Raw genomic sequence first — 55,603 nt, 5'->3', positions numbered from 1 at the left:
TTCCGGCAGTTCGCGCACGAAGGCCAGGGCTGCTTCGGCGTCGGTCGGCACGTTGCGGTAGGAACCCAGTCCGAAGGCCGGGTGGGCGCGGCGGACCATGATCATCTGCCGGATCCAGTGAAGCAGCGAACTCGAGCTGGCCAGCTGCGCTTCCACGTTCACGTGGTTGTAGTGGTAAACCAGCGACTGCACCACCGGCAGGTACAGCTTGCCGGGATCGGCGGTGGAGAATCCGGCGTTGCGGTCCGGGTTCCACTGCATGGGCGTGCGGGAGGAATCGCGGTCTTCCAGCCAGATGTTGTCCCCCATGCCCAGCTCGTCGCCGTAGTACAGGAACGGGCTGCCCGGCAGGGCCAGCAGCATCGCATGGATCAGCTCGATCTCCGAGCGGGAATTGTCCAACAGCGGAGCCAGCCGGCGTCGGATGCCGATGTTGGCCCGCATGCGGGAATCCGGGGCATACCAGCCGAGCATCGCCTGGCGCTCTTCGTTGGTAACCATTTCCAGCGTCAGCTCGTCATGGTTGCGCAGGAAGGTTCCCCACTGGGCACCGGCCGGAATCTCCGGAGTCTCTTCCATGGTCTGGATGATCGGTGCGGCCTTCTGGTCCCGCAGCGCGTAGAACAGGCGCGGCATGATCGGGAAGTGGAAGCACATGTGGCATTCGTCGCCGGTTTCGTCACCGAAGTACTCCACCACTTCGTGCGGCATCTGGTTTGCCTCGGCGATGATTACGCGGCCCGGGTAGTTCTCGTCGACCATGGTGCGCAGGTCCTTGAGGAACCGGTGCGTGGCCGGGAGGTTTTCGCAGTTGGTGCCGTCCTCTTCGAAGAGGTAAGGGATGGCGTCGGCCCGGAATCCGTCGATGCCCTGGTCAAGCCAGAAGCGGACGACGTCGAAAATCGCCTCGATGACCTTGGGGTTCTCGAAGTTCAGGTCGGGCTGGTGGCTGAAGAACCGGTGCCAGAAGAACTGGCGGCGGACCGGGTCGAAGGTCCAGTTCGATTCCTCGGTGTCCACGAAGATGATCCGGGCGTCTTCGTACTTCTGGTCGGTGTCGGACCAGACGTAGAAGTCCCCGTACGGGCCGTCCGGATCGCTGCGGGACTCCTCGAACCACGGGTGCTTGTCCGAGGTGTGGTTCAGCGGAAGGTCGATGATGACGCGCAGGCCGCGGGCGTGTGCTTCTGCAACCAGGCGCTTGAAGTCGCTGATGGTGCCGAATTCGTCCAGGACATCGTAGTAGTCGGAGATGTCATAGCCGCCGTCGCGCAGCGGCGACTTGAAGAACGGCGGCAGCCACAGGCAATCAATGCCCAGCCACTGCAGATAGTCCAGCTTTTCGATCAGGCCGCTGAAGTCACCTGATCCGTCCCCGTTGGCGTCCGCGAAGCCGCGGACGAGTACCTCATAGAAAACGGCCTTGCGGTACCAATGAGGATCATTGGTCAAGCCGGGTGCGTGCAGTTGAAACGGGTTGGGCACTAGGAGTTCCTCCGAACTGACAGGATGTGCGCGGGTTCAAAGTGGGCGTCCAGGCGGACGTAGTTGTGGGCTCCCCAGCGCCAGCTCTGGCCGCTGATCAGGTCATCCACCCAGAAGGTGCCGTCTTCGTTCAGATCCTGCGGGGCGAGGTGAAGCGCATCGAGGTCGAGCGTGACGGTGGATTCGCGGGCACTGTGGGGGTCCACGTTAACCACAATAATGAGTGTGTCCCGGCTGGACGGATCGCCGGGAAGGGTCTCTTTGTGCTTGGAGTAGACCACTGTGCACTCGTCGGTGCTGGAGTGCACAGTGAGGTTCTCGAGGTCCCCCAAAGCGGGATGGGTACGGCGGATTTCGTTCAGCCGGGTGATGTACGGGGCGAGGCTGCGGCCTTCAGCTTCCGCTGCGGCGAAGTCACGCTGCTTGTACTCGAACTTTTCGTTGTCGATGTACTCCTCGGCCCCGGGCCGGGCGACGTGCTCGAACAGCTCGTAGCCGGCGTAGACGCCCCACAGCGGGCTGCCGGTGGCAGCCAGTACGGCGCGGATCTTGAAGGCTCCCGGTCCGCCGAACTGCAGGAATTCGGTGAGGATGTCCGGGGTGTTCACGAAGAAGTTGGGCCGGAAGAAGGCCGAAGACTCCTGCGACACCTCGGTGAAGTACTCCTCGATCTCCTCGCGGGTGTTCCGCCAGGTGAAGTAGCTGTAGGACTGCTGGAACCCGGCCTTGGCCAGTGCATGCATCATGGGCGGGCGGGTGAATGCCTCGGCCAGGAAGATCACGCCCGGGTACTCTGCGTTCACGGTGCCGATCAGCCATTCCCAGAACCGCAGCGGCTTGGTGTGAGGGTTGTCCACCCGGAAGATCTGCACGCCGTGGCTGATCCACAGCCGCACGATGCGCAGGATCTCCTGCGAGAGGCCCTCGTAGTCATTGTCGAAGTTCAGGGGGTAGATGTCCTGGTACTTCTTCGGAGGGTTCTCGGCGTAGGCAATCGAACCGTCCACGCGGGTGGTGAACCATTCCGGGTGGCTGGTCACCCAGGGGTGGTCCGGGGAGGCCTGCAGTGCGAGGTCGATGGCTACCTCGAGTCCCAGTTCCCGGGCGCTGCCCACGAACGCGTCGAAATCCTCGAACGTCCCCAGATCGGGGTGGATGGCATCGTGGCCGCCCTCGGGGGCACCGATGGCCCAGGGCGAGCCGGGATCCTGCGGGCCGGCGACCAGGGTGTTATTCGGCCCCTTGCGGTGCGTGGTGCCGATGGGATGGATGGGAGGAAGGTAAATAACGTCGAACTGCATGTCCGCCACGCGCTGCAGGCTGCGTGCCGCGGTGCGGAACGTCCCCGAGGTCCACTCGCGGGTGGCCGGATCCCACTGGGCGCCTTCCGAGCGGGGGAAGAATTCGTACCAGGCGCCGCGGCCGGCGAGCTCCCGCTCCACCAGAAGGGGGAAGCGGTCCGAGCTGGTGACCAGGTCGCGGATCGGATCGCGGTCGAGAATAGCGGTGACGGCTTCGGTTCCGGCGGCGGCAAGGCGTTCCTCGACCGGCAGCCCGGTATCTGCGAGCGCTGCCGCGGCAGCGCGGAAGACGTCGGCGTCGGCGCCGCTGCGCTCGGCGGCAGCGGAGGCGAACAGTTGGTGGCCTTCGGTGAGCATCAGTTCGACGTCGACGCCGGCGGCGATTTTCACCTCGGCGTTGTGGTGCCAGGTGGCGTAGACGTCCGCCCAACCCTCCACGGCGAAGCTCCAGTGGCCCGTGCCGGCCGGGCGCAGCATGCCCTCCCAGCGGTCAAGGCCCAGACCCACCGGATGCATCCGGCTGCGGGTTACGACGGTGCCCTCGGGGTCATAAAGAACGGCACTGGCGCCTACCAGGTCATGTCCCTCGCGGAACACGGTGGCCCCGATGACGAGGTCCTCTCCTGGCACGGCTTTGGCGGGGAATCTCCCGTACTCCACTACGGGGGTCACATTGGTGATTGGAATCCGGCCAAACCGGAGATCCTTCGAGGGCAGGTCTTCTGGTGTCAACGCGCTGGATGTGCTCACAGACTAGACGTTATCGAGAATTTGGGCAGAATGCTAAGGCAACGTACTTTTACGGATTCACGGCAGGTCGGCCACGGTTTGGCTGCGTTTTCAAGCCGCCGTGTATTTACCTGAACATTTGTTCGTCATTTCCGGTTACCCGCCGCGTTAGTGCGCTAGCGTGACCGGGGTGAAGGCAATACGCAGATTTACCGTCCGAACCGTCCTGCCGTCCAGCATCGCCCCCTTGGGCCGGCTGGCCTCGAACCTTCGGTGGTCCTGGCACCAGCCGACTCTCAAGTTGTTTGAAAGCATCGACCCCGCCGCCTGGCGCTCGAGCGGCGAAGACCCCGTGAAGCTGCTCGGGACCGTGAGCCGGGACAAGCTCGAGCGCATCGCGCAGGATGAGCATCTGGTCTCTGTAATCGCGGACCTCGGCGCTGACCTGGACAGGTACCTCAATGAACCCCGCTGGTACCAGGGCCTGGGCGACGACGCCCCGGCGTCGATTGCGTACTTCTCCCCCGAGTACGGCATCAGCGCCGTACTACCCCAGTACTCCGGCGGCCTGGGAATCCTGGCCGGCGACCATTTGAAGGCCGCCTCCGATCTCGGAGTGCCCCTGGTTGCGGTGGGGCTGCTCTACAAGGCCGGGTATTTCAAGCAGGCCCTTTCCCGGGACGGCTGGCAGCTGGAGACCTATCCCGTGCTGGACCCCAACGCCCTGCCGTTGACCCTGCTGCGCGAGGAAGACGGCACCCCGGCGAAAATCACCCTGCCGTTGCCGGACAACCGCCAGCTTTCGGCACATATCTGGCGCGCCGACGTCGGGCGCGTACCCCTGCTGCTGCTGGACTCGGACGTCATCGGGAACGACGACGCCGCCCGCGGCATCACGGACCGCCTGTACGGCGGAGGCGGAGACCACCGGCTGCAGCAGGAACTGCTGCTGGGCATGGGCGGCGTGAAGGCCCTGCGGGTACACCAGCGGCTTACCGGCGCCCCTCCCGCAGAGGTCTTCCACAGCAACGAAGGCCATGCCGGCTTCCTGGGCATAGAGCGCATCCGTGAACTGATGGACCAGGGCATGACCTGGGAGGAAGCGCTGACCGTTTCCCGCGCATCCACGGTGTTCACCACTCACACCCCGGTCCCGGCCGGCATCGACCGGTTCGAGCAAACCCAGATCCGCCACTTCTTCACCGCGGGCCTGGCGCAGTCGGTCCCTACCGACAAGATCCTGGCCCTGGGAGCGGAAAACTACGAGGGCGGAGACCCCGCCAAATTCAACATGGCAGTCATGGGCCTGCGGCTGGCCCAGCGGGCCAACGGCGTGGCCAAGCTGCACGGCGAAGTTTCCCGGGAAATGTTCTCCGGCCTGTGGCCGGGCTTTGATGTATCCGAAGTGCCCATCACTTCGGTGACCAACGGCGTGCACGTCCCCACCTGGATCGACCCGGAGGTTACGGCGCTCGCCAGCGAGAAGTTCGGCGTCGCCACCGTGCATGACCGCGACTGGGGCAGGGCCTATGAGCTTGATGACAAAGACCTGTGGGACCTGCGGCGGAAGCTGCGCAGCAACCTGGTCCACGATGTCCGGCGCCGCGTTAAACGTGCCTGGCGCCGGCGCGGTGCCTCTGACGCGGAACTGGCCTGGACGCAGAACGTGCTGGACCCGGACGTGCTGACCATTGGCTTTGCCCGCCGGGTGCCCACCTATAAGCGTCTGACCCTGATGCTGCGGGACCCGGACCGGCTCAGGGCACTGCTGCTGCATCCCACCCACCCCATCCAGGTAGTGGTGGCCGGCAAGTCCCACCCTGCCGACGAACAGGGCAAGAAAATGATCCAGGACCTGGTGCGGTTCACCGACGACCCTGAAGTCCGGCACCGGATTGTTTTCCTGCCCAACTACGACATTGCGATGGCCCAGACCCTGTTCCCCGGGTGCGACGTGTGGCTGAACAATCCGCTGCGCCCGCTGGAAGCCTCCGGCACCTCCGGCATGAAGTCCGCCATCAACGGCGGCCTGAACCTCTCCATCCTCGACGGCTGGTGGGACGAGATGTTCGACGGCAACAACGGTTGGGCCATCCCCTCCGCCAATCCCAGCAAAGGAACGCGGACCCGCGAGGTCTACACCGCCGACCAGCGGGACGACATTGAAGCAGCCGCGCTTTATGACCTGCTCGAGAACTCAGTGGGACCCATGTTCTACGGAACGGAGCCGCCGGCCGCTGCCGGGGCGGCCGGACCCTCGGATCCGCCTACGGGCTCGCTGCCGCACGAGTGGCTGGAAATGGTCAAGCACACCCTCGCGGACCTGGGGCCGAATGTTTCCGCCTCAAGGATGCTCAAGGACTACGTCAACCGGCTGTACCGGCCCGCCAGTTCTTCCGGACGGTTCATGGCGGCGGACGGGTATACCGCTGCGAAGGAACTCGCCCTGTGGATCACACGGGTACGTGACGGGTGGTCCACTGTGCAGGTGGAGAACGTGGATTCCGTAGGCGTCAGCGAAAACCCGCAGATCGGCGACACCCTGACGGTACAGGCCTATGTTTCCCTCGGCTCCCTTCGGCCGGAGGACGTCAGCGTGGAAGCTGCGTACGGCATGGTGACCGAGAACGACCGGATCAGCGAGCACCGCATCCAGGAGCTTGCGCCGACGGAAGACCTCGGGTCGGGCCGCCATCTGTTCACGGGCACCATCCGCATCGAGCAGGCCGGACCGTTCGGCTACACCGTCCGGGTGCTGCCGACGCATTCCGGGCTGGCGTCGAAGGCTGAGTTGGGGTTGGTCGTTAACGCCTGAGCTCACCCGGTGTCCCGGTGGCTGCGTTTTGGTGCCGCCGTTCCGGGGCCGCGCCGGGCGTTCCGGAACGGCGGCAACGAAAATCCCCGCTCGCAGAGCTCGCGGGAATTATTAAAGCCGCCTAACCCGGAACGTCCGGAGCGTTCGGCGACGATCGCACCTGACGTGGACGCCCGGACGGTTCAAGTGCCCGCGTCACCGACGCGAGGGTCGTCCGGCCCGGGCTCGGAGCTGGTGTTCCCTATGCGCGGTAGAGGCTGATTGAGTTGGCAGGAACGAGATCGGTGGTGCCCGCCGGACGGACTTGATCCCTGTGCTCCCCCGGATCCGAAGCGGTGGAGAAGACGAGTTCATACCCGGAGGATTCACCAGGGACAGAAATGTCCTCGAAACCGTTGTCCGTTTCGGAGGCGGCACTGCGGACGGTCGGCGCGTCCGGAAGGCGGACATCGACGTCGGACAGTGTGCCGTTCAGGACCATCAGCCCGTTCAAGGAACCGTCTCCGGAGCCGATCAGGACCTGCACCACCCGGGTGGCGGGATCGCCCCACTGTTCCGGTGTCATGGGCTTGCCCTCCGAATCGAACCAGAGCAGGAAGGACTGCCGCCGGTCGGCCGGGAAGCGGTAGGGCTGGCTGGCAAGATATTCGCGGCGCAGGCGCAGCAGCTCACGCGTGGTCGAGAGCATCCGGCGGGCGGCGTCGTCGAGGTCCCAGTTCAGCCAGGAGAGTTCGTTGTCCTGGCAGTACGCATTGTTGTTTCCGCGTTGGCTCCGGCCGATCTCGTCTCCGGCCGTGAGCATGGGCACACCCAGGGACATGGTGAGCGTGGCCATCAGGTTCCGGGCAGTCAGGCTCCGGGCAGCGTTGATCCGCTCATCGCCCGTGGGCCCCTCGATGCCGTGGTTGTAGCTGCGGTTTTCTCCCGTGCCGTCCCGGTTTCCTTCGCCATTGGCTTCGTTGTGCTTACGCTCGAACATGGTCAGGTCGGAGAGCGTGAACCCGTCATGGGCCGTGATGAAGTTGATCGAGGCCAGCGGTGTCCGGCCGGACTCAACGAACAGTTCGGCGGAACCGGCCAATGCCCCCGCCAGCCGAGCCAGGGAGCCTCCTTCCCGCCCCGCGGCAACGTCCGCCTGGCCACGAAGCCAAAAGTCCCGGACAATGTCGCGGAAGTGGTCGTTCCAATCGGCCCAGCCCTGCGGGAACCGGCCGGTCTGCCAGCCGCCCGGGCCCACGTCCCACGGCTCGGAGATCAGTTTTACGTCTTGGAGGACCGAGTCGGCAGCTACTGCTACGAGGAACGGGTGCCTCGGGTCAAACCGGCCGTCCGCGTCACGGCAGAGCGTGGGTGCCAGGTCGAAGCGGAAACCGTCCACGTGGTACTCCTGCACCCAATAGCGCAGCGAGTCCAGTGCCATCTGGATAATCCGGGGTTCGCTGAAGTCCAGCGTGTTCCCGCAGCCGGTGGTGTCCACGTATGTGCCGTCCGGACCGTGCCGGTAATACGTTTCATCTCCCAGTCCGCGCCAGCTCAGCGCGGGGTGGTCGGCCTTGCCCTCGGCCGTGTGGTTGTACACCACGTCCAGCAGGACTTCGATGCCGGCCTCGTGAAGGGACTTCACCATGCCCTTGAGTTCATCCTGCACTGCCTGGGCGCCGGCCTCGCGGGCAGCACGGGTGGCGTAGGCGTCATGCGGGGCGAAGAACCCGAGGGTGTTGTAACCCCAGTAATTTGCCAGCCCCAGTTCCTGCAGGTGCAGCTCATCGGCATGGAAATGCACCGGCAGCAGTTCCACCGCAGTGATGCCAAGGTCCTGAAGGTACTGGACCATCACCGGATGCCCCATGCCGGCGTAGGTTCCCCGGAGCTCTTCGGGAATCCCGGGATGCAGCATGGTCTGGCCCCGCACATGGGCTTCATAAATGACGGTGTCCCGCCAAGGGGTATGAGGACGGCGGACGTTGCCCCAGTCAAAGCCCCCGGCCGTGTACACCGAATAATAGATCTGGCTCCCCTGCGCCGGTTCCGCCTCGATGCCGCGCCCGTAGGGGTCCAGCAACAGCTGGAAGCTGCCCGGCTCCGCTGGAAGGGGCCGGCTCCGCGGCCAGAAGCCGTAGCGGTTCCCGGGCTGCAGGCCGAACACCCGGCAGTGGTGGATCCCGAGGACAGTGTCCGTCAGCGGAGCCATCGACCAGTGACCGGGAGCCGTCTCGTAGTACACGTCGACGGCGGGCAGGCCCGGGGCGTAAACGGACACGTTGACGGCACCAGGGACGTCAGGCACACCTGAAACGGTGTGCCTGACGCCTAGCGGCAAGGGCCGCGAGTCCCGCTTCGAGACGCTGCCAGCGGCGGTTCCAATCACGTGTGCCATGTACGCCCTTTGCTGCCGGTGGCCCCGGCCCGGATTAGGAGGAGCGCTGCCGGGAGATTTCGTACAGGGTGATGCCGACGGCCATGGAAGCGTTGAGTGACTCCATGGCGGAGTCGATGGGGATGGAGACAATCTGGTCGCAGTTCTCCCGGACCAGGCGGGACAGGCCCTTGCCCTCGGAGCCCACCACGATGCAGATCGGTTCCTTGGCCAGCACTATGGAGGGAAGCGATACATCGCCGTCGCCGTCCAGGCCCAGGACGAAAATGCCCATCTTCTTGAACGTCTTGAGGGTGTTGTTCAGGTTGCCGGCCCGTGCCACGGGGACGCGGACGGCAGCGCCGGCGCTGGTCTTCCATGCCGAGGCAGTGACGCCCACGGCCCGGCGTTCCGGAACGACGACGCCGTGTGCGCTGAAGGCCGAGGCAGACCGGATGATCGCGCCCAGGTTACGCGGATCGGTGATGCCGTCGAGGGCGACGAAGAGCGGCGCGTTGCGGATGTGGCCCTTCTTCCAGGCCTCAAGGGTCTCGGAGGCAAGGTCGGTGGGGTCCGCGTACTCATACGGCGGGATCTGCAGGACGAGGCCCTGGTGCACAGCCTCGTTGGTCATGCGGTCCAGCTCGGGCTTGTGCGTTTCCATCACCGGCAGGCCGCGCTCGGCCGCCATCTTCAGGGATTCCCGGACCCGGTCATCCATGTCGATACGGACGGCAACGTGCAGGGCCTTGGCCGGAATGCCGGCGCGCAGCGCTTCCACTACGGAGTTGCGGCCGGTGACAACTTCCTCAGCCACCTTGCCGCGGACGTTGGTGCCGCTGCGGCCGCCGGCGCGGGCATCGCCGCGCTTGGCGTCGCCACGCTTGGCGGCGGACCGCTCAGCGAGCTGCTTGTTCTTGAACGCCTTGTGGTACGGGCGCTCTTCAGCCTTGGGTGTGGGGCCCTTGCCCTCGAGGGCCTTGCGGCCGAGCCCGCCGGTACCGCCGCTGGGGCCCTTCTTGGCTTTGCGCATTGCGCCGGGACGTCCATTGTTGGCCATCGGTTACACCTTTACTAGAAGAAAGCATTCCCTTCCAGTTTACGCAGTCCGCGGCCGGGTTGGCGGACACCGCTGCTGGAGTCAGGCCACGCTCCATGTAACGCCGTCGGCGCCGTCCTCCACGGTGATGCCGGCGGCAGCCAGCGAATCGCGGATGGCGTCGGCCCGGGCCCAGTCCTTTGCGGCGCGGGCGGCGTTCCGTTCGGCGAGTCGGTCCTGCACCAGGGCGTCCAGCGCGGCATCGGCGGGCCCTGCCTGTGACGCTGCGTCCTTCGCGTCGTCCAGGCCCAGGACTGAGGTCATGGCCCGCACCTGTCCCAGCGCGCGCTGAACGGTTTCATTGTCACCGGCCGCGAGGGCCGTGTTACCGGCGCGCACGGTTTCATGCAGCACTGCCAGGGCCTGGGGAACATTCAGGTCATCGTCCATGGCGGCGGCGAAGGCATCCGGAACCGCGGCGGTCCCGGTATCGATCTCCGCAGCAGCCCTGGCCGCGGCCTTGGCGATAAAGCCGTCAATACGCTCAACGGCGGAGGCAGCCTCCTGCAGGGACGTCGGCCGGTAGTCCAGCACCGAACGGTAGTGGGCCTGGCCCAGGTAATACCGGACCACGCGCGGGCTGGCCTGCTCCAGCATTTCAGTCGGGCTGATGGTGTTGCCGATGGACTTGGACATCTTCTCGCCCTCGAAGGTGACCATGCCATTGTGCATCCAGAAGTTCGCGAAGCCGTGGCCTGCGGCCTGGGACTGTGCCATCTCGTTCTCGTGGTGCGGGAAGCGCAGGTCCAGCCCGCCCCCGTGGATGTCGAACTCGGTGCCGAGGTATTTGGTGACCATGGCCGAGCATTCCAGGTGCCAGCCCGGGCGCCCGCGGCCCCAGGGGCTGTCCCAGGATGCGGTCTCCGGCTCGCCCTCCTTATGCCCCTTCCACAGCGCGAAGTCCCGCGGATCGCGCTTGCCGCGCGGGCCGGCGTCGGGCGCTGCCTGCATGTCGTCGATGTTCTGGCGGGTCAGCGAACCGTACTTCTGCCAGGAGCGCACGTCGAAGTACACGTCGCCGGAAGCGTCGAGGGCAGGGTAGGCGTGTCCGCGCTCGATCAGGGCCGCAATGAGCGCATGCATCTCCGGGATGTGTCCCGTGGCGCGCGGTTCGTAGGTGGGTCGCTGGACGCCGAGCGTGTCGTAGGCCTTGGCGAACTCCTGCTCGAACCGGTAGGCCAGCGCCCACCACGGTTCGTCGGGGACGACGCCGGGAGCCGGCTCGGCGCCCACGGAGTCGGCTGCCTTGGCCAGGATCTTGTCGTCAATATCCGTCACATTGCGGACCACGGTGACCTGCAGCCCGCGGTAACGCAGCCAGCGCGTGAGCTGGTCAAAGGCGATGGCGGAGCGGATGTGCCCTACGTGCGGGAGCCCCTGCACGGTGGCGCCGCAGTAGTAGAGGCTGGCCTTGCCATCAACCAGGGGAACGAAGTCCCGGACCTGCGCTGTTGCGGTGTCATAGAATCTCAAGCTCACTGCTCTAGGCTAGCCGAAACCGCGTGCCCTCAGTCAGCGGACGCCCCGGCGGCGACGACGGCGGTGGCGACCGCTGCGATCCCCTCACCCCTGCCGGTGAAGCCCAGGTGGTCGGTGGTGGTGGCGGAAACGCTGACCGGTGCGCCGGCGGCGGCGCTCAGGACCGCTTCAGCCTCTGCCCGGCGGGGACTGAACTTGGGCCGGTTGCCGATCAGCTGCACGGCGATGTTGCCGATTTCGAACCCTGCGGCCCGCACAATGCGGGCAGCTTCGCCGAGGAGTACCGTCCCGGCGGCACCGGCGTATTCCGGCCGGTCGGTGCCGAAGTGGGTGCCCAGATCCCCCAGCCCGGCAGCCGAGAACAGTGCGTCTGCGGCGGCATGGGCCACCGGGTCGCCGTCGGAGTGCCCGGCCAGGCCCCGCTCACCTTCCCAGTGAAGGCCGGCTACCCAGAGCGGCCGCGGCGCGTCGTCGGGGGCGAAGGCGTGTACATCGACGCCGATTCCGGTGCGTGGCAGGGCCATGTCAGTCCTCCTGGCGGTGGTGCCCGCCGGCCAGGATCGCTTCCGCGAGCACCAGGTCCAGCGGGGTGGTGATTTTCAGGGACAGCTGTGAACCTTCGACCACGTAGACCTCGGTCCCCAGGGATTCCACGAGCATGGCGTCGTCGGTGACGGCCGCTGCCGTGTCCTTATCGAAGGAGAGGGCGGCCTCGTGTGCCCGGCGGAGCAGGGCAGCGTCGAAGCCCTGCGGCGTCTGCACGGCGCGCAGCCGGGAACGGTCCGGCGTCCCGGTGACCAGGCGTGCGGCGACGGCGGACTCGGCGGACTCCCTCACGGGTGCGGTGTCCTTGACGGTATCCACCACCGGTATGGCAGGAATGACCGCCGAGGCGCCTGCGGCCAGCGCTGCTGCCACGCGGTGGAACACCTCCGGCGGTGTCAGCGCGCGGGCTGCATCGTGGACCAGCACCGCGTCCAGGTCTGCCGGCAGCGCCCGCAGCGCAGCCCGCACGGATTCGGGCCGGGTGGCTCCCCCGTCGACGGCGGAGACAGTGGCCGGGAACCGGTCACAGATGCTGCGCATCAGGGTGTCGCCGGCCGGCACGGCAACGGCAATGGCTGCGGCGATATCGGCGGCCTGGACGGCACGGAGCGCGTGGACGAGCATGGGTTCCCCGGCAAGCGGGACCTGGGCCTTGGGCATGCCGTAGCCGAGGCGCTGGCCGGATCCTCCGGCTACGACGACGACGCCGATCCGCGGCGGGCGGGAAGGGGTAGTGGACACCGTTCCACCCTAATGCCAGCAGGCGGGCGCTTAAACATCGATTGCCGGCCCCGAAGGACCGGCAATCGATGACATTGGCTGGGCTGCCTAGCTCGCGAGAACCTCGTCGAGCACGGCTGCTGCCTGGTCTTCATCCGTCTTTTCAGCAAGTGCCAGTTCCGAAATCAGGATCTGGCGTGCCTTGGCGAGCATTCGCTTTTCGCCGGCGGACAGCCCGCGGTCATGGTCGCGGCGCCAGAGATCGCGGACAACTTCCGCAACCTTGACGACGTCGCCCGACGCGAGCTTTTCCAGGTTTGCCTTGTAGCGGCGCGACCAGTTAGTGGGCTCTTCAGTGAGCTCGGCGCGCAGGACGTCAAAGACGTGCTCCAGGCCTTCCTTGCCCACTACATCGCGCACCCCAACGAGGTCGACGTTCTCAGCCGGTACTTCTATGGTCAGATCACCCTGGGCCACCTTAAGCTTGAGATACATTTTCTCTTCGCCCTTGATGGTTCGCATCTTGATCTCTTCGATCTTCGCGGCACCGTGGTGAGGATAAACAACTGTTTCGCCAACCTCAAAAACCATGTGGTCTTTCCCCTTTCCCGGGGCTCAGTTTATCAGAGATGCGACACGCCGAGTAGAGTTTTCGCAGGTCAGGTACTGCATGGGCTCCGGTATAGGTAGTATTCCGCCTTTCACGGGTACTTCACGAGCATCTCCAGCGCGCGGGCAGCGCCGTCCCCGCCCGCCTAAGAATCCAGTTTTTCGCCGATTTGCCGATAGGCTAGGCAGCAAAGATAGCCTCCGGTCGCTAGACCGCAATACTTCAGGAGTTTGTGCTGTGAGATTCACACCCAAGAACCGGGTCCGGCGCACCGCTGCGGCCGGTGTCATCGCGCTTGCCATGCTGGGAACGGCCGGCTGCAGCGCTGTGAACGAGCAGGCAACCACCATTGAGTACTCGCCGTCGGACGGCATCGCGGAGAACGTTGCCGACCTGCAGCTGCGCAACATCCTCGTGGTCAGCAACGGCTTCGGGGAACCCGGCCGGCTGCTCGGCACCGTGGTCAACGACTCCGACCAGGCACAGCGGTTCTCCCTGGACTTTGGCGGCACACCGCTGTCCTGGACCCTGCCTGCCGGTGGCAAGGTCGTCTTCGAGGACGAGGCCGAGGAAAACGTCACTGTCGCTGAAGTCCGGGAGGAGCCCGGCACCGGCATCGACGCCGAGCTGGTCCTCAACGACGAAACCACGGAGCTGAACATTCCGGTGGTCAACGGTGACCAGGAAGATTACCGCCCGTACCTGCCGACAGGGTCCGAGTACACTCCTCGCCCGGTTGAAACCACCGAGGCCGCGACCACCGGCGAGGGTCACTAGCCAGACCGCATTACCGATCCCGAAAGGGCCGGCGCTGCAGCGCCGGCCCTTTCGCATATCCGTCCCCGGATCAGGCCTCGAACTTGTAGCCCAGTCCGCGTACGGTCACCAGGTGCCTGGGGGCGGAGGAATCGGCCTCGATTTTCGCCCGCAGCCGTTTGACGTGGACGTCAAGGGTCTTGGTGTCACCCACGTAGTCCGCTCCCCAGACACGTTCGATCAGTTGCCCGCGGGTCAGGACCCGGCCGGAGTTCCGCAGGAGCAGCTCCAGCAGCTCGAACTCCTTCAGCGGGAAGGGCACGCTGGTGCCGTTGACCTGCACCACGTGCCGGTCAACGTCCATGCGCACCGGCCCTGCTTCCAGCGCAGCACCGGCGAAGTCGGTTCCTGCACCCTCCCCCCGGCGCCGCAGCACCGCTCGCACCCGTGCCAGCAGCTCGCGTGAGGAATACGGCTTAGTGACGTAGTCATCGGCGCCGATCTCGAGGCCGACCACCTTGTCGATTTCCGCATCGCGGGCGGTCAGCATGATGACCGGAACATCCGAACGTTGGCGGATCCGGCGGCAGACCTCCGTGCCGGAGAGCCCGGGCAGCATCAGGTCCAGCAGGATCAGGTCCGCGCCCGAGTGTTCAAAGGCGGCGACGGCGTCGGCTCCGTTGTCCACGACGTCAACGTCGAATCCCTCCCGCCCCAGCAGGTAGGAGAGTGGATCGCTGAAGGACTCCTCATCTTCGACAATCAGAATCCGGGTCAAGCGGTAGCTCCCTGTTTAGATTCGCGGATATCTGCGGCGTCCATTTCGGGCAGCCGCACGGTGAAGGTGGATCCGTGCCCGGGGCGTGACCAGAGGTCCACCTCGCCGCCGTGGTTGGCAACCACGTGCTTGACGATGCTCAACCCCAGGCCGGTTCCCCCCGTGTGCCTCGAACGGGCGGAATCGATCCGGTAGAACCGCTCAAACACCCGTTCCTGTTCCTCGGGAGCAATACCGGGACCCTGGTCCGTCACCGCGACCTGGGCCATGCCGTTGCGGGACTGCAACCCGATCCCCACCCTGCTGCCCTCGGGTGAATAGCGGATGGCATTGTCGATCAGGTTCCGGAAAGCGGTGGTCAGCATGGGGGCGTCGCCGTAGACCGCAGCATCCGACCTGCCACCCAGGAGTACCTCTATGTTCTTGCTCTCGGCGTTCAGCCGGTTGGCTTCGACGGCGTCCTCGAGAATCCGGTTCACGTCCACCGGCTTGGCGCGGTCCACGATGTCAGTGCTCTGCAGCCGGGACAGTTCGATGATGTCCTGCACCAGTGCGGTGAGGCGGGCGGATTCCCGGTGCATCCGTTTGGCGAACCGGCGGACCGCTTCTTCGTCACCTGCGGCGTCATCCAGCGCTTCGGAGAGCAGCGAGATGGCGCCCACCGGTGTCTTGAGTTCGTGGGAAACATTCGCAACGAAGTCGTGGCGGACCTCCTCGGTTCGGGTGATCTCCGTGCGGTCATCCGCCAGGATCAGCACGTACTCCTCCCCCACTGTCGCCACCCGGACCTGCAGAATGAGCGACCCTTCGCCGAGCGGCCCCCGGGGAAGCTCCAGCCGGGCTTCCTCGATGACGCCGTCGCGGCGTACCCGGGCGCACAGGTCCAGCAACCGGTCGTTGACGATCGTATGCCCGCGTACCAGGCCGAACGCGTAGGCACCGGGACTTGCCCGGACAACGCCGTCAATGGCATCGGCAACAATGTAGGCGCGCCCGATGACGCCGAGTACCTCGGCAGCGCCCTCGGGGACCGTCGGCTCGGAGATCTCGGCCAACTCCCGCCGCTGGCGCTGGCTGGCGCCGTACGCGAGGACACCGAAGGCACCGACAGCCAGGCCGAGGAGGCCGGCCAGCAGGGCCAGCAGTACAGGATTCACTCTCTTAGCTTAGGCCGGACCCTGCCGCCGGGAAGGAAAGCCGGTGGCTTTGGCCCATTAGTTAAACTAACGTTCATCTAAGGGGCCAGTGTGGTTCATCCCCGGCTGGCATCCTGCAGGAGCGGCCGTAGGCGCAGGAGGTGCCGGGCCGCACCAATCCCGCAGACCCCATACGATCCACCCGCTTTTGAGAGGACCCTTCAGTGCGCAAGGTTTTCCAGGCCGAGCTTCATCAAATCGGTGAAGAACTGACCCAGATATCCCAGCTGGTAACGGAGGCGATGCGCAAAGCCACGCTCGCCTTTGAAGGCGCCGATATCGAACTCGCGCAGGATGTCATCGCTGCCGACGCGCGGATCGATTTCCTGCAGAATGACCTGGATGAGCGTGCCATTGACGTTCTCGCCCTCCAGGGCCCGGTGGCCAGCGACCTGCGCATGATCGTGGGATCGCTGCGCATGAGCGCCTCGCTGGAACGCATGGGGGATCTGGCCCGGCACATAGCGCAGCTCGCACGCCTGCGGTACCCGGCCAACGTGGTGCCGGACAACATGGTGCAGACCTTCCGCGAGATGGCGCAGCTGGACCTCCGAATCTCCGAACAGCTGACAGAGCTGCTGGAGACGCGCAACCTGGAGATGAGCAAAGACATCTACGACGCCAACAGCCGGATCAATGAACTGCACGCCGGGGTCTTCAAGTCCATTGCCTCCCCGGACTGGAACGTCCCCGCGGTCAGCACGGTGGACCTGACCCTCGCCAGCCGCTACTTCGAGCGCTTTGCGGATCACGGCGTTTCCGTCACCCGCAAGGTCAACTACCTCGTTACCGGTGAATGGCACCCCCTGTCCGAGTCAGGCGTGTAGCGGCCGGAACTCAGGGGCCGACAAGGCCTGGAGCATAGAAAGGGCGGTCCCGTGCGGGACCGCCCTTTCTATTGACCGGGGCTGATGCCCGCGGCGCAGGTGCTACTTCTTTTTGCCCTGGTTCGCCACGGCCTTGATGGAGGCGGCGGCGGCCTCGGGATCGAGGTAGGTACCGCCGGCCTTGACCGGCTTGAGGTCCTCGTCGAGTTCGTACACCAGCGGGATGCCGGTGGGGATATTCACGGCTGCGATATCGGCGTCGCTGATTCCGTCCAGGTGCTTAACCAGCGCACGCAGGGAGTTGCCGTGCGCGGCGATCATCACCGTCTTGCCGGTACGGATGTCCTTGGAGATGTCCGATTCCCAATACGGCAGGAACCGCTCCAGGACGTCCTTGAGGCACTCGGTGCGCGGCAGTTCGTCGGAGGCCAGATCCGCGTAACGGGGATCGTGGGCCTGGGAGAAGTCGCTGTCATCCGGCAGGGGCGGCGGCGGGGTGTCGTAGGAACGGCGCCAGAGCATGAACTGTTCCTCGCCGTATTCGGCCAGGGTCTGGGCTTTGTCCTTGCCCTGCAGCGCACCGTAGTGCCGCTCGTTCAGGCGCCAGCTGCGCTTGACGTCGATCCAGATGCGGTCGGCCGCGCCCAGCGCCAGGTTCGCCGTGTTGATGGCCCGCTGGAGCCGGGAGGTGTAGAGGATGTCCGGGAGAATGTTGTTCTCAACCAGCAGCTGCCCGCCGCGGAGGGCTTCCTCACGTCCGAGGTCCGTCAGATCCACGTCCACCCAGCCCGTGAAGAGGTTCTTTTCATTCCATTCACTCTGCCCGTGGCGCAGAAGGATCAGTTTGTAGGTCATATAAGCATGGTATCGGAGTGCGTACCGGGCAGGGAGGGCCGCGGCACTTTGACCGGGCAGATGGGCGGGGGCCCGGAATCTACTGAGCAGACAACGGGGGTATCAGGCGGCCATAAGCCCGTTACCTGCTCAGTAGATCAGTCCCGCCCGGTAAATCGTGCGGGTGGCCTGCACAGGATCCCACCGGGTGGGGCTGCTATTTCTGCTGGGACCCCTCCCGCCACATCTACACCAATCTGTGGGATCCTCTGTCCGCAAGCGGCGACTCGGCCCCGCCCCCGGTTCCTTCCCGGCCCCGGCTCGCTTCCCGGGTTTCCGGGTTCACAGCAGCCATGCTGAACCGGCACCCGGTGGTTTCCGGGTGTCCTGCGGTCAGGGGCATCCCCTTGCGCCCGCTAGCATTGTGTGGTGCAAAAACCGCTAAAACCCGTAGGAACTATGACCAGGGGCACTACAAACCCCAACCGGCTCCGACGGGTGGACCGCTGGCTGGCAGGGCCTGCGCGGTGGCGTCTGCGGCAGGCCGCCGATCCCTTGATCGTGGATCTGGGCTACGGCGCTGCACCCACCACCGCCGTCGAACTCCACGGCCGCCTCGGACGAGTGCGGGAGGACGTGGAAGTCATGGGAATTGAAATTGACCCGGCCCGCGTCCTCGCAGCCAAACCGCTGGAACGAAAGGGGCTGAGCTTCCGGCAGGGCGGCTTCGAACTGCCCGTGGACGGACGCCGCCCGGTGATGGTCCGTGCCTTCAACGTCCTGCGCCAATATGCGGAAGAGGACTACGCCCAGCATTGGGAAATGGTCTGCTCGCGGCTGGCACCGGGAGGGATTTTCGTGGACGGCACCTGCGACGAAATCGGCCGGCGTGCCACCTGGGTGGAACTGGACGCCTCGGGTCCGGTTTCGCTGAGCATTTCCCTGCGGTTCGGTGCGTTCGAGCGCCCGTCCGACGTCGCCGAACGTCTGCCCAAAGCGCTGATCCACCGCAATGTTCCCGGAGAGCGGGTGCACGCTTTCCTCCAGGCCATGGACCGCGCGTGGGAGGAAGCCGCACCAATGGCCTCCTACGGCAACCGGCACCGTTGGCTGGCAATGTGCAGCGCACTAAAGGCCGGCGGGGTGCCGCTGCTCACCGGGCCGTCCCGCTGGCGACTGGGCGAAATCACCGTGGCCTGGGACGCCGTCCGCCCCTCGTAGCCTCACAGCCTCACAGCCTCACAGCCGGGCAGCCGGGCAGCCTCATAGCCCCGCAGCGCTCACACCCTCGCAGCCGGAACGATTTAGCCGAACGCCCGGTTAACGGCATCCGCCCCGGACGGCCCTGGGAAGGGCGGTCCGGGGCGGACTGAAAATCAGCGGTTTACCCGGTGGTTACCAGGGGCCGTACGGGCCCTGGTTGCTGTTGCCGCGGCCGCGGGAGCTGCCGATGGCAGGCTTCACATCCGCCAGGTACACGCAGGCGGCAATCACAGCGGCCAGCTGGAACAGAAGCAGGCCCAGCGACGACCCCAGCACAGAGAGCACGCCGACGGCGGTGGCTCCCCCGGTGAGGGCCAGCCAGAATCCCTTTGTCCGCTTGTAGGCACGCTCAAAATCGGCGGGCTTGCGGCGGGCGCAGTCCAGAAGTGCCCACAGCTCAATGCCCAGCGCCACGATGCCGAGCGCGAGGTAGAGGTAGTACTGAATGATCATCATTAGGGCCACAGCGCTAGCCTACCGTGTAAGTGCCTGCTCTAGGTCCCTCCAGAGGTCTTCAACATTCTCGATTCCGACGGAAAGCCGCAGCAGCCCCTCCGGAACGGTGTGCGGCTCCCCGGGCTGGCGGCGCCGTCGTTCGATGAGCGACTCCACACCGCCAAGCGAGGTGGCCGGCAGCCACAGTTCCACGGCCTCGGTAACCTTCTCCGCCGCAGCGGCTCCGCCGGCAACCTCGATGCACAGAATCGATCCGAATCCCTTCATCTGCGAGGCGGCACGGCGGTGCCCCGGGTCCTCGGGCAGGCCCGGATAACGCACATGCTCCACCTGCGGGAGCTCCTGCAGCCGGCGGGCAAGTTCCCCGGCGGTGGCCTGCGAGCGCTCAACCCGCAGGGCCAGGGTGCGCAGCCCGCGCAGGGCCAGCCACACTTCGAACGGACCGGCCACCGCACCGTGCAGCGAGCGGTATCGCAGCAGCCGGTCCCGCAGTTCGGGGTCGGATGTCACGGCCGCGCCCAGGACGACGTCGGAATGCCCGGCCAGGTATTTCGTCACCGAGTGAACGACGACGTCGGCACCCAGTTCCAGGGGCCGCGTCACCAGCGGCGTGGAGAAGGTGTTGTCCGCAACCACCAGCGCACCGGCGGCGTGTGCGGCGTCGGCCAGCGCCGCAATGTCCGCCACCTCCAGCATGGGATTGGTGGGGCTCTCCACCCAGAGCAGCGAGGCGCCATCGAGCTGCGCTATGACGTCCTGGGTTTCGGCAATGTCCACGGTGCGCACGGAAAACCGGCCGTTCGCTGCCTCCTCCGCGGCCAGCAGCAAGGACCCCTGGTAGCTGTGCCGCGGCATCACCACCACTCCGCCGGCGGGAACCAGGGACAGGGCGGCCATCACGGATGCCAGCCCGGAGCCGAAGACCAATGCGGGAAGGTCGGCTCCTTCGAGCTCGGCCAGCGCCTGTTCGAAGGGATCCCAGGTGGGGTTGGAGTAGCGGCCGTAGCCGCGCTCCCCCGGCACGGGCGTGCCTGTGCCGAAATAGGTGGAGGACAGCACGATGGGCGGATTCACCGGGGCATCGTGTTCGCGGGGAGGGCGGCCCGCGGAGACAACGAGGGTATCGGGGGAAACGGCGTGCCCATGCGGCGGGATGTGGCTCATAAGGACCAGCCTAGACCGCCGGACGTCCCCGCCGGCCGATGCCGGCGAACGGCGCCCGTGACCGCTCGTCCGCAGCACCGGCCTCCCAGCCGGACTAGGTAGGCTAGGCGGGTGAGCAATTCTAATCTCCCCGAAACCCGCGGCCTGTTCATTGCCATGGAGGGCGGAGACGGCGCCGGGAAATCCACCCAGGCGCAGCGGCTGGCCGCCGCACTGCAGGAGACCGGCCGTACGGTCCTGCGCACCCGCGAACCCGGCGGCACCCCCGTAGGCGAACAGCTGCGCGCACTGGTCCTTGAGCACGGCAACGGTGAAATCGATGCACGCACCGAGGCGCTGATCTTCGCTGCCTCCCGTGCCGCGCACGTACAACAGGTCATCGAACCGGCACTCGCCGCCGGAACCGTGGTGGTCTGCGACCGCTACGTCGACAGTTCCATTGCGTATCAGGGAGCCGGCCGGCAGCTGGGCACGGAAGCCGTCCGAACACTGAATGAGTGGGCCACCGGGGGCTTGGAGCCCGACCTCACCGTCCTGCTCGACGTCGAGCCCGAACGCGGCCGGGACCGCCGGACCGCCGGCGATGCGGCCGAGGACCGGCTCGAGTCCGAACCGGATGCCTTCCACCTGCAGATCCGCCTGGCGTTCCTTGAGGCCGCACAGGCAGCTCCCGGCCGGTATCTGGTGCTCGACGCCGGCCGTCCGGTGGACGAATTGGCCGTAACCATCCTGCGGCGCGTGGAAAAGCTGCTGCCGTGAGCGTGTGGGATGACCTGCAGGGGCAGGACCCGGTAGTTGCCCAGCTGCGCCGCGGTGCCGCAGATGCCCGGCCCAACCACGCCTGGCTGTTCACCGGCCCGCCCGGTTCCGGCCGCTCCAATGCGGCCCGCGCCTTTGCGGCCGCACTGGTCTGCGAACAGCAGGACCCGGAGCTGCGGGGCTGCGGGGAGTGCAAGGCCTGCCGGACCGTGCTGGCCGGCTCGCACGCCGACGTTGCCTCCGTCACCACGGAGAAGGTCACCATCAGCATCGATGAGGCCCGAGAACTGGTCCGGAAGGCCCAGGACAAGCCGTCCACCGGCCGCTGGCGCGTCATCATCGTGGAGGACGCGGACCGGATGCAGGAGCGCAGCACCAACGTGCTGCTCAAGGCCATTGAAGAACCGCCGCCGCGGACCATCTGGCTGCTCTGCGCTCCGAGCCCCGGCGATGTCCTGGTCACCATCCGGTCCAGGTGCCGTCCGGTGGGGCTGCGGCTGCCGCCGGTCGAGGATGTAGCGGAACTGCTGATCCGGCGGGACAACATCGACCCGGATGTAGCGCTGCACGCAGCCCGGGCAGCGCAGAGCCACATCGGCGTCGCCAAACGCCTGGCCACCGATGAGGGCGCACGGCAGCGCCGCGAAAGCATCGTGCGGCTGCCGCTGTCGCTGCGGAATGTCTCCGGAGCCATGAAGGCCGCAGCGGACCTCGTGGCCCTGGCCGAAGCGGAAGCCACCAGTTCCTTTGAACAGCGGGACGCTGCGGAGAAGGAAGCATTGCTCGCCTCCCTGGGCGCGCCCGCCACCGGAACCCTGCCGCCGTCGCTGCGCAGCCAGGTGAAGCGCCTCGAGGAAGACCAGGTGCGCCGGGCCAAGCGGTCCAAAAACGACTACTTCGACCGGGCGCTGACGGACCTGCTTTCCTTTTACCGGGACGTGCTGATGATCCAGCTGGGCGGTGCCGGTCCCCTCGTGAACGAGGGGCTCCGCCGGGAGCTGGACGAGTTTGCGGCGTACGGCTCTCCGGAACAGACGCTGATGCGCATGGAGGAGATCAACACCGTGCGCCGCCGGCTGGTCACCACAAACGTGGCGCCGCTGCTGGCCATCGAAGCAATGGCCCTGAGCCTGCTGTAATGTCCAGTTATCCACCGCATTCCGCCAGCCCGGCTGGTCCGCGTACCCAGCCGCTTCAGGAGTAAGAATGACCACCGCCACTGCCCGCCGTCGTTTCCCGCGGCTGGCCGCCGCCGCCGCCTCGGTGGTGCTGCTGGCGGCTTCCACTGCCTGCACAGGGGACTCCGAACCTCGCGCCGAAGGCACCGGCGGCGGGAACTCCGCCACCACCGCACCGGCGGACGTGATCGGCGACGTGCCCGAGGACCTGCAGGAGTTCTACAGCCAGACGGTCACCTGGTCGGAGTGCGAAGTGAACTTCCGCTGCGCCACCATTACGGTCCCGATGAACTATGCAGACCCGGACGCGGGGACGGTGGAATTGTCCGCCATCCTGGCCGACGCCGAGGGGGAGGCCAAGGGCACCATCCTGATCAACCCGGGCGGTCCGGGCGGATCCGGTTACGACGTGGTCAGCCAGTCGCTGGAAAACATCACCAGTGACCGGTTGCGGGAGAACTTCAACATCCTCGGGTTCGACCCGCGCGGCGTCGGCCGGTCCACCCCGGTGAAGTGCCTGAGCGACAAGGAAATGGATGAGGCCCGCGCCGAATACATCGATCCGAGCACACCCGAAGGCCTCACCGCCTCGCGGTTGAGCGCCAAGGAATTCGCCGATGCGTGCGCAGAGGAAACCGGCGAGCTGCTTGGGTTTGTTGACACGGCCAGCGCTGCCCGGGACATGGACGTCCTTCGGGCCATTGCCGGCGACGAAAAGCTGAACTACCTGGGCTTCTCCTACGGCACCTACCTCGGCGCCACCTATGCCGAACTCTTCCCCGACAAGACGGGGCGGCTGGTGCTCGACGGCGCCCTGGACCCTGCGTCCAGCAACGAGGAAGTCACGCTCGGCCAGGCGGCCGCGTTTGAAAAGGCCATCCGCGCCTACGTCGAGGACTGCGTGACCGGCAGCAACTGCCCGCTTGAAGGCAGCGTCGACGAGGGCATCGCTACAATCCGGGAGCTGCTGGCCTCCGTCGAGGCGAGTCCGATGACGGCGGCCGACGGGCGGGTAGTCACCATCTCCACCTTTGTCAGCGGATTCATTCTTCCGCTATACGACGACGGGAACTGGCCGGTGCTCTCGCAGGCCCTGGATACTGCCCTGCAGGGCGACCCGACCTATATGCTCCGTCTGGCCGACATCAGTGCCGACCGTGCCGAAGACGGCGCATACCGGTCCAACACCACCGTGGCTTTCAACGCGGTCAACTGCCTGGATTACCCCATGACCACTGATGATGCGCAGATGGCCGCCGACGCCCTGGAACTGCAGGCGGCGTCCCCCACCATCGGCAAGTACCTCGCCTACGGCGGGGTCACCTGCGAGGCCTGGCCGCACGGACCGGTGAATGAACCGCACGCCATCACGGCCGCCGGCGCGGCGGACCTCCTGGTGATCGGAACCACCGGCGATCCCGCCACCCCTTATGAATGGTCCGAGGCGCTGGCTGCACAGCTGGAATCCGCGGTACTGGTCACCTGGGAAGGGGAAGGCCATACCGCTTACGGGCGCGGAAGCCAGTGCATCGAAGACACAGTGGACGACTACTTCGTGGACGGAACGGTGCCGAAGGAGAACAAGGTCTGCTGATCCGCAGGGGCCGGGCGGATCCGCCCGGACCTTGGTACCGCTCACCGAATCACCCCGGCATCCACCGCCATTTTGACCCGCACCCCCGGGACGTATAAAGTAGTTCCTTGTGGATTCTGCCCGGTAACGGACAGCTGAAGCCCGCCTCCTTAGCTCAGTTGGTAGAGCGTCTCACTCGTAATGAGAAGGTCGCCAGTTCGATTCTGGCAGGAGGCTCCGTTTTCCCAGAACGCCCCCGGTACCTTGTGCCGGGGGCGTTCTGCTTTCTGTCCACGGCAACAACGCGGCGGTCCCGCTGGAGGCCTCCGGCAGCAGCCGCGCAGGTCCAGTTGCGGAAACGCTGCGCATAAATTCCGGCTTCCTTGCGGATGACTTTAGGGTTTCCCGCTGGCCGCGGCCGTATCCTCGGGACATGAAACCGCACCGGCAGGACGCCGGCGGGACGAGGGGATAACCATGGACGCAGCATTGACGGGGCTCACCACCCGCCGCTACACGCTGGTCCAGCGCGATAACTTCATTGCCCCGCTCTGCGCCGAGTGCAACCGCCGGATGATCCCGAACTGGGTGGAGGACCGGGGCCGGTGGATCATCAACGGCTTCCGTTACCCCGGTGTCCGGTGCAGCACGCACGAGCGCCGCGTCCTTCCCGAGTATTTCGGGCTGTCCCAGCCCGCTCCCGTCCCGAACCTGCGGCGGGACACCGCAACGTCTGCCCGGCGCCCCAAAGCCGGCAGCCGGTTCCTGGGGTTGGGTGCCAAACGCGCACAGCGCAGCGCCTAGCCGCCGGTCCCTTGATACGCCCGGCCGTCCCGGGCAACAGACCAGGAACCCTCGTCGTTTTCCCCAAGAAACGGCGGGGGTTTCTGCTGTCCGGGGTGCCGGGAAAATGTGCTCAGCGCAATGGGATGTGGAACCGTCCGGCTCAGCAGAGACCGGGGCAACAGGTAACGGGGTGGGGCCAACCCGGTTAGGAAGCGGGCTTGTCGCCCTCCGGCGGTAGTGCCCTGCCTGCCAGCAGCGCCTTGATGCGGTCCTCGGCATCCGGCAAGGCGGCGGCACTGGCGGCCACATTGGCCTCTTCCACTGCGCGCAGCACCTCGTGGCGCTGGATCTTGACCCCGCGGGGGGCATCGATGCCGATGCGTACGCCGTCGCCGCGTGAATCCAAAACGGTAATGACGATGTCATCCCCGATCAGGATCTGCTCCCCGGACTTGCGTGTTAGCACCAGCATCCGCCCACTCTACCCCAAGCCGGGGCCGTTCCCTCCGACGCCGGGGAACGGTTCAGCCCGGCAGGTTTGCCGGGATCCGGACTCAGAGCACCGGAGTCGGCGAGGGTTCGCCGTCGAGCCAGCCGATGGGCAGACCCAGCGCGTTCACGGACTGCGGCGTGCCGGTGGTGTCAATGCCTTCGACGGCGGCGGCATCCACCACGACTGCGGACCGCACCGCCCCGACCCAGGATGCGGTGTCCTCCGGTTTCCGGCCGGCGTCGACCGCCACCCAGACCTGATCGGCCGCCAACGCCGAGATCAGCGTGGAATGCCGGCCCATTTCGGTACCGGACCTCCCCAGCCCGTAGGCAAGGAAGATGCTGTGCCCGGCCATAACACCGGCTGCACGTGCAGTTGCCACCGCACGCCGGTCCGCTGCCCGGCCGACGCCGTCGGTCTCCAGCACACCGGCCACGCGGACGGCTGCGGCACCCGCGCCGGAGAAGTCGGCCATGGAGCTGCACACCTCGAGTGCGTCGTCGCCCAGGCCGACCACCATCACCAGGTCGCCGGCCCCGCCGAGCGGCGCAGGAGCCATCGGCACGGCATTGCGCTGGCCCGGCTCCGCGCCCTGGTTTATCCAGCCGGAGCCGACCGGGCTGGGCGGCACCTGGCTTCCCGCATTCGGCGGCTGCTTTTCCTGCAGGCCGGGGGCAAAGGCCGGAGCCGGAGCGTGTGCAGGGGTGCCGGTGCTTGCCGCGAGGGTTTCCATCAGTTCGGCGAACGCATGGGACCCCGTGGAGACGGACGGAGCGGGCTGCGGAGCCGGGGCCGGGGCCGGGGCAACGTCCACGGGAACGGACGGAATGATGGTGGGGTGCAGGTTGGATTCGGCCCGCTCCGCCTCTTCAAGGAGCGCGGAAATACCTGTCCGGCCGGAGTCCGTGCGGCTCGGCAGGTCCGGTTCCACCGGCGCCCGGCGCCGGCCGCTGGGCGGCAGCTCCACGGTCACCTCGTAATGCTGGCGGGACAGGAACCCGCCGATCCCGCCCACGGTTACCTTTTCCGCCGCAATTATCCGTGCCCGCGGGCCGTGTTCGGCCAGTACCTGGGCTTTTAGCGCGTCAAGCGACGGCCCCTCAAGCTGAAATCGTCTCACTTCCACGCACCACCCCTACGGTCTCGATACCGACATTACCCGCTGTTGCTTCCTGGTAGGACAGTACCGGCAGGCCGCCGGTCTGTGCGGACACCAGCCGCCGGATGGCGGGGCGCAGGGCCGGCGCGCAGACCAGCACCGGGTTGAATCCGGCGTTCTCGGCGCCCGCCACTGCAGTCTTCAGCGACGCCAGCACGGTATCGACCCTCGCGGGGTCAAGCAGGATCTGGCTGCCCTGGTCGGAGGGACGCAGCGCTTCGAGCATGGACTGCTCCAGCGCCGGATCGATCATGATCACCCGCAGGACGCCGTCGGCGATGTACTGCGCGGCCAGCGCCGGCCCCAGTGCCGTCCGCGCCGTCTCGATGAGCCCCTCCGGGTCCGCGGAAACCTTGGCCCGCAGCAGCAGGGACTCGTAGATCCGCGGCAGGTCGTTGATGGGTATCTGCTCGGCGAGCAGGCCCTGGAGCACCCGCTGCACTTCGGCAAGGGACAGCACGTTGGGGATCAGTTCCTCGACGGCTGACGGGTTGACCAGCTTGACCCCCTCGGTCAGCACCCGAACGTCTTCGCGGGTGAGCAGCCGGGCGGCGTTGGCGGTGATGACCGCGGAGAGGTGCGTGACCAGCACCGACACACGGTCGATCACGGTTGCCCCGGACATTTCCGCCGCGTGCTGCATTTCCGCCGGAACCCACTTGCCGGCCAGGCCGAATACGGGTTCAACGGTGGCGGTGCCCGGCAGTCCGTCCAGATAGTCCCCCAGGGCAAGGATCTTGCCCGCAGGGGCGTCCCCGCGGCCGGCTTCCACACCGGCGATCCGGATGACGTAGGTGGACAACGGCAGGTCGACGCTGTCGCGCGTGCGTACCGGGGGCACCACAATGCCCAGCTCCATGGCGATCTTGCGTCGCAGGGCCCGCACCCGTGCCAGGAGATCGTCGGAGCCACCGGTGACTATGTCCACCAGATCCGGGGCCAGCAGGATTTCCAGCGCATGGACGCGCATCTGCTCAATCAGGTCCTCCGTGGTCTCGGAGGTGGCGGGCGCGTCCAGCGCCGCCTGAGCAGAGTCCTTCTCGGCCTGTTCACTGGCTTCCTTGGTCTTGATTTTCTGCGCAATGAAAATCAGCAGGGCACCGATGGCGATGAAATAGAGTTTCGGCATGCCGGGGATCAGCGCCATCACGATGGCCGCGCCGCCCGCAATCATCAGGGCGTTCCGGGACTGGCCCAGCTGCGCGCCGGCCGTGGTGCCCATGTCCGCCTCGGCATTGGACCGGGTGACGATCATGCCGGTGGAGACCGCCATCAGCAGGGCCGGGATCTGGGTGACCAGTCCGTCGCCGATGGTCAGCAGGCTGTAGGTGCTCACTGCTTCGCCGGCGGCCATGCCGCGCTGGATCATGCCGATGGCGATGCCGCCGATGAGGTTGATGATGATGATGATCAGCCCGGCAATCGCGTCACCCTTGACGAACTTCGACGCGCCGTCCATGGCACCGTAGAAGTCCGCTTCCGCGGAGACTTCGGCCCGGCGTTCCCGGGCCTGGGTATCGGTGATCAAACCGGCATTGAGGTCCGCGTCGATGGCCATCTGCTTGCCCGGCATGGCGTCCAGGGTGAACCGCGCCCCGACTTCGGCGACGCGTTCGGCACCCTTGGTGACCACCACGAACTGGATGACTACCAGGATCAGGAAGATCACCGCGCCGATGATCAACGAACCGCTTACGGCTACGTGCCCGAACGCTTCGATCACCTGCCCGGCGTACCCCTCCCCCAGCACCAGCCGGGTGGAGGCCACGTTCAGGCCCAGCCGGAACAGGGTGGCGACCAGGAGCAGGGAGGGGAACACCGAGAAGTCCAGCGGCTTGCGCACGAACATGGTGGTCAGCAGGATCACCAGTGCCAGCAGGATGTTGATGATGATCAGCACGTCCAGCAGCCCGGCGGGGATGGGGACCACCAGCAGCAGGATGATGCCGATGACCCCGACGGGGACGGCGAGTTTCAGGAGGTTGCGGTTGCGGTTCACGACGCGGCCTTACGGTGTTGTGGGGTGGTGACGGGTTCGGGCGGTGCGGCTGCCATGGTGTGCATGCCCCGGGCGGCGCCGCGCCGCTTCAGGGCCATAACGAAGGCCAGGACTCGGGCCACGGCGTTGTAGAGTTCCGGGGGAATTTCCGCGTTCAGTTCGCAGGCGCTGTGCAGGGCACGGGCCAGCGGAATGTCGGAGACCATGGGGACGCCCTGCTTTTCGGCCTCTTCACGGATCCGGGTGGCAATGTTGTCCGCCCCCTTCGCCACGACCCGCGGCGCGGACTTGCCCGGCTCGTATTTCAGGGCGACGGCCACGTGGGTGGGGTTCACGAGGACGACGTCGGCGTCTGCCACGGCGGCGATCATCCGGTTCCGGCTCATGGCCAGCTGCCGGGACCGGCGCTGCGACTTGACCAGCGGATCGCCGTCGCTGTTCTTGTTCTCGTCCTTGACTTCCTTCTTGGTCATGCGGGTTCGTTTCCGGTTGCGCTTCATAACCACGAAGATGTCCGCCGCAGCGAGGATCAGGCCCGCGGCGACGGCTGCCTGCAGCAGTAGCGCAGTACCGCCCCCCGCAGCTTCCAGGACGGCGGAGATCGGCAGGCCGCCGGCGGACATCAGCACCGGCATCAGTTGCTGGATCACTGCGTACAGGACCAGTCCCACTACGGCGGTCTTGAGCAGGGATTTGGCACCGTTCCACAGGGCCTGGGTGCCGAAGACACGTTTGACGCCGGTGATCAGGTTGAACTGTTCGAACTTGCCCTTGAATTTCTTCATGTGGATACCGCCCTGGACGGCGGCGGTCATCAGGACGACGGCGGCAACAACGCCCAGCAGCGGACCAAGGATGAAGGCCAGGGTGCCCAGGCCCTCGTTCATCTGGGTCAGGGCGAACTCGGGATCGGGGTTGGCAATGGTGGTGGCGACGCCGGCGAGGATCTCGCCGGCGGCTTCGGTGCCCCGGGAGATGGTCAAGGGCATCATCAGGGCGGCCGTGCCTACGCCCACCCAGGCGGTGAGGTCCTCGGAGCGGGAAAGCTGGCCCTTGGAACGGACCTCCTTCATCCGTTTGTCGGTGGCCTGCTCGGTCCGCTCCCCAGAGGGCTGTTCCGGCATCTATCCCACCCCCGTCAACGCGCGCTCGATGGTGGAGACCAGCCCGGAGACGATGCGTGGCAGGGCCAGGAAGACAACTGAAGCCAGGGACAGCGTCAGCAGGATCTTCAGCGGGAAGCCGAGGGCGAAGGCATTCAGGGCCGGGGCCACGCGGGTGAGCAGGCCCAGCCCGGCGTCGGCCAGGAACAGGACCACCAGCAGCGGTCCGGCAATCTGCACCGAGGCCAGGAACATCTGCGATACCGCGGCGGTCAGGGCGGACGCCGGTTCGGACAGGTCCAGTCCCCCCGTCAGCGGCAACGCGGTGAAGCTGCGCAGCAGCCCGCCGATGATCAACTGGTAGCCGTCCGAAGCGAAGAGCAGCGCCAGGGCGGTGATCTGGAAGATGCGCGTGAACTGGGCGCCGTTGACCATGGACTGCGGATCGAAGGCCTGGGCCAGCTGGAAGCCGCCGAAGGTATCGATCAGGTTGCCGGCGGACTGCACGGCGGAGAAAACCACCATCACCAGGAACCCCAGCACGGCACCCACCAGCAGCTCCATCACGATGGCCATGAAGAACGCGCCGGTGCTCAGGGAGTTGTACCCCTCGCTTACCTGCGGGGCGATGGCCAGACCCAGTCCGAGACCGAGCATGGCTTTGATCCGTGCCGGAAACGCGTTGTAGGAGAACGGCGGCGCAATGATGAGGAAGGCCACCATCCGCACCGAGGCCAGCAGGAACGCCTCGATCCAGTCCTGGTCAAGGGTGATGTTCATCTAGCCGCCGCCGAGCAGGGACGGGATCCTCTGGAACATCTCGTGGGTGAAGGACACGATTTCCGAAATCATCCAGTGTCCGCACACAAGCAGGGCGAGGGCCACGGCAAGGGCCTTGGGCACGAACGAAAGCGTGACTTCCTGGATCTGGGTGATGGACTGCAGCAGCGAAATGGCGAACCCCACCACGAGGGCGGTGATCAGCACCGGGGCCGAAAGCTTGGCCGCAACCCAGAGCCCCTGCATGGCGATGTCCAGGACGGCGTTTGTATCCACTAGGTGCCGCCCTGGTAACTGTTGACCAAGGACGTAATGATCAGTCCCCAGCCGTCCACGAGGATGAACAGCAGGATCTTGAACGGCAGCGAGATCATTACCGGCGGGAGCATCATCATGCCCATGGACATCAGCGCTGCGGACACCACCAGGTCAATGACGAGGAACGGCACGAAAATCACGAATCCGATGATGAACGCCGCCCGCAGCTCCGAAATCATGAACGCCGGAATCAGGGTGGTCAGCGGAACGGACTCGGGGCTTTCGGGGTTCTCCTGCCCGGCCGCGCGGGTCATCAGTGCGATGTCCTCTTCGCGGGTGTGGGCGAGCATGAACTGCTGCAGCGGCGCGGTCCCGGTGTCCAGGGCGGCGTCGAAGTTGAGTTCCCCGTTGAGGTAGGGCTGCACAGCGATCGTGTTAATTTCGCTGATCACCGGCGCCATGATGAACAGTGAGAGGAACAGCGCCAGCCCGGCCAGGACCTGGTTGGGCGGGATCGAGGGCAGCGACAGGGCGTTGCGGGTCATGGCCAGCACCACGAAGATTTTCGTGAAGGAGCTGAGCATCAGCAGCAGCGACGGCGCCACCGAAAGCAGGGTGATGCCGATGAGCGTGGTCACCGCCGTGGAGGGCCCGCCGTCCTGGCCGTTGATATCGATGCTCAGCCCGCCGCCGTCGTCCGGCTCCGTGGGAGCAGTGGGGTCCGCGGGCGCACCCGGCGCAGCCGGATCGAACGTGGTGGCGTGCCCGGCTGCAGCCCCCAGCAGGAGCAGGGCAGCCACGGCGAAGAACAGGGCTGCGGCCAGGGTAAGCGCGTGGCGCGCCCTGCGCACGTCGACGGCGGCGCTCATAGTCTGCGTCCCCGACGCAGTACCGCGCCGGCCTGGCGCCAGGTTTCGGGGGCAAGGATGGATCCCGCCAGCGCCGACTTGGCGGGCACCGGGTGTGCGGAGGGAAGGGCATGTGCCCCACGCGCCGCGCGGCGCGGCGGCAGGCCTGAGGAGACTGCTGCGTTGCCGCCCTCCGGGAAGGAACCGGCGGAATGCTGGGCGGCTTCCAGCGAGGCGGCGAACCCGGTTGCGGGCACCGGTTCGGATTCCGGGGGAACCTCTGTGGTGTGCAGCAGGTTTACCGATCCTTCGGCCACCCCGAGCAGGAGGCGCTGTCCGTCGGTTTCCACCACGACCAGCGAGGCCTTGGGGGTCAACGGCTGGCGGCTGACCACGCGCACGGCGGGTTGGTTCGCGCCGGCAGAACCGAGTGTGCGGCTGAAGCGGCGCTGCAGGAACCACAGGAGTCCGAGTACGGCGCCCAGTGCAACCAGGACACGGAGTCCCAGAAACAGGGTTTCCACTAATTGAGCCCCTCGACCACGTCCAGGATTTTGGTGATCCGCACGGCGTAGTCCTGGTCGATGACCACAACTTCGCCGTTGGCGATGAGCCGGCCGTTCAGCAGGATGTCTGCGGGGGCGCCGGCGGACCGGTCCAGCTCCACCACCCGGCCGGGTTCGAGGTTCAGGACGTCGCGGACGGACATGCGGGTGTGCCCGATTTCCACGGTCAGCGCCATCTCGATGTTGTTGATGCGGCCCATCTTGCCGACGATCGAGGGGTCGGCGTGACCGCCGGAGGGGCCGGGGGTGTCCCGCAGGCGGATGGCGAACCACCCGGCGGTGCCCTCAGGGGAGCGCAGTTCGAAGACGACGCTGTCCGGATCGGCGAAGAGGGCGGCGGCGTCCTCGGTGCGGGCCTCGCCGAGCACGCCGACGCCCAGGGTGGCACTTGCTGCTTCGAGCGAGGGACGCAGCACGTCCGCGGCCGAAACGAGCGCGGAGTCGGTGCCGGCGACGTCGGCCAGCGGCGATGAACTGTCCAGGATCAGGGCGAGGTCCGCCGATTCGGTGCCCACGAAGGACGCGGTGACCGCCGTCGCGGTGTGCGACGCCGGGACGCCTGCCCCGTTATGCGGGATCGGTTCCAGGACAAGGGGGGTGGGCAGGCCGCGCACCAGGGCGGAAACGGCGTCGGCGTGCAGGCTGTGGGGGCTGGACATGGGTTACTTCTCCTCGATACTGACGATGCTGCCGGCAAGGCGTGACCCGCTGGCTCCTACTGCTGCCTGTGCCATCGTCTGTCCGTCAACGGTGACGTTCAGCGGGCGGTGGCGGGGGTGGCCCAGATTCAGGACGTCCCCCACGGCAAGGTTCAAGACCATGGCGGGCTTCACCGTGATGGGCTCCAGCTGCAGGCACACCTTCACGGGCACGTGTGCAAGCTGCAGCTGGACCAGTTCGGCCGGCGTGGCATTGCTGGTCTGGGCGCCCAGCGGGTCCAGCTGCGGCAACAGGGCCGCGGCCGGGATGGCCACGGTGGCGGGAGCGGTGGTTTCACCGACCACCATCTCGAAAGTGGCCACGATCATGGGGTCGCCGGAGGCCGCTGCCTGGGCGAACTGCGAGTTGTACTGGACCGAGGACAGCGTCAACGGGGCCGAAAGCAGGTGGCCGAGGGAGTAGTGCAGGTCCTCCACGGCGTCGTCCATGATCTTGCCCAGCAGTGCCTGTTCGATATGCGTGAATTTGCGCTCCGGCGCGGTCTGGAAGCCGGTTCCGCCGAGCATGTGTCCAACCCAGGACAGTGCTGCGGCCATGGGGAACTGGATGACGGCCTTGGCGGAGGTGGTGGAAATGTTGAAAAGCACCATGCCGGTGTTGTCCGGCAGCGCCGCGGCGTACTCGTCGTAGCTCAGCACCTGCACGTCTTCCGAGGTGACCTGCGAAAGCACCCGCACCTTGGCGGTAAGCTGCGTGCCCCACTGGCGGGCGAAGGTATCGAAGGCCATTTCCAGGACACGTGCGTGCTCACGGGCCAGCGTAGTGGGCCTGCTGAAGTCGTAAACCTCCACGGGCTTTGTTTTCGCGGGCATGCTTAAGGAAGGTGAATCTTGGACCATCACACCCCGCACTATCGGCACTTGGACCGGCTGCGTAAGAAAAGCCGTTAGGTGCCTGCTGCGGCTTCGCGCTCGGCCACGATCCCGGGGATGAGCGCGCGGACGTCCTCGCTTTGTCCGGACAGGACCACTATGTCCACCCGCCGGTTCTGGGCGAGTTCGGCGGCGTCCCTGCCGGGGGTCAGGGGGCGGGACTCGCCGTAACCCACCGCCTTCATGTGGTCCTGCTTCACTCCCCCGCCGGAGACGAGGTAACGCAGCACGTTCACCGAACGGGACGAGGACAGTTCCCAGTCCAACGCGTCGTCGGCGTACTGGCGGACCTGGGCAGTGTGGCCTTCCACCGAGACCTGATAGGTGGTCGGCGCGAGTGCGGGACCTACGGTGTCCAGCACCTGGACGGCCGCGTCAGTGAGGTCGGCCAGGTCCGGGGCGAAGAACATTTCCGAGCTGACCAGCCGGATGGTCAGGCCGCGCTCATCCATTTCGAAGCGCACGGCGTCTTCCAGGCCCTTTTCCTGCAGGCCCGCGTAAATCGCGTCCTGGAGCGCCGTGAGATCGTCGACTTCCTTGGCGGCCAGGGCGGCGTCGGGCTCAACGGTCTCTTCGCTGTCCACCTTGTCCGGCGGCACGATGATGCCGACGGCGGTGTCCACCGTGTTGCTCTCCTCGGCGCCGAAACCGGTGGCCAGGGATTCCTTGAGCTGCTCGAACTTCTTCGCATCCACAGTCGACATGGCGAACAGGACAATGAACATGCACATCAGCACGGTGACCATGTCCATGTAGGAGGCCATCCAGCGTTCGTCCGGGTGATCGTCCTCCTCGTGCTGTTTCGGACGCCGGCCCTTGGCGCTCACGCTGCGTCCTGGACCTTGTCTGCCGCATCGGCCTTATCGGCCTTGTCCGCTTTGCCGCCCAATGTGTGGGCCGGGACCATCGCGCGCAGCCGTTCCCCGAGCAGGCGCGGCTGGCTGCCGGCCTGCAGGGCCAGGACACCTTCCATCAGGAGGTTCATTTCATCCGCTTCGAGCTCCGCCAGCCGCTTGAGCCGGGTGCTGATGGGCAGCCAGATGAAGTTGGCCGAAAGCAGGCCCCACAGGGTGGCCACAAAGGCAGTGGCGATCATGGGTCCCAGGTGGTCCGGGGTGGAGAGGTTCTCCAGGACGTGGGTCAGCGAAACAACGGTGCCGATGATGCCGATGGTGGGACCGTAACCGCCCAAGCTGTTGAAGAACTTCACCGCAATCTTGTCGGTGGCGGTCTTGGTGGCGATTTCGTCTTCGAGCAGTATGCGCAGTTCCTCGCCGTCGGTGCCGTCGGCGATGTTCTGCAGGGCCGTGCGCAGGAACGGGTCCTCGACCTCCGCGGCGTCCTGCTCAAGGGACAGGAGGCCTTCGCTGCGGGCCTTTTCCGCCAGCAGGACCACCCGGTCAATGGTCTCCTGCGGCCGGGGGGTCTTGCCCATGAAGGCCCGGGGCAGGGACTTGAAGGACAGGATGAAGTCCTTGAAGGTTCCGCCCGCCAGGCCCACGGCAATGGTGGCCCCGAATACGAGGATCATCGGCGCCGGCAGCAGGAGCGCGGACACATGGGCACCTTCGAGGGTGATCATGGCGTAAAGCGACCCGAAGGCGAGGACTAAGCCGATAATTGTTGCTGGATCCATTAGTCGTTCCTAGGGCGAAGGGGCACTGCATTGCTGGGGGAAGCTTTCTCCGGGGCTGCCGGGAAAGCGTCGGGCACGAGCCCCAGGGGGCGCCCGGGAACGCGCGGAGGGATGTCGCGTGCCATGGAAATCACCTGCGCCCGGTAGGCCGCAATGCGGTCAATAACTTCCTGCAGGCTCTCCGTCACGATGTATTTCGCGCCGTCGACCATCACCAGGGTGGTGTCGGGGTTGGAGTGGATCCGTTCGATCAGATCAGGGTTGATCGCAAACTGAGCATCGTTGAGACGCGTAAGAACAATCATTGCCCTGTCCTGGCTGGTTCCACAGGACTCCGATAGGCCCTCACCCCTACTTTCGGCCGTTGCGGCCCCGTCGTTAGGAACGGGCGGCACCGGACGTTGCTTTCCGGGGGCGCAGGACGGCAAAACGGCCCCGCCGGCAGCTGCTGCCGGCGGGGCCGTTCGGTGCAGCAGAGGCTAACGCTTGAGGTTGGTCAGTTCCTGCAGCACTTCGTCCGAGGTGGTGATGATTCGGGCGTTGGCCTGGAAGCCGCGCTGGGCGACGATCAGGTTGGTGAATTCCTGGGACAGGTCCACGTTGGACATTTCCAGCATGCCGCTGCCGATGCCGCCGGCGCCGGCCTCGCCGGGGCCGGCGATGACGGGGTTGCCGGAGTTCGCCGTAGCGGTGTAGCTGGAGTTGCCGGTCTTCTCCAGGCCGGCGGAGTTGGTGAAGGTGGCGACGGCGATGCGGGCCAGGGCCTGCTTTGCACCGTTGGTGAAGGAACCGATCACCGTGCCGTCCTTGCCGATGGAGAAGGACTCCAGTGTGCCCGCACTGCGGCCGTTGCTGGTGACGGAGGCCGTGCTGACGCCGGCGTAGCTGGAGAGCCCGGTGAGGTTCACGGCCACGCCGTCCACGGTGATGGTGTCAGCGTTGGCGTCGGCCTGGGCGCCGTCGGAAAAGGTAAGGTCCACGGGTCCCGCGTCCTTCGCGCTAACGCTCCAGCCGCCTGCGGTACGGGTGAAGGTCAGGGGAACCACTGAGGGGTTGCCGTTGGCATCGTAGACGTCCATGTCGCGCACAACGGTGCCGCCTTCCGGGGTCTCCGAGGGCAGGTTTCCGGTCATGGTTGCCGCGTTGGTAGGCGCTGCCGGGACGATGGCGCCGTCGGGCAGGGCAATGTTGCCCACTGCACCACCGGTGTTCAGGGTGCCGTCCGCGTTGGCAGTCCAGCCCTGGACAATGCCGCCGTCCGTTGACACCAGGCGGCCCTCACCGTCCACGTTGAACGCGCCGGCGCGGGTGTAGGTGGAGGTGGCGCCCTGGCGGGTGATGAAGTAACCCTCGCCGTTGATCATCAGGTCCTCGGCCCGGCCGGTGGCCTGCGCGGAACCCTGCGTGAAGTTGGTGGTGATGCCGGAAACCAGGACGCCGAGGCCCACCTGTGCCGGGTTGCCGCCGCCGTTGTTGGCGCCGGGCGCGGTGGCGCCCTGGGTCAGCTGGGACAGGGTGTCCTGGAACTGGACGGCGGTGGCCTTGTAGCCCGTGGTGTTGACGTTGGCGATGTTGTTGCCGGTGACGTCGAGCATGGTCTGGTGCGAGCGGAGTCCGGAGATACCGGAGTAAAGGGAGCGAAGCATTGGTGGCGCCTTTCAGCTTTGGTGGTGCCGGGAGGGAGGGTTATGCGGTTGCTGCGGGTGCTTTGGGTGCGTCGGGGGTTTGATCTGCTGCCCCGTCGACGACGCCGGAGATTCGATCCAGCAGGACGTCCTCGCCGTTGATGTTGACGGTCGGGACGCCGGCGGCGTAGGAGACCGATTTCGCGGTTCCGGTGATGGCCACGCCGTCGTCGTTGGTATAGGTGACGGTCTGGCCGATGAGCGCAGCGGCGGCAATACGCATCTGCAGGGAGAAATTCTCTTCGTCCATCTTTGCCATGGAGGTGAGTTGTTCCATGGATGCCAGCTCGGTGGTCTGCGAGATCATCTGGTTGGTGTCCATGGGCGAGCTGGGGTCCTGGTTGCGCAGCTGGGTGACCAGCAGGTGCATAAAGACCTCGCTGTCCATGGTCTGTTTGGGCGTGCGGTCGGACGCGGCGGCAGTGCTGGTGCCGGCGGTTGCCGCTACTGCTTCGATAGGCACAGGGTGGTCTCCTCTTCTAGGCCAGGAAGTCGATGGTCGATGCCGACGCGGGGAATCCCGGCCGGTAAGTGCGTGGAGCCGGGTCCGCCGGTATCCGCTCGGGATTGGCCGGGTTCTGCGTTGCAGGGCCCGGTTCCGTTCCCCGGTCCCGGCGTTCAGTCCCCTCGCCCGGGGCGTCCTGGGCGGAGAGCGAAAGGTTCGCGTTCATGCCCGAGCCGGCAAGGTCCCTGCGCAGGTCCGTCATGAGTGTCCGCAGCGCTTCGCGGCCGGCCTCGGACGGGGCAAAGAGCTCGATCCGCACGCCGTCGGCACCCACGTGGGCCCGAACGGTGACCGGTCCAAGATTGTCCGGGGTGATGCTCAGCGTCATCACGTGCTCCCCCTCCTGGGCCGTTGCCAGGGAAAACAGCGGCTGGGACACCTGTGGCAGCAGCGGGGTTGCTACGGGTGCGGCCGCAGGTGCCGCCGGTGCCGCAGGCAGAATGGTAGCTCCGGAGACAGCCGCCTGGGGCTGCAGCGGGGACAGTGCCACAGCTGGCCCGACGGCCGGGAATTCTGCCGCGCCCGTGGAAACCGGTACGGCGGTTCCGGCTGTGTCGGCGGTTCCGGCGGAGGGCAATGCGGCGAATGCCGCCGCATTTGTTCCTGCACCGGATACCGGCAGGGAGCCGGGAATCGCTGTATTGCTTGGTGTGCCGATCGGTGTGTTCGACGCCGCTGCGGCGCCGCCCGTTGCCGCAACCACCGGCGCGGCGGGACCTGCTTGAACTGTGCCTCCGGGGACGGCGTTCGCCGGTGCTGCTGCCGGGGCGGCCGTGCCGGCGGCAGCGGCGAAGCTGCCCGGGGTGGAGGCGGGGGCTGCGGCGGCTGTGCCCGTCGCACTCGATGCGGCTCCCCCGACAGGAATGCCGTCAACAGCTGCAGAACCGTTGGCTGCGCCACCGGTCGGGACTGCTGCCGGAAGGGAGGCACCCGCAAAGCCGGCAAAAGCCGTTGCCGGAGAGGGAGCCAGGGGCTGCGCCGATGATCCGGGCACGGGCAAGGCGGGTGCAGGCTGCAGCGGGGAAACCGCGGCGCCCTCGCCGGCCTGGGACACGCCGGCAGAGTCTCCAGGGGCTGTTGCGGCGGCGGGTCCCTTTTGCTCCGACGCGGCAGCAGCTTTTCCGACGTCGGGGCCGGACTCGGGACTCGAGGCGGCTCTGCTCGAGGTAGCTCGGTCGGAGGCGGCAAGGGCATCCTCAAACGTGGACCCGAACTGGTCCGCACCAACGCCGGCGGGGGCGGACCCCGGGGCAGCGGCCCGGGATGAGGCGGCGGGGGCGGCCGTGCGCGGCATGCCGGTGGAGACGCTCATGCTGCCGATCCCATCATGGCCGCCTGCGCAGCGCGGGCGGAAGCCACCAGGTCGGAGATTCCGGCGGCGCTGGCAGCGCCGGCGCTACCAGCGGCGCCGGCGGATTCCGTCGGCAGGATGCGGCGGATGGTAGTGAGGTTGGCATCGGTTTCCCACGCGTCGCGGATGGCGATGGTCTGGCCCGGCTGCGGCGCGTCCACTGCCTTTCCGTTGCCCAGGTAAATGGCAACGTGTCCGCCGTCGTGGCTGAAGAGCAGGTCCCCGGGCTGTGCGTCGGCCATGGAAGCGACCTCGGTCCCCGAGTTCATCTGGTCCCAGGTGACGCGCGGAAGGTTGTAGCCCAGATCCTTGTAGACGTTCTGCACGAAGGAAGAACAATCCAGTCCCTGCGCCGGATCGTTGCCGCCCCAGATGTAGGGCAGGCCAAGGTATTTCTGGACGGCGTCGAGCACCTTGCCGTCGGCGGCCGTGCCGCCGGAGGCGGCGGTGTCCGTGCCCACCGACGCCGCGGAAGTCAGCGAGGACAGGGTGGAAGCGAACTCCGCATCGGACCCGGCCGTCGAGGCCGTGGAAGTGGCGGCGGCCGCCTTTGCGGCTGTTGTTCCGGAGAGCTGGCTCAGCGTGCTTCGGATTTCGTCGATCCGCCCCAGGGCGTCCGTCATGCTCATTAGTGGGCTTCCTTCTGCCGGCGGTGCCAGGCGGAGCCGGCGAGTTCGTCCAGGATGGTCTGTTCGGCGCGCAGGTCCTCGGCGGCTTCGGCCTCGACGAACTTGCCTTCAAGCTTTTCCAGGCCCACGGAGCGGGCACGTGCGGAGGAGAATTCGGCGCGGGCCGCTTCCACTTCCGCGGTATGGCGCGTGCCCAGCGCGTTCAGATCGGCGAGCATGCTGCGCGAGGAGGCACGGGCGGCCGCAATCGCGTTCATGGTTGCCGCATCCACAGCATCGCTGAGGGTCTGCGAGGTTTCGAGGGCGTTGTAGGCCTCGGCACGGGCTTCGTGTGTTTCCCGCATGCGGACATTGGCCGCAGCGAGTTCGCCTGCGGCGCGGTCCTGCTGCAGCTGGCGCAGCCGAAGCAGGCCGGCCAGGGGGAAGGCCCGGGACATCAGGACACCCCCAGCATCCGGGTGAGAGTGTGCAGCTGCGCCCAAGCGGTCTCCGCCGGGGTCTGTTCGTCCATGCGCTGCTGCAGGAAGGCGTTGATGGCGTCCTGGTTGTCTACTGCCGCGTCCACCAGGGGATTGGATCCGCGTTGGTAGGCGCCGACGTCGAGCAGGTCCTGCGCCGCCTTCCGCGCAGCCATGACCCGGCGCAGCGTTGACGCAGCATCGCTGCGTTCGCGCGGGTTTACCCGGGAGGCAACGCGGGAAATGGAAGCAAGTGCGTCAATTGACGGGAAGTGGCCGGAGACGGCCAGCTTACGGTCCAGGACTACGTGTCCGTCGAGGATGGATCGCGCACTGTCGGCGATGGGCTCGTTGTGGTCATCGCCGTCCACGAGCACGGTGTACATACCGGTGACGGAACCGCGTTCGCCGGTGCCGGCGCGCTCGAGCAGCTGCGCAAGCAGGGAGAAGGTGGAGGGCGGGTAGCCGCGGGTGGCCGGTGGTTCGCCAACTGACAATCCGATTTCACGCTGGGCCATGGCCACACGGGTCAGGGAATCCATCATCAGCATGACGTCGGCACCGCGGTCACGGAAGGATTCGGCAATCCGGGTGGCCACAAACGCGGCACGCAGGCGCATGAGCGCAGGTTCGTCCGATGTCGAGACCACCACGATGGACCGTGCCAGGCCCTCGGCGCCCAGGTCGTCTTCGAGGAACTCGCGGACTTCACGGCCGCGCTCCCCTACCAGGGCGATCACGGACACTTCCGCGTCGGTGCCGCGGGCAATCATGGACAGCAGCGAGGACTTGCCGACGCCGGAGCCGGCGAACAGGCCCATGCGCTGGCCGCGCCCGACGGTGGTGAGGGTGTCCATTGCACGGACGCCGAGCTGCAGCGGGGTATTGATGCGGGTGCGCAGCATGGCGGACGGGGTTTCGTGGTCCAGCGGGACAAAGGCCTCAACCTGCAGCGGACCCTTGCCGTCGATGGGGCGGCCCAGGCCGTCCAGCACCCGGCCGAACAGGCCGGTGCCGGTGGGGACCAGCAGCGGTGTGCCCTTGGAGCGTGCCGGAGTTCCGGCGGTCAGGCCGGTGAGCCGGCCGAAGGGCATGCAGCGGATGCCCTCACGGGTGGCTGCCACCACTTCGGCGTCCACCTCGGATCCGGGATGTCCGATGGACACCAGTTCGCCCACGCCGCAGTCGAGGCCGGCGATTTCAATGCTCAGGCCCAGGACGGAGGACACCCGGCCAATGCGCAGCGGTGCGGCAGAGCGCAGGGCTGCCGTGAAACGGTCGGCGCGGGGGCGCCACGTGGTGGTGGTCATGCGTCCTCCCCCAGCAGTGCGCTGCGGGCACGCTCGACGGCGGAACTCAGCGAGGCGTCCAGGTAGCCGTCCGGGAACTCGGTGACGGCGTCGCCCCGCTGCAGGCCGGCGTCGCCCACGAACTCCACCCTGGCGCGGCGGAGCGTGTCTTCATCCAGGGACGCGAGGTCCACCGGATGCATGCGGACGCGCTGCACCAGGTCGGTGTCCACGCCTTCCAGGGCACGGGCCAGCGCTGAGCGGCCGGACGTGTCGCCGGAAGCGAGTTCCCGGCCCAGCAGCGCTTCGGCCAGATCTATTGCTGCAGCGGCCAGTGCGTCCTGGACGTCGGTGATCAGGGCGACGGTGCGGCCTTCGAGGCTGAAGACAGCGGAGTTAAGGGCGGAAAGGCTCCGGTTGATGCGTTCCTGGCCGCGGCGCATTTCGTCGTCGTACTGCTCCCGCAGGGTGCGGCGCAGCAGGCCCGTGTCCGCCGCGGCGGCCCGAAGGCCGGCGGCGTAGCCGGCTGCGTGGCCGCGGGCTTCCACCTGCGCGTTGAGCTGTGCTTCGTCCGTGGCGCCGAGTGAGGTGTAGACCAGGCGGGAGAACGTCTGCTCGTCAGTAGACATATTCTTCCTCGTCCGCGTGGTGCACCTCGATGATGCCCTGGGCTTCCATTTCACGGATGGCCCGGACAATGTTGGCGCGTGCCTCTTCCACCTGCGAGAGGCGGGCGGGACCGGAAACCTTGATTTCGTCGTCGAGCAGTTCGCGGTTGCGTTCGGAGACGTTGGTGCGGATCGCGTCCAGCACCGCCTCGGAGGCGCCCTTCATGGCGAGGGCCAGGGTGCCGACGTCGATGCCGCGCAGCACCAGCTGCACGTCCCGGCGTTCGAGCTTGACCAGGTCGCCGAAGGTAAGCATCCGGGAGCGGACTTCTTCGGCCAGCTCCGGATCGCGTTCTTCGAGCGCTTCGAGCAGCGCACGTTCGGTGACTGCGTCGGAGCGGTTGATGATGTCCACCAGGGGCTGCACGCCGCCGATCGCGTCGGTTGCCTCGCGGGCAGCGCCCAGCGCCGAGGCACGTGCCCGCAGCGTTTCGGCGACCACGCGCACGGCTTCCGGGGTGGCGCGGGCCATGGTGGCAATGGCCTGAGCGACGTCGGTGCGCAGCTCTGAATTCAGGCCGGTCAGAACAGCGGAGGCACGCTGGGGACGCATATGCGCCAGCACCAGGGCAATGGTCTGCGGCAGTTCACCGTCCAACAGTGAAATCACCTGGTTGGGCTCGGCGGTTTCGAGGAATTCGAAGGACTTGCCCGCCATCGATGAGGCAAGGCGTTCCATCACGCCGGAGGCGCGCTCCACACCGAAGGACGCTTCGAGCAGTCCCATGGCGACGTCGCGGCCGCCATGGGCGCGGCGGCGGCCCTCAATGGTCATTTCGTAGAACTCGTTGATGGCGTCCTCGGCCACGGCAGAGTCAACCCGGCGAAGCCGGACAATCTCGGCCGCGATGGCCTGCGCCTCGGCTTCAGTGAACTGCTGCATAACCACCGCGGCCCGGGAGGTTTCCAGCTGCATCAAAATGATGGCAGCCTTCTGGGTGCCGGTCAGCTCGTCCGATCCCGGATCCTGCAGGGCGGCGCTCAGGGCGAGGGAGGACCCGTTGGCGGCGGCGGCAAAGGGCAGTCCGGCCGGGGCAGTGGCAACGTCGGTCATGCTCGGGTGTCCTCCATGAGGTTGCGCAGGTAGTCAGCGGTGCGTACCGGGTCCTGTGCTGCCAGGGCATCAAGTTCGGCCCGCTTGCGGTCCTGGTCCACGGCAGCAGCAACAATCTGCATGGAGGCGGTGTCCGTGGAGACGAGCGGCGCGGGTTCGCTCAGCATGGTGAGGCCCGCGGCCGGCGCCAGCGGATCCAGCTCCGGCAGTTCACCAATGTCGATGGCTTCGCGGTTCTGCCTGCGGGAGCGCATGGCGTACGCGACCAGGGCCAGGACGACCAGCAGGACGATGCCGGCCACGATGATTCCCATCTGGAGCATCTGGGCGCGGCGTTCGGCTTCTTCTTCTGCCTGCGCGCCGGCCAGGGCGTCCTGCGCACTGGTGGCGCCGTCCGCGTTGAAGGAGACCATTTCGACCGTGATCTCGTCTCCGCGCTCGGCGTTGATGCCGGCGGCGGTGGCGACCAGGGCTTCCAGGTCCGCCACGTTCAATCCGGCGGCCGCGTTGGTGTTCAGTGCCACCGAGACCGTCTGGCGGTTCAGGGAACCGGCCGGGATGTCCCGGGTTTCGGTCACCTTGTTCACCGCGTTGTTCTTGGTGCTCGTCTCGGAGCGGAAGGCACCGTCGTCGCTTCCTCCGTTGGGCACGGCGATGTTGTCCGGGCCCAGGATGCCTGCGGCGCTGCCGTTGGCACCGCCGGTGTATTCCTCGGTGCTGGTGGCTTCGTTCAGCGCCGGCGTATCCTCCGGGGCGGTGAAGGATTCTTCCACCCGGTTGGCGGATTCATAGTTCATGTCCGCGGCCACGGCCACTGTGGCGTTGCCGGGACCCACCACGCGGTCCAGCATGGTCTGCACGGAAGCGGTGACCCGTTCCTCGTAATCGGTGGCCTGCTTGTCGGCCGAACCGGTAGTGCCGGTTCCGACTGCGGAAAGCACGGTGCCGGTGGCATCGATAACGGCCACGTCGGTGGACTGCATGCCGTCAACCGAGGCTGAGGTCAGGTGCACAATGGCGGAGACCTGGTCCGAGCTGAGCGTGGTCCCGTTCTGCGTTTCCACGAACACGGAGGCGGTGGGATCTGCCTTTTCGGAGACAAACACGGTGTCTTCGGGGATGGCCAGCTGCACGGAGGCGTTCTGCACGCCGTCGATGGCACCTACGGTCTTGGCAATCTCGCCTTCCAAGGCCCGCTTGTAGGTGACGGACTGCTGGAATTCCGAGGAGGTGACTCCCATTTCGTCCAGCAGCGAGTAGCCGCCGCTGGATTCGGACGGCAGGCCGGCACCGGCGGCCTTGAGCCGCTGGTCGTACACGTGTTCCTCCGGCACCATGATGGTGCCGCCGCCGTTGGCAACCTCGTAGGGAACGCCGTCTGTCTTGAGCTGTTCCACGATGCTGTTGGCGTCCGTGGCTTCGAGGCCGGAGAACAGCGGGGTGTAGGCCGGCTTGGTCAGCCAGGAGGCAAGCAGTGCAATGCCGAGGGCCACCACGGCGATACCGATAATGGCAATGGTCTTCTGTGCCAGGGTGAACTGGCCTACCGTCTTGCCGAGCCGGCCGGTCATTGCGCTCATGGGTCCGGGCATCAGGCCTGCATCCGCATGATCTCGTTGAACGCGTCAACGCCCTTGTTCCGCACTCCGGCGACAAGTTCGAGGGTGACGGAGGCCCGGGTGGACGCGATGGTGGCTGCATGGATGTCATCCAGGTCGCCGGTCACGGCCTGCACGGCGAGTGTCTTGGACGTGGCCTGCAGTTCAGTGACGTTGTCCACGGCTCCGGTGAGCTGCGTGGCAAAGGTGGAACCGTCAGTGGAGACGGCAGGCTTTACGGCTTCCATGTACCCCGTCGGCGTGGTGCTGCTGACTGCAGCGATGGCGGGAACGGGCATTAGGAGCGTCCAATCTGCAGTGCTGCTTCGTATGTGCTCTTGGCACGGTCAACCACGGCGGCATTTGCTTCGTAGCCGCGCTGGGCAAGGATCAGGTTGCCCATCTGTTCCGACAGGTCAATGTCCGGGTAACGGACGTAGCCTTCGGCATCGGCCAGGGCGTGGTCCGGCTGGTAGACCATCCGGCCCTCGGCGTCGCCGTACTCCACGCCTGTGACGTGGACTCCGGTGCCTTCCCGGCCTTCCTGGGCTACGACGTAGCGGGCCTGGAAAGCAGCACCGTCGGTGCTGGAGACATTGTTGGCGTTGGCCAGGTTGTCGGAAACTGCATCCAGCCACTTGCGGTGCGTGGTGAGTCCGGTTGCGGCAATGCCGATGGCATCGAAAGTCATTAGTTGGTCCTCAATGCCGTGCGGAGGGAATTGGCTTCTCCGCCAACGGCTTGGGTGGCGAACTGGTAGCGCAGCACAGTGTCGATATTGGACAGTGTTTCGGTGTCCAGGTTGACGTTGCTGCCGTCCAGGCGGGTGGGTTCAAGTGAACGCGAGGTGGTGGCGGCGACTGCTCCGTTGCCGGCTTTCACCGACTTAGCGAGGGCGTCTTCGAAAGAAACGCGCTGGGCCTGGTAGCCGGGGGTATTCACATTCGCAATATTGTTTGCGATGGTCCGCTGACGGAGGGCAAGACCGTCCAGGGCGCTTTGCAGCGCAATGGAGGAGACGGAATCGAACACAGTGAAACCCAGTTCTCGCTAAAGGGACAGTGCGGCCGATCCGTGGCCTCTTTCATGAGCTATCCGTGCTCATTAATAGTTATCGGCCGAATTAACGAGTACGTAAGCTGTAATCACGTAATTTTTTGGTTTTCCGCAAGTATGCGGTATGGAAAAAGTAAGCAGTCTTCCGATTAAGCTGCTTTTAGCCATCAACTTCGAGATAAACGGCCGACGCCGCCGGGCCGGGGACACTGCGAATCAGCAGGGACTGCTTCCGGTTGGTCCGCGACTCGCTGCGCAGCTGGGCATATGCCCGGGTCTGCGCCTTGGCCAGCAGCCGGGCACGGGTAAGGAGCTCCGCGGGGAGCGGGCCGAGTTCCGCCGGCGGTTCCCAGTCGGCCGCCACGTCGCGGGCCTGTTGCGTCAGGGACTGTCCTTCCAGGAAGGACTCCAGGTTGTCTTCGAGCTGCGTGAGGACAGTTTCCCAGAGCACAATATTGGCCAGCTCTTCGTCGCTGCGGTAGGGCTCTGCCGATTCAGCCGACACCGAGTACCCCTCCGGGTGTACCGGCAGCGGCAGGCGTTGCGCCGGCGGCGGGGAGCTGGGCCGCCGCTTCATGCCAGGCCTGGCGGATGGGTTCGAGCAGGTCGATGCATTCACGGGTGAGCTTCGCATTCCGGCCCATGTTGGCACTCACGAGGGTGGAGAGTGAGTAGGTGTAGATCGCCTGCAGGTTCTCCGCGCCGTCCCACACGTCTGTTTTCAGTGTGCCCAGCAGCTCGGTAATGATGGCCTGCGCATGGATCAGGTTCTCGGATGCCACGGCCCAGTCGGCCTGCTGCTGCGCGGTTTCCGCGCGGGTCAGGTCCAGCAGGAGGCGGTCATAAAGCATGGTCAGCAGGCGGGCCGGGGAGGCCGACATTACCGCGTTGCGGGCGTATTCAGCCCGTTTGGCGGCCATTGAGTAGTTCACGTTCACTTCTTACTCGAGGAGGCGGAGAAGGAATCCAGCTGGGAGGTGAGCCAGTCCATTTGGCTGTTGAGCTTGCCGAGCGTGACTTCCAGGGTGGACCAGGTCCGGGACAGCGTGGCCTGCCGGGATGACAGCCGGCGGTCCCAGTCCGCAATCTGCGTGTTCAGGGACCGGACTTCGCTCTCCTGGCCCTTGATCCGCAGGGTGATGCTGCCTTCGTATTTGTCCGAGATGTCCTTGCCGGCGGTCTCTACCCGGGAGGCGATGGACTGCAGGGCGGCCTGGGTTTTTTCCGGGTCGGCCTTCAGGGCGGCGGCGAACTTTTCGGCGTTGAACTCCACCGTGCCGTCTTTGGTGATGATGATGCCGATTTCCGACGGCGACCGTCCGTCCACCGGGGACGTGGCGGCGCGCATGATGGTGTCCTTGAGCGCCCGCACCCCCGAGTCTCCGGTGAACTGGCCGCCGGTGGCCTTGGTGGTGCCGTCGGCGGTGGACACGCTGACCGCGGAGTTTCGGTTGATGTAGCTGAAGACGTCCACCAGGCCGGCCACGAGCTTCGCGGCGACATCGGTGACGGCCTTTTCGTCACGGTTCACGCTGACGGTAACCGGGGCGGCGGAGACTTCCTTGACCGAGACATCGACCCCGGGGAGCAGATCCGCGAAGGTGTTGGTGGCGGACGTGATGAGAGTTTCCGCACCGGCAACCCCGGCCCACAGGGTGACCTGCGCATCCTGGGCGGGCCGGATATTGCCAAGGTCAGTGCCGTTGTGCGAGATGCTGAACGCACCCTCGCTGCCCGTGGCCGTGGCGGTGAACTGCATACGGTACTGCGCGACGCCGTCGACGCTGCCGGCGGCGATCTTCACGGCAGTGACGCCGAGGTTGGCCTTGTTGACCGTATTGATGACCTCGTCCAGGCTCTTGCCCGCGGTGTCGAATTCGGTAATTGTGCCGTCCGCCGAGATGGACAGGGCGTCGCCGTTGGGCCACGCCGCCATGGCTCCGGAGAGGGACACCTGGGCAGTGGCGAGCCGGTCCACGCGGATGTCCAGGGCACCTGCGGCGGCACCCGGTTTGGTCACGACGGTGACCTTGTCCGAGGAGGCGACGGCAGAGTACAGATCTGTTCCGGCAGGTTTGGCTACCTTGCCGGCGGTTTCCGCCAGGGAGGCGATCTTGGCGTTAAGGTTCTGCAGCGCGGTGACGAAGGTCTGGCTGGAGCTGACCTTCTGCTTCAGCATTGCCTGCGGGCGGGCTTCCACCGCCATCAGCTGGGCAATCATGGCCGTGGTGTCGGTACCGGTGGTGATGCCGTCTATGCCTGCCATGCCTGCTCCTTCTGCTTCTGTGCTGCGCTGACCGGGCCGGGCCCGGACATGGGAACGGCAGGTACTGGGCTGACGGCGGAGGCTGTGAGGTCCAAGTCATCTGCCTCCGCCGCCAGCGGCCATTTACCTGCCGGTGTTACTGGTGGTGCTTACTTATTACTGCAGGAGCTGCATCACGCCGCTGTTCATCTGGTTGGCCTGGGCCAGCATTGCGGTGCCGGCCTGGGACAGGATCTGCGAGCGGGTGAAGCTTGCCATTTCCACAGCCATGTCCGTATCGGTGATGCGGGACTTGGCAGCGGAGAGGTTCTCGATGGAAACATTCAGGGACTTCGTGACCGATTCCAGCCGGTTCTGGGAAGCACCCAGGTCCGAGCGTGCGGTGGAGATGGTCTTGATGTCCTCATCGAGAGCCACGATGGTTTCCAGTGCCTTGGCGGCGCTGACGAAGCCACCGGTTGCGGCAGTATCACCATCGGCAGGGGTACCGGCAAGGAGTGTTACAGCCCTGCCGATTGCCGCAACGTCAACCAGGTTCACATCGATCTGATCGTTGCCCGCCACCCCGCCGGCACCGATCTGGAAGGTCAGCGTCTTGGGAGTGGAAGTTTCCTCGGTGGTGGACTTCAGCAGGTCGATACCGTTGAAGTTCGTGGAGTTGCCGATGCGGGTCAGTTCCTCGCCCAGGGCCGTGACCTCGGTCTGGATGGCTGCACGCGAGTCCGCGTTGTTGGAATCGTTGCCTGCCTGGACAGCCAGGTCACGAACACGGTTCAGGATGGAGTGGACCTCGGTCAGGGCGCCTTCAGCGGTCTGGATAACGCTGATGCCGTCCTGGGCGTTGCGGGCGGCAACAGTCATGCCGCTGACCTGGTTCTTCAGGCCTTCCGAGATGGCCAGACCGGCTGCGTCATCGGCAGCACGGTTGATGCGCAGGCCGCTGGAAAGCTTCTCCAGGGACTTGGCCTGTGCATTCTGGTTGATGTTCAGGTTGCGGTAGGCGTTGGTTGCCGCGGTGTTGGTGTTGATTGTGAAACCCATGATGTATTCCTCCGTGAGTGGGCTGTGTTCGCAGGCCCATCCATGGGCCTACACCACTAGTTATCGGCGGAGCATCTACGGGTGTTAGGAGTTTCAAAAAGTAATTTGAGAAAGTTTAGTACCGGCGCAGAACCCCTAGGACGCCGCCGGATTAAAAGTCGCCGGACGGCCCGGAACACCCATCAGCCCGGGAACAAAGGCCTGCGCACCGGGAAGGGCCGGGGCGAGATGGTGCCGGGTGATGCCGCCGGCGGTGCGGTCCCCCACAGAGGTGAGGTAGGCGTTGCGGCGGGCCGGGGCAATCCGGGACACCAGTTCCGGGGCTGCGCTGGTGTCCGAGTAATGCGTGCCCAGGCCGTCACGGAGGAGGCGGACGGCTTCGGCCCGCTGCTGGGACACTGCCGAGTGGGTGCTGCCGAGCTCTTCGGCTAGTTCCTTGACCGTGCGGTCGTGGAAGTAAATCTCTTCCACTACATACCGCATCTTTTCCGGCAGGGCCGCGACGGCGGCCTGCAGGTACTTCAGGCGTTCGGAGGCCAGGAGGGACCCCTCGGGCGACGGCATGTCTGCGATCAGGAAATCCGTCACGGATTCGTCCAGGCTGGACACCGTGCGGGAAGCATCCGACAGTGCATCTTGGGCCACCGTGCGGTCCACACCCAGGGCGGAGGCAATCTCATCCACATTGGGTGTGCGGCCCAGGGCGCCGGTGAGGGTTTCCTTGACCGAAAGGGTTTCCTTGATCCGGCGGCGGGCCGAGCGCGTGGCCCAGTCGTTGGAACGCATTTCATCCGCAAAGGCGCCGACGATGCGGCGGCGGGCATAAGCTCCGAAGGGAACACCCAGCTCCGGATCAAAGGAGTCGGCAGACGTTATAAGGGCAATGGATCCAGCCGAGGCCAGATCGTCACGCGACAGGTGCGTGGCCTTGGCGCAGACTTCGGATACGAGATAACCAACCAATGGCAGATTTTCCACAACCATTGCATTACGTTCGGCGCGATTCATTTTGGACCCCCAAGCCCTTGTTCCCCAACTGTCCCCCAATACTGCGACCAGTTGCGCGCCTGCTTCGTGATCAGCGGCTGAGTCCGCTGGTGAATCCACGCTGAAGCGCTTTAGCTGAAACATACCACTTACATTGAAGATGAACCGGCCGATAGTGATTTGTGGCGGACGTATTGGAATGCGGACGCCGAACCAAAGACTTTTGCCGCAGGTTGGGGCCTGAAATCAGACGTCTTATTCCGCTTTAGAGACATTCAGTGCACCACCTAGGAGGTGAGCAAAGCATGGGTACCCAGAAACTCTCGGCCCTTCTATGGGAAGAGCGCGAGTTGTTGGAACTTCTTGTGTTCAAGCTCGAAGAAGAACAACTGCTGCTCACCTCCGGAAAAACCAAATGGCTGACGCACGCCACGCGCGAGGTTGAACAGGTCCTCGAGCGCCTCCGCGGAGCCGACCTCGGCCGGGCTGTTGCCGTTGCCGGACTCGCCGTCGAATGGGGCACCTCCGAAAACGCCACGCTGCGTGAACTGGTGGCCGCAGCTCCTCCCGGTCCGTGGACGGAAATCTTCAGTGCGCATCTGCAGGCCATGACCGAGCTGACCGTAAAGATCCGCGAGCTGCGCGATATCAACGAACAGTTCCTGCGTACTGCGGCACGCTCGGCCCAGGAAACGCTGGCAGGGCTAAGCCCGGAAGCGAATACCTACACGGCGTCCGGCACCTCGGCCGCCCCCACCTCAGCCGCCCGGCTGGTTGACCAGAGCATTTAAGGTTTAAGGACTCCAGAGAATGAGCACCTTCAGCGGTCTGAACACGGCGTACACGGGCCTCACCGCCGCCCGCAAGGGCCTGGATGTCGTCGGCCAGAACGTGGCCAACGCGAACGTGGCCGGCTACACGCGGCAGCGCCTGAATACTTCCGCGGTTCCTTCCCTTGCCCCCGCCGGCCGCTTCGCCGCCCCTACCGGGGTAGGCCAGGGCGTATCGGTGGATTCCATTGCCCGGCTGGGCAGCCAGCAGCTGGACACCCGGGTACGCAGCACCGCAGCCGTCGCCGGGTACTCCGCCGTCCGCGCCAACGCGCTGATCGAGCTGGAGGACGGGTTCATGGAGCCGGGTAAGAACGGACTCTCCACGGCACTGCAGAACTTCTCCGCGGCCTGGGACGGAATTTCCCACAATCCCTCGGACAACACTGCCGCTGCCGTGCTGCTCAGCGCGGCCAGCAGTGCCGCAGGGCAGATCGCCAACGGCTACAACGCGGTCCGGGACCAGTGGAACAGCACCCGCAGCGGGCTCAATGACATGGTCACTGAGCTAAATTCCAGCGCAAAGCAGCTCGCCAGCCTTAACGGTGCCATCCGCTCCACGCTCGCCTCCGGTGCGTCGGCGAACGAGCTCGTTGACCAGCGCAACGCACTGGCCACCACCATCGCAGCGCTTAGCGGCGCCACGGTGCGGGAATCCTCCGACGGCATGGTGGACGTCCTCATCGACGGGAATGCACTGGTGTCCGGCACGAATGCCCGTTCCCTCCAGGTCACCGGCGGAAAGACCATGGACGATGCGCAGGAGCCCGTGGTGGGCTGGACGGACCGGCCCGGCTCGGCAGGCATCGGCAAGGGCGAAATTGCCGGCGCCTCGTCGCTCCTCGCTTCGGCCGGCAACGGCGGCGTCTTCGCGCAGGCCGCAGCTTCCTACAACGAGGTTGCCGCCTCACTGGCTTCCAGCGTCAACGATCTGCACCGTCAAGGCGCAACCACAGCCGGCAAAACCGGCGGTGATTTCTTCAGCGTGGGCACACCTGCCGCAACCACCCTGGCGACCTTGCCGACCGATGCCTCCGGCATTGCCTCGGGCCGGCCGGGTTCGGGAACACTTGACGGCGGTATCGCCGACCAGATTGCCCAGCTGGGTTCCAAGGCCGGGTCCGCGGACAAGGTCTGGAGCGCCTTCGTCACAGCCACCGCGTCGCAGAGCCGCGCCGAACTGCAGCAGGCCACGCTGGCCGACGTCGCGTCCTCCTCCGCGCTGGATCTTCAGCTTTCCAACGCCTCGGTGGACCTGGATGAAGAAAACGTGAATCTGCTGATGTATCAGCACGCCTACCAGGGTGCCTCCCGCGTCATGAGCGCCATTGACGAAATGCTCGACACCCTCATTAACCGCACCGGAATTGTTGGAAGGTAACCCCTTGATCAGCCGCACCACGAACCAGACCATGGCCCGCACGGCCCAGCAGAACCTGCAGGCCAGCATGTCGCGGATGGCCAAGCTGCAGGAGCAGGTCGCCTCCTCCGCTGCCATCGCCCGCCCATCCGACGACCCCGCAGGGACCGCCAATGCACTGAAGGTAAGGTCGGAAATCCGGGCCAACGTGCAGTACACATCCAATGTGAGCGACGCCGAGGGCTGGCTTACCGTCACCGACAATGCGCTGACCAACACCACTGACATCCTGCGGCGGGTGAAGGACCTCACGCTCAATGCTGCCAACGGCACGCTTTCACCGACCGACCGCAAGGCCATCGCCACCGAACTCTCCGGCTTGAAGACGAACCTGCTGCGCGAGGCCAACACCACCCACCTTGGCCGCACGGTGTTCGCAGGCACCTCGGACACCGGCAAGGCGTTCAGCGAAACGGACGGTGCCTACGCCTACAGCGGCAGCGGAACCCCCACCACCCGCCGACTGGACAGCGGCACCCAGATGCGCGTGGACACGGACGGTGAAGCCGTTTTCGGCAAGGGAGACAACTCGGTCTTTCGGATGATGGACAACCTCGTGGCAGACCTTGAAGCGAACAACGATGTCAGCGGCTACCTGCCGAAGGTTGACGCGGCGGCCAACACCGTCCTGATGGAACACTCCGCGTTGGGTGTCCGGCACGCTGCCACACTCAACGCCAAGGACAACCTGGCCGAAAAGTCCATCAGTCTGGAAACCCGCCGCTCCGGGATCGAGGACCTGGACACGGCGAAGGTCATCCTGGACATGAAGCTGCAGGAAGTCGCCTACCAGTCGGCCCTCGCCGTGACGGCCAAGGCACTTCAGCCGACCCTCATGGACTTCCTGCGATGAGCACCGGCCTGACGTTCCTGACTCCTCCTCCGGGGCTCGCTCCGGAGGTGCACTTCGACCTCCAAGAGATCGAAGGTGCCGCCGGCCTGTTCGCCATGACCGCGGCCGGCAGCGCCGACGGCGGCAGCAGGCGCCTCTACGTGCTGGACGCTTCCGTCTATCTTCCGGATTACCACCCGGAAATCACCGACGAACAGCGTCATCAGCTGGAGCTGGTGACTCCCGAGGACGCTGCCGTGCTCGTGGTGGCCAATCCGACGGCTGACGGGACCACCGTGAACCTGCTGGCGCCGATTGTGGTCAACCTGTCCACGGGCAGCTGCGCCCAGGTGATCCTTGAAGGCCAGGACTGGCCGGTCCGCGCCCCGCTGGAGCCGGTCGCCGCGTAGGCCTCCAACACAAAAGGCGCACGTTCCGCGGAACGCGCGCCTTTTGTGCTTAACCCGGAGGCTTAGGCGAAGTCGGCTGTGGCCGGATCCGCACCGTAGCGGGTGCCGTTGTCGAGTGCGTTGATGGCCTCGATGTCTTCGTCACTCAGCTTGAGGTTCAGCGCTTCCCAGTTTTCCCGGATGCGGGATTCCGTGACGGACTTGGGGATCACAATGCTGCCCAGGGCCAGGTGCCAGGCAATGACAACCTGGGCCGGGGTGGCGCCGTCGTACTTCGCAGCGATCTCAACGAGCTTGGGATCCTCGAGCAGGCCCTTGCCGGAGCCCAGCGGGGACCAGGACTCGTGCAGGATGTTGTGCTCTGCCTCGAAGGCACGCAGGTCCGCCTGGTTCAGGTACGGGTGGGTTTCCACCTGGTTCAGGACCGGGACGACGCCGGTTGCGTCGATGATTTCCTGCAGTGCTTCCTTGGTGAAGTTGCAGACGCCGATGGACTTCACGCGGCCCTGCTTCTGCAGCTCAACCAACGCCTTCCAGGTGTCCACGTACTTGTTCTGCTTCGGCTGCAGCCAGTGGATTAGGTACAGGTCCAGGGTTTCCAGGGCGAGGCGCTCCATGGAGGCGTCGAAGGCCTTGAGGGTTTCTTCGTAGCCCTGGTCCGCGTTCCACACCTTCGTGGTGATGAACATGTCCTCGCGGGGGACGGAAGTGGCGGCGATGGCACGACCGACGCCGGCTTCGTTGCCGTAGATCTTGGCCGTGTCGATGTGGCGGTAGCCAACCTCGAATGCCTGTCCCACTACCTTTTCGGCAACCTCGTCCTCAACCTGCCACACGCCGTAGCCGAGCTGGGGGATGGTGTTGCCGTCATTGAAAGTCAGTACCGGTGATGTAGTCATCCCCTCATCCTTGCCCTGATGCCGGGCAGGACAAAGCGGATAAGCTCACCGCGAAAACCCGACGTAATGTATTCCCGGTTTTCCAAATTTTCTTTTGCGGGGTTTGCCGGTATTTCGGGAAAACCTTTCCTACTTCCGGGAAATCCCGGATTCCAGGGCGTTGAGCAGCGCGCGTTCGGCTTCAACCACGTCCTCCTGGACCAGTTCCGCGCGGCGCCGCACATTGTCCAGGCCGGCGGACGCGATCCCCCAGCGTTCCCCTTCCAGCCGTGACATGGCGGCGGCTTCGGCGGCGGCGGCCAGGGAATTTCCGCTGCGGGACAGCGCCCGGTGCACTGCGGTCAACGCTCCGGGAATGTTCTGCCCCGTACTGGGCAGGTGCAATTGGGCAGAGACACACACCTCCCGGACGCGCGGCAGCAAACCCGCGAGGTCATTGGCCACGGTCACCAGCTCGTTGTAGATGGCGTCATCTTCCACGCCCTCGAGCATCTGGTAATAGCGGTCCAGGCCCCGCGTAAAGCGGTCGTGCGCACGCCGCCAGACGCCCTTGCCGAGCTCCGCGTCATCTTTCCGCCCCTGCCGGGCGGCTGCAAAAAGTGCCATTAATGTCCTACAAGTACTGGCCGGGGCCCGATTGCGGTTCCTGCCGCGGGCTGCCCGTCCCCTGGGAAGCTCGGTGCGGTTCCCCATCGTCTCCGATAACAACGCCGGGCGCCAGTATGGTCCCGGGCGGCAGCTGGCGCAGCTGCAGGCGCCCGGCCGCGTGGCTGGCGGTCTGCTGCGCGGCGATGGCCGTCTGGATGCCGCGGAACAACCCTTCGAGCCAGCCCACCATCTGGGCCTGCGCAATCCGCAGCTCCGCATCGGTAGGGGTGGAATCATCCAGGAACGGCAGGTTGATCCGGTGCAGCTCGTTCACGAGTTCCGGGGCCAGCCCGTCCTCGAGTTCCTTCAGGGACCGGGAATGGATCTCCGCCAGCCGGTTGCGCGCCGCGTCGTCCAGCGGAGCGTTGCGCACTTCGTCCAGCAGCTGCTTGATCATGGTGCCGATCCGCATCACCTTTGCCGGCTCATCCACCAGTTCGTTGAGCTTCGCCGGCCCTGCCTTGCCCTTGGCGTGTCCGGACACCTCATGGCTGTCCCCGGAGTTGTCCACCGCACCGGCGTCACCGGCGGGTGCACCGGCGGGTGCCGTACCGTCGTCGGCGGGCGTCTGTTCTGACTTCTGCCCAGTCCCCGGAGCCGCCTCGTGGCGCTCGGAGGGTCCGTTCTGATCGGTCATGGCATTAATGCTCTCACGGTTGGCGGCGGTTACCCCGCGGGCGGGCCGTTTTCGGGTACCGTCCTCCGGTTTTGGCGTTCCCTCCAGTGAAGCAGGCAGAACCCAGGCGTCCCAAGGGCAAGCAACAAAGCGAAACAACGACGGCGGGCCCCCAAGGGTGGGGCCCCCCGTGGGGGGCGGCGGCGGATGGGGGGGC

The 55,603-nt window shown here is 66.0% G+C and carries 58 protein-coding genes and 1 tRNA gene (1 of these 59 cut by a window edge); 13 read left to right on the top strand and 46 right to left on the bottom strand.

The window, feature by feature from the left end:
* Window positions 1-1,485 carry the 5' portion of a maltose alpha-D-glucosyltransferase gene (gene treS / locus NNX38_RS15755; protein WP_255798891.1) on the bottom strand. It extends 285 nt beyond the left edge of the window, so the window shows 1,485 of its 1,770 coding nt (coding positions 1-1,485); the start codon lies at window positions 1,483-1,485; its stop codon lies off the left edge, out of view.
* Window positions 1,485-3,536 carry an alpha-1,4-glucan--maltose-1-phosphate maltosyltransferase gene (locus NNX38_RS15750; RefSeq protein WP_255798890.1) on the bottom strand — a complete coding sequence of 684 codons (2,052 nt, stop codon included), beginning with the start codon at window positions 3,534-3,536 and terminating at the stop codon, window positions 1,485-1,487. The genes treS and NNX38_RS15750 overlap by 1 nt, the downstream gene beginning before the upstream one ends.
* Window positions 3,537-3,705: 169 nt before the next feature.
* Here NNX38_RS15750 and glgP point away from each other — a divergent pair, with 169 nt between their 5' ends.
* On the top strand, window positions 3,706-6,330 hold the full coding sequence (gene glgP, locus NNX38_RS15745; RefSeq protein ID WP_255798889.1) for an alpha-glucan family phosphorylase: 2,625 nt from the start codon (window positions 3,706-3,708) through the stop codon (window positions 6,328-6,330).
* 241 nt (window positions 6,331-6,571) lie between these two features.
* Here the strand turns inward: glgP and glgX are convergent, their stop codons facing one another.
* From glgX to NNX38_RS15715, 6 genes are all read right to left on the bottom strand, one after another.
* Entirely contained in the window at window positions 6,572-8,707 is a 2,136-nt protein-coding gene (glgX, locus tag NNX38_RS15740; RefSeq protein ID WP_370646485.1) for a glycogen debranching protein GlgX, read from the bottom strand.
* A 34-nt stretch (window positions 8,708-8,741) separates the two neighbouring features.
* Window positions 8,742-9,746, bottom strand: a complete 1,005-nt coding sequence (rlmB, locus tag NNX38_RS15735) for a 23S rRNA (guanosine(2251)-2'-O)-methyltransferase RlmB (protein ID WP_255798887.1) — start codon at window positions 9,744-9,746, stop codon at window positions 8,742-8,744.
* 81 nt (window positions 9,747-9,827) lie between these two features.
* A complete protein-coding gene (cysS, locus tag NNX38_RS15730; protein ID WP_255798886.1) occupies window positions 9,828-11,264 on the bottom strand; it encodes a cysteine--tRNA ligase in 1,437 nt (478 codons plus the stop codon).
* Window positions 11,265-11,293: 29 nt separating this feature from the next.
* A complete protein-coding gene (gene ispF, locus NNX38_RS15725; RefSeq protein WP_255798885.1) occupies window positions 11,294-11,788 on the bottom strand; it encodes a 2-C-methyl-D-erythritol 2,4-cyclodiphosphate synthase in 495 nt (164 codons plus the stop codon).
* A 1-nt stretch (window position 11,789) separates the two neighbouring features.
* The gene (gene ispD, locus NNX38_RS15720; RefSeq protein ID WP_255798884.1) at window positions 11,790-12,551 is read right to left on the bottom strand and encodes a 2-C-methyl-D-erythritol 4-phosphate cytidylyltransferase; all 762 of its coding nucleotides are present in this window, start codon (window positions 12,549-12,551) and stop codon (window positions 11,790-11,792) included.
* An 87-nt stretch (window positions 12,552-12,638) separates the two neighbouring features.
* Window positions 12,639-13,121 carry a CarD family transcriptional regulator gene (locus NNX38_RS15715; RefSeq protein ID WP_066300159.1) on the bottom strand — a complete coding sequence of 161 codons (483 nt, stop codon included), beginning with the start codon at window positions 13,119-13,121 and terminating at the stop codon, window positions 12,639-12,641.
* Between the two features lie 256 nt (window positions 13,122-13,377).
* On the opposite strand from NNX38_RS15715, the gene NNX38_RS15710 reads away from it, so the two are divergent.
* Complete coding sequence (locus tag NNX38_RS15710; RefSeq protein ID WP_255798883.1) at window positions 13,378-13,917, top strand: hypothetical protein; 540 nt, start codon at window positions 13,378-13,380, stop codon at window positions 13,915-13,917.
* 70 nt (window positions 13,918-13,987) lie between these two features.
* Here the strand turns inward: NNX38_RS15710 and NNX38_RS15705 are convergent, their stop codons facing one another.
* Both NNX38_RS15705 and NNX38_RS15700 read right to left on the bottom strand, forming a co-directional pair.
* Window positions 13,988-14,674 (bottom strand): response regulator transcription factor, encoded by a 687-nt coding sequence (locus NNX38_RS15705; RefSeq protein WP_255798882.1) that lies wholly within the window; start codon window positions 14,672-14,674, stop codon window positions 13,988-13,990.
* On the bottom strand, window positions 14,671-15,831 hold the full coding sequence (locus NNX38_RS15700) for a cell wall metabolism sensor histidine kinase WalK (protein ID WP_255798881.1): 1,161 nt from the start codon (window positions 15,829-15,831) through the stop codon (window positions 14,671-14,673). The genes NNX38_RS15705 and NNX38_RS15700 overlap by 4 nt, the downstream gene beginning before the upstream one ends.
* 203 nt (window positions 15,832-16,034) lie before the next feature.
* On the opposite strand from NNX38_RS15700, the gene phoU reads away from it, so the two are divergent.
* Window positions 16,035-16,697, top strand: a complete 663-nt coding sequence (gene phoU, locus NNX38_RS15695) for a phosphate signaling complex protein PhoU (protein ID WP_229952894.1) — start codon at window positions 16,035-16,037, stop codon at window positions 16,695-16,697.
* A 102-nt stretch (window positions 16,698-16,799) separates the two neighbouring features.
* On the opposite strand, the gene NNX38_RS15690 is transcribed toward phoU, so the two are convergent.
* Window positions 16,800-17,552, bottom strand: a complete 753-nt coding sequence (locus NNX38_RS15690) for a phosphoglyceromutase (protein WP_255798880.1) — start codon at window positions 17,550-17,552, stop codon at window positions 16,800-16,802.
* Between the two features lie 438 nt (window positions 17,553-17,990).
* Between NNX38_RS15690 and NNX38_RS15685 the strand changes: the two genes are divergently transcribed.
* Window positions 17,991-18,752, top strand: coding sequence for a class I SAM-dependent methyltransferase (locus tag NNX38_RS15685; RefSeq protein WP_255798879.1), 762 nt, complete (start codon window positions 17,991-17,993; stop codon window positions 18,750-18,752).
* 174 nt (window positions 18,753-18,926) lie between these two features.
* On the opposite strand, the gene NNX38_RS15680 is transcribed toward NNX38_RS15685, so the two are convergent.
* Window positions 18,927-19,250, bottom strand: coding sequence for a DUF2516 family protein (locus tag NNX38_RS15680; protein WP_255798894.1), 324 nt, complete (start codon window positions 19,248-19,250; stop codon window positions 18,927-18,929).
* Window positions 19,251-19,268: 18 nt separating this feature from the next.
* Entirely contained in the window at window positions 19,269-20,414 is a 1,146-nt protein-coding gene (locus tag NNX38_RS15675; RefSeq protein ID WP_255798878.1) for a PLP-dependent aspartate aminotransferase family protein, read from the bottom strand.
* Between the two features lie 156 nt (window positions 20,415-20,570).
* On the opposite strand from NNX38_RS15675, the gene tmk reads away from it, so the two are divergent.
* The 5 genes from tmk (at window position 20,571) to NNX38_RS15650 (ending at window position 24,728) form a co-directional block, all read left to right on the top strand.
* Complete coding sequence (gene tmk, locus NNX38_RS15670) at window positions 20,571-21,173, top strand: dTMP kinase (RefSeq protein ID WP_255798893.1); 603 nt, start codon at window positions 20,571-20,573, stop codon at window positions 21,171-21,173.
* Window positions 21,170-22,312, top strand: coding sequence for a DNA polymerase III subunit delta' (locus tag NNX38_RS15665; RefSeq protein WP_255798877.1), 1,143 nt, complete (start codon window positions 21,170-21,172; stop codon window positions 22,310-22,312). The genes tmk and NNX38_RS15665 overlap by 4 nt, the downstream gene beginning before the upstream one ends.
* A gap of 67 nt (window positions 22,313-22,379) precedes the next feature.
* The gene (locus tag NNX38_RS15660) at window positions 22,380-23,945 is read left to right on the top strand and encodes an alpha/beta hydrolase (RefSeq protein WP_255798876.1); all 1,566 of its coding nucleotides are present in this window, start codon (window positions 22,380-22,382) and stop codon (window positions 23,943-23,945) included.
* 143 nt (window positions 23,946-24,088) lie between these two features.
* Window positions 24,089-24,161: transfer RNA gene (locus NNX38_RS15655), tRNA-Thr, on the top strand.
* A gap of 240 nt (window positions 24,162-24,401) precedes the next feature.
* Window positions 24,402-24,728 (top strand): hypothetical protein, encoded by a 327-nt coding sequence (locus NNX38_RS15650; RefSeq protein ID WP_255798875.1) that lies wholly within the window; start codon window positions 24,402-24,404, stop codon window positions 24,726-24,728.
* A gap of 187 nt (window positions 24,729-24,915) precedes the next feature.
* On the opposite strand, the gene csrA is transcribed toward NNX38_RS15650, so the two are convergent.
* From csrA to NNX38_RS15500, 30 genes are all read right to left on the bottom strand, one after another.
* Window positions 24,916-25,182: a carbon storage regulator CsrA gene (gene csrA / locus NNX38_RS15645; RefSeq protein WP_255798874.1), complete on the bottom strand. Its 267-nt coding sequence runs from the start codon at window positions 25,180-25,182 to the stop codon at window positions 24,916-24,918.
* An 82-nt stretch (window positions 25,183-25,264) separates the two neighbouring features.
* Complete coding sequence (locus NNX38_RS15640) at window positions 25,265-26,323, bottom strand: hypothetical protein (protein WP_255798873.1); 1,059 nt, start codon at window positions 26,321-26,323, stop codon at window positions 25,265-25,267.
* Window positions 26,304-28,361 carry a flagellar biosynthesis protein FlhA gene (locus NNX38_RS15635; protein WP_255798872.1) on the bottom strand — a complete coding sequence of 686 codons (2,058 nt, stop codon included), beginning with the start codon at window positions 28,359-28,361 and terminating at the stop codon, window positions 26,304-26,306. The genes NNX38_RS15640 and NNX38_RS15635 overlap by 20 nt, the downstream gene beginning before the upstream one ends.
* Entirely contained in the window at window positions 28,358-29,485 is a 1,128-nt protein-coding gene (locus NNX38_RS15630; RefSeq protein WP_255798871.1) for a flagellar biosynthesis protein FlhB, read from the bottom strand. The genes NNX38_RS15635 and NNX38_RS15630 overlap by 4 nt, the downstream gene beginning before the upstream one ends.
* Complete coding sequence (locus NNX38_RS15625) at window positions 29,486-30,244, bottom strand: flagellar biosynthetic protein FliR (protein WP_255798870.1); 759 nt, start codon at window positions 30,242-30,244, stop codon at window positions 29,486-29,488. It lies immediately after the preceding gene.
* Entirely contained in the window at window positions 30,245-30,520 is a 276-nt protein-coding gene (gene fliQ, locus NNX38_RS15620) for a flagellar biosynthesis protein FliQ (RefSeq protein ID WP_227923818.1), read from the bottom strand.
* Window positions 30,520-31,371, bottom strand: coding sequence for a flagellar type III secretion system pore protein FliP (gene fliP / locus NNX38_RS15615; protein WP_255798869.1), 852 nt, complete (start codon window positions 31,369-31,371; stop codon window positions 30,520-30,522). The genes fliQ and fliP overlap by 1 nt, the downstream gene beginning before the upstream one ends.
* On the bottom strand, window positions 31,368-31,874 hold the full coding sequence (fliO, locus tag NNX38_RS15610; RefSeq protein WP_255798868.1) for a flagellar biosynthetic protein FliO: 507 nt from the start codon (window positions 31,872-31,874) through the stop codon (window positions 31,368-31,370). Before fliO ends, fliP begins: the two co-directional genes overlap by 4 nt.
* On the bottom strand, window positions 31,874-32,575 hold the full coding sequence (fliN, locus tag NNX38_RS15605) for a flagellar motor switch protein FliN (protein WP_255798867.1): 702 nt from the start codon (window positions 32,573-32,575) through the stop codon (window positions 31,874-31,876). Before fliN ends, fliO begins: the two co-directional genes overlap by 1 nt.
* Before the next feature lie 3 nt (window positions 32,576-32,578).
* Window positions 32,579-33,448: a flagellar motor switch protein FliM gene (locus tag NNX38_RS15600; RefSeq protein WP_255798866.1), complete on the bottom strand. Its 870-nt coding sequence runs from the start codon at window positions 33,446-33,448 to the stop codon at window positions 32,579-32,581.
* Between the two features lie 74 nt (window positions 33,449-33,522).
* Entirely contained in the window at window positions 33,523-34,335 is an 813-nt protein-coding gene (locus NNX38_RS15595) for a flagellar motor protein MotB (RefSeq protein ID WP_255798865.1), read from the bottom strand.
* Window positions 34,332-35,144 carry a motility protein A gene (locus tag NNX38_RS15590; RefSeq protein ID WP_255798864.1) on the bottom strand — a complete coding sequence of 271 codons (813 nt, stop codon included), beginning with the start codon at window positions 35,142-35,144 and terminating at the stop codon, window positions 34,332-34,334. The genes NNX38_RS15595 and NNX38_RS15590 overlap by 4 nt, the downstream gene beginning before the upstream one ends.
* Entirely contained in the window at window positions 35,144-35,449 is a 306-nt protein-coding gene (locus NNX38_RS15585) for a flagellar FlbD family protein (protein WP_255798863.1), read from the bottom strand. Before NNX38_RS15585 ends, NNX38_RS15590 begins: the two co-directional genes overlap by 1 nt.
* Before the next feature lie 174 nt (window positions 35,450-35,623).
* Window positions 35,624-36,790 (bottom strand): flagellar hook protein FlgE, encoded by a 1,167-nt coding sequence (locus tag NNX38_RS15580; protein ID WP_255798862.1) that lies wholly within the window; start codon window positions 36,788-36,790, stop codon window positions 35,624-35,626.
* A gap of 40 nt (window positions 36,791-36,830) precedes the next feature.
* Window positions 36,831-37,292, bottom strand: a complete 462-nt coding sequence (locus tag NNX38_RS15575) for a flagellar hook capping FlgD N-terminal domain-containing protein (protein ID WP_255798861.1) — start codon at window positions 37,290-37,292, stop codon at window positions 36,831-36,833.
* Between the two features lie 16 nt (window positions 37,293-37,308).
* Window positions 37,309-38,646 (bottom strand): flagellar hook-length control protein FliK, encoded by a 1,338-nt coding sequence (locus NNX38_RS15570; RefSeq protein ID WP_255798860.1) that lies wholly within the window; start codon window positions 38,644-38,646, stop codon window positions 37,309-37,311.
* Window positions 38,643-39,314, bottom strand: a complete 672-nt coding sequence (locus tag NNX38_RS15565) for a C40 family peptidase (protein ID WP_255798859.1) — start codon at window positions 39,312-39,314, stop codon at window positions 38,643-38,645. The genes NNX38_RS15570 and NNX38_RS15565 overlap by 4 nt, the downstream gene beginning before the upstream one ends.
* Window positions 39,314-39,751, bottom strand: a complete 438-nt coding sequence (locus tag NNX38_RS15560; RefSeq protein ID WP_255798858.1) for a flagellar FliJ family protein — start codon at window positions 39,749-39,751, stop codon at window positions 39,314-39,316. The genes NNX38_RS15565 and NNX38_RS15560 overlap by 1 nt, the downstream gene beginning before the upstream one ends.
* Entirely contained in the window at window positions 39,751-41,082 is a 1,332-nt protein-coding gene (locus tag NNX38_RS15555; RefSeq protein WP_255798857.1) for a FliI/YscN family ATPase, read from the bottom strand. The genes NNX38_RS15560 and NNX38_RS15555 overlap by 1 nt, the downstream gene beginning before the upstream one ends.
* Entirely contained in the window at window positions 41,079-41,690 is a 612-nt protein-coding gene (locus NNX38_RS15550) for a FliH/SctL family protein (RefSeq protein WP_255798856.1), read from the bottom strand. Before NNX38_RS15550 ends, NNX38_RS15555 begins: the two co-directional genes overlap by 4 nt.
* Window positions 41,680-42,783, bottom strand: a complete 1,104-nt coding sequence (gene fliG, locus NNX38_RS15545) for a flagellar motor switch protein FliG (RefSeq protein ID WP_255798855.1) — start codon at window positions 42,781-42,783, stop codon at window positions 41,680-41,682. The genes NNX38_RS15550 and fliG overlap by 11 nt, the downstream gene beginning before the upstream one ends.
* Entirely contained in the window at window positions 42,780-44,363 is a 1,584-nt protein-coding gene (gene fliF / locus NNX38_RS15540; protein ID WP_370646483.1) for a flagellar basal-body MS-ring/collar protein FliF, read from the bottom strand. Before fliF ends, fliG begins: the two co-directional genes overlap by 4 nt.
* Window positions 44,364-44,374: 11 nt before the next feature.
* Window positions 44,375-44,629 (bottom strand): flagellar hook-basal body complex protein FliE, encoded by a 255-nt coding sequence (gene fliE, locus NNX38_RS15535; protein ID WP_370646486.1) that lies wholly within the window; start codon window positions 44,627-44,629, stop codon window positions 44,375-44,377.
* A 50-nt stretch (window positions 44,630-44,679) separates the two neighbouring features.
* Window positions 44,680-45,072, bottom strand: a complete 393-nt coding sequence (gene flgC / locus NNX38_RS15530) for a flagellar basal body rod protein FlgC (protein ID WP_229952921.1) — start codon at window positions 45,070-45,072, stop codon at window positions 44,680-44,682.
* A complete protein-coding gene (locus NNX38_RS15525; RefSeq protein WP_229952922.1) occupies window positions 45,072-45,413 on the bottom strand; it encodes a flagellar basal body protein in 342 nt (113 codons plus the stop codon). The genes flgC and NNX38_RS15525 overlap by 1 nt, the downstream gene beginning before the upstream one ends.
* A 184-nt stretch (window positions 45,414-45,597) precedes the next feature.
* Entirely contained in the window at window positions 45,598-45,942 is a 345-nt protein-coding gene (locus NNX38_RS15520) for a hypothetical protein (protein WP_255798852.1), read from the bottom strand.
* The gene (gene fliS / locus NNX38_RS15515; RefSeq protein WP_370646482.1) at window positions 45,932-46,369 is read right to left on the bottom strand and encodes a flagellar export chaperone FliS; all 438 of its coding nucleotides are present in this window, start codon (window positions 46,367-46,369) and stop codon (window positions 45,932-45,934) included. The genes NNX38_RS15520 and fliS overlap by 11 nt, the downstream gene beginning before the upstream one ends.
* 2 nt (window positions 46,370-46,371) lie before the next feature.
* Window positions 46,372-47,703 carry a flagellar filament capping protein FliD gene (gene fliD, locus NNX38_RS15510; protein WP_255798850.1) on the bottom strand — a complete coding sequence of 444 codons (1,332 nt, stop codon included), beginning with the start codon at window positions 47,701-47,703 and terminating at the stop codon, window positions 46,372-46,374.
* A gap of 156 nt (window positions 47,704-47,859) precedes the next feature.
* Window positions 47,860-48,744 (bottom strand): flagellin, encoded by an 885-nt coding sequence (locus tag NNX38_RS15505; RefSeq protein WP_255798849.1) that lies wholly within the window; start codon window positions 48,742-48,744, stop codon window positions 47,860-47,862.
* Between the two features lie 135 nt (window positions 48,745-48,879).
* A complete protein-coding gene (locus NNX38_RS15500) occupies window positions 48,880-49,752 on the bottom strand; it encodes a sigma-70 family RNA polymerase sigma factor (protein ID WP_255798848.1) in 873 nt (290 codons plus the stop codon).
* A gap of 284 nt (window positions 49,753-50,036) precedes the next feature.
* Between NNX38_RS15500 and NNX38_RS15495 the strand changes: the two genes are divergently transcribed.
* From NNX38_RS15495 to NNX38_RS15480, 4 genes are read left to right on the top strand one after another with little or no spacing between them, the layout of a single operon-like run.
* Entirely contained in the window at window positions 50,037-50,522 is a 486-nt protein-coding gene (locus tag NNX38_RS15495; RefSeq protein ID WP_255798847.1) for a flagellar protein FlgN, read from the top strand.
* Between the two features lie 19 nt (window positions 50,523-50,541).
* On the top strand, window positions 50,542-51,942 hold the full coding sequence (gene flgK / locus NNX38_RS15490; protein ID WP_255798846.1) for a flagellar hook-associated protein FlgK: 1,401 nt from the start codon (window positions 50,542-50,544) through the stop codon (window positions 51,940-51,942).
* Between the two features lie 4 nt (window positions 51,943-51,946).
* The gene (gene flgL, locus NNX38_RS15485; protein ID WP_255798845.1) at window positions 51,947-52,834 is read left to right on the top strand and encodes a flagellar hook-associated protein FlgL; all 888 of its coding nucleotides are present in this window, start codon (window positions 51,947-51,949) and stop codon (window positions 52,832-52,834) included.
* Window positions 52,831-53,223: a flagellar assembly protein FliW gene (locus NNX38_RS15480; protein ID WP_255798844.1), complete on the top strand. Its 393-nt coding sequence runs from the start codon at window positions 52,831-52,833 to the stop codon at window positions 53,221-53,223. The genes flgL and NNX38_RS15480 overlap by 4 nt, the downstream gene beginning before the upstream one ends.
* A gap of 62 nt (window positions 53,224-53,285) precedes the next feature.
* Here the strand turns inward: NNX38_RS15480 and NNX38_RS15475 are convergent, their stop codons facing one another.
* The 3 genes from NNX38_RS15475 to NNX38_RS15465 form a co-directional block, all read right to left on the bottom strand.
* Window positions 53,286-54,122: an aldo/keto reductase gene (locus NNX38_RS15475; protein ID WP_255798843.1), complete on the bottom strand. Its 837-nt coding sequence runs from the start codon at window positions 54,120-54,122 to the stop codon at window positions 53,286-53,288.
* Between the two features lie 129 nt (window positions 54,123-54,251).
* The gene (locus NNX38_RS15470) at window positions 54,252-54,728 is read right to left on the bottom strand and encodes a hypothetical protein (RefSeq protein WP_255798842.1); all 477 of its coding nucleotides are present in this window, start codon (window positions 54,726-54,728) and stop codon (window positions 54,252-54,254) included.
* Window positions 54,729-54,735: 7 nt separating this feature from the next.
* A complete protein-coding gene (locus tag NNX38_RS15465) occupies window positions 54,736-55,407 on the bottom strand; it encodes a bacterial proteasome activator family protein (RefSeq protein WP_255798841.1) in 672 nt (223 codons plus the stop codon).
* Window positions 55,408-55,603: the final 196 nt, after the last annotated feature.

Source organism: Arthrobacter sp. zg-Y238 (assembly GCF_024385525.1).
GTDB lineage: Bacteria > Actinomycetota > Actinomycetes > Actinomycetales > Micrococcaceae > Arthrobacter_B > Arthrobacter_B jinronghuae.
This window is presented reverse-complemented; position numbering and strand designations above follow the sequence as displayed.

Bases quoted from the DNA above. Each gene is read 5' to 3' on its own strand.
- NNX38_RS15680 (WP_255798894.1), bottom strand. From the start codon at position 19,250: ATGATGATCATTCAGTACTACCTCTACCTCGCGCTCGGCATCGTGGCG.
- NNX38_RS15675 (WP_255798878.1), bottom strand. From the start codon at position 20,414: ATGAGCCACATCCCGCCGCATGGGCACGCCGTTTCCCCCGATACCCTC.
- NNX38_RS15650 (WP_255798875.1), top strand. From the start codon at position 24,402: ATGGACGCAGCATTGACGGGGCTCACCACCCGCCGCTACACGCTGGTC.
- NNX38_RS15580 (WP_255798862.1), bottom strand. From the start codon at position 36,790: ATGCTTCGCTCCCTTTACTCCGGTATCTCCGGACTCCGCTCGCACCAG.
- fliG (WP_255798855.1), bottom strand. From the start codon at position 42,783: ATGACCGACGTTGCCACTGCCCCGGCCGGACTGCCCTTTGCCGCCGCC.
- NNX38_RS15560 (WP_255798858.1), bottom strand. From the start codon at position 39,751: ATGTCCCGGGCCTTCCCCCTGGCCGGCCTGCTTCGGCTGCGCCAGCTG.
- glgX (WP_370646485.1), bottom strand. From the start codon at position 8,707: ATGGCACACGTGATTGGAACCGCCGCTGGCAGCGTCTCGAAGCGGGAC.
- NNX38_RS15585 (WP_255798863.1), bottom strand. From the start codon at position 35,449: ATGATTGTTCTTACGCGTCTCAACGATGCTCAGTTTGCGATCAACCCT.
- NNX38_RS15685 (WP_255798879.1), top strand. From the start codon at position 17,991: ATGACCAGGGGCACTACAAACCCCAACCGGCTCCGACGGGTGGACCGC.
- NNX38_RS15495 (WP_255798847.1), top strand. From the start codon at position 50,037: ATGGGTACCCAGAAACTCTCGGCCCTTCTATGGGAAGAGCGCGAGTTG.
- fliD (WP_255798850.1), bottom strand. From the start codon at position 47,703: ATGGCAGGCATAGACGGCATCACCACCGGTACCGACACCACGGCCATG.
- NNX38_RS15555 (WP_255798857.1), bottom strand. From the start codon at position 41,082: ATGACCACCACCACGTGGCGCCCCCGCGCCGACCGTTTCACGGCAGCC.
- rlmB (WP_255798887.1), bottom strand. From the start codon at position 9,746: ATGGCCAACAATGGACGTCCCGGCGCAATGCGCAAAGCCAAGAAGGGC.
- NNX38_RS15550 (WP_255798856.1), bottom strand. From the start codon at position 41,690: ATGTCTACTGACGAGCAGACGTTCTCCCGCCTGGTCTACACCTCACTC.
- tmk (WP_255798893.1), top strand. From the start codon at position 20,571: ATGGAGGGCGGAGACGGCGCCGGGAAATCCACCCAGGCGCAGCGGCTG.
- flgK (WP_255798846.1), top strand. From the start codon at position 50,542: ATGAGCACCTTCAGCGGTCTGAACACGGCGTACACGGGCCTCACCGCC.
- NNX38_RS15630 (WP_255798871.1), bottom strand. From the start codon at position 29,485: ATGCCGGAACAGCCCTCTGGGGAGCGGACCGAGCAGGCCACCGACAAA.
- NNX38_RS15600 (WP_255798866.1), bottom strand. From the start codon at position 33,448: ATGCCCGCGAAAACAAAGCCCGTGGAGGTTTACGACTTCAGCAGGCCC.
- fliP (WP_255798869.1), bottom strand. From the start codon at position 31,371: ATGAGCGCCGCCGTCGACGTGCGCAGGGCGCGCCACGCGCTTACCCTG.
- ispF (WP_255798885.1), bottom strand. From the start codon at position 11,788: ATGGCCCTGCCACGCACCGGAATCGGCGTCGATGTACACGCCTTCGCC.
- csrA (WP_255798874.1), bottom strand. From the start codon at position 25,182: ATGCTGGTGCTAACACGCAAGTCCGGGGAGCAGATCCTGATCGGGGAT.
- NNX38_RS15565 (WP_255798859.1), bottom strand. From the start codon at position 39,314: ATGAGCATGACGGACGCCCTGGGGCGGATCGACGAAATCCGAAGCACG.
- NNX38_RS15470 (WP_255798842.1), bottom strand. From the start codon at position 54,728: ATGGCACTTTTTGCAGCCGCCCGGCAGGGGCGGAAAGATGACGCGGAG.
- NNX38_RS15590 (WP_255798864.1), bottom strand. From the start codon at position 35,144: ATGGATCCAGCAACAATTATCGGCTTAGTCCTCGCCTTCGGGTCGCTT.
- NNX38_RS15465 (WP_255798841.1), bottom strand. From the start codon at position 55,407: ATGACCGATCAGAACGGACCCTCCGAGCGCCACGAGGCGGCTCCGGGG.
- fliN (WP_255798867.1), bottom strand. From the start codon at position 32,575: ATGTCCAGCCCCCACAGCCTGCACGCCGACGCCGTTTCCGCCCTGGTG.
- NNX38_RS15690 (WP_255798880.1), bottom strand. From the start codon at position 17,552: ATGACCTACAAACTGATCCTTCTGCGCCACGGGCAGAGTGAATGGAAT.
- NNX38_RS15480 (WP_255798844.1), top strand. From the start codon at position 52,831: ATGAGCACCGGCCTGACGTTCCTGACTCCTCCTCCGGGGCTCGCTCCG.
- flgC (WP_229952921.1), bottom strand. From the start codon at position 45,072: ATGACTTTCGATGCCATCGGCATTGCCGCAACCGGACTCACCACGCAC.
- fliE (WP_370646486.1), bottom strand. From the start codon at position 44,629: ATGGAAGCCGTAAAGCCTGCCGTCTCCACTGACGGTTCCACCTTTGCC.
- NNX38_RS15500 (WP_255798848.1), bottom strand. From the start codon at position 49,752: ATGAATCGCGCCGAACGTAATGCAATGGTTGTGGAAAATCTGCCATTG.
- NNX38_RS15625 (WP_255798870.1), bottom strand. From the start codon at position 30,244: ATGAACATCACCCTTGACCAGGACTGGATCGAGGCGTTCCTGCTGGCC.
- NNX38_RS15715 (WP_066300159.1), bottom strand. From the start codon at position 13,121: ATGGTTTTTGAGGTTGGCGAAACAGTTGTTTATCCTCACCACGGTGCC.
- NNX38_RS15505 (WP_255798849.1), bottom strand. From the start codon at position 48,744: ATGGGTTTCACAATCAACACCAACACCGCGGCAACCAACGCCTACCGC.
- NNX38_RS15475 (WP_255798843.1), bottom strand. From the start codon at position 54,122: ATGACTACATCACCGGTACTGACTTTCAATGACGGCAACACCATCCCC.
- NNX38_RS15660 (WP_255798876.1), top strand. From the start codon at position 22,380: ATGACCACCGCCACTGCCCGCCGTCGTTTCCCGCGGCTGGCCGCCGCC.
- fliF (WP_370646483.1), bottom strand. From the start codon at position 44,363: ATGAGCGCAATGACCGGCCGGCTCGGCAAGACGGTAGGCCAGTTCACC.
- NNX38_RS15570 (WP_255798860.1), bottom strand. From the start codon at position 38,646: ATGAGCGTCTCCACCGGCATGCCGCGCACGGCCGCCCCCGCCGCCTCA.